This is a genomic window from Pseudomonas sp. NPDC087626 (genome assembly GCF_044743405.1).
In the GTDB taxonomy this organism is placed as follows: domain Bacteria; phylum Pseudomonadota; class Gammaproteobacteria; order Pseudomonadales; family Pseudomonadaceae; genus Aquipseudomonas.
This window is the reverse complement of record NZ_JBIUWJ010000028.1, coordinates 1-55,321: the sequence shown is the minus strand read 5'-3', so window position 1 is coordinate 55,321 and position 55,321 is coordinate 1. Positions and strand designations below refer to the sequence as shown.

General features: G+C 62.2%; 56 protein-coding genes and 1 riboswitch. Of the genes, 18 read left to right on the top strand and 38 right to left on the bottom strand.

Annotation, left to right across the window (positions count from 1 at the left end; genetic code table 11):
• Nucleotides 1-89: 89 nt before the first annotated feature.
• Nucleotides 90-1,361 (top strand): OmpP1/FadL family transporter, encoded by a 1,272-nt coding sequence (locus ACIOVD_RS21115; RefSeq protein ID WP_159997458.1) that lies wholly within the window; start codon nt 90-92, stop codon nt 1,359-1,361.
• Nucleotides 1,362-1,448: 87 nt separating this feature from the next.
• On the opposite strand, the gene ACIOVD_RS21110 is transcribed toward ACIOVD_RS21115, so the two are convergent.
• From ACIOVD_RS21110 to cobO, 14 genes are all read right to left on the bottom strand, one after another.
• Complete coding sequence (locus ACIOVD_RS21110) at nt 1,449-2,000, bottom strand: glutathione peroxidase (RefSeq protein WP_159997460.1); 552 nt, start codon at nt 1,998-2,000, stop codon at nt 1,449-1,451.
• A 70-nt stretch (nt 2,001-2,070) separates the two neighbouring features.
• On the bottom strand, nt 2,071-2,193 hold the full coding sequence (locus ACIOVD_RS21105) for a hypothetical protein (RefSeq protein ID WP_401130037.1): 123 nt from the start codon (nt 2,191-2,193) through the stop codon (nt 2,071-2,073).
• The gene (locus ACIOVD_RS21100) at nt 2,190-3,389 is read right to left on the bottom strand and encodes an MFS transporter (protein ID WP_401130064.1); all 1,200 of its coding nucleotides are present in this window, start codon (nt 3,387-3,389) and stop codon (nt 2,190-2,192) included. Before ACIOVD_RS21100 ends, ACIOVD_RS21105 begins: the two co-directional genes overlap by 4 nt.
• Nucleotides 3,390-3,450: 61 nt before the next feature.
• Nucleotides 3,451-3,855 carry a MarR family winged helix-turn-helix transcriptional regulator gene (locus ACIOVD_RS21095; RefSeq protein WP_095170327.1) on the bottom strand — a complete coding sequence of 135 codons (405 nt, stop codon included), beginning with the start codon at nt 3,853-3,855 and terminating at the stop codon, nt 3,451-3,453.
• 61 nt (nt 3,856-3,916) lie between these two features.
• Complete coding sequence (locus ACIOVD_RS21090; protein WP_401130035.1) at nt 3,917-4,648, bottom strand: adenosylcobinamide-GDP ribazoletransferase; 732 nt, start codon at nt 4,646-4,648, stop codon at nt 3,917-3,919.
• Between the two features lie 2 nt (nt 4,649-4,650).
• Nucleotides 4,651-5,226, bottom strand: a complete 576-nt coding sequence (cobC, locus tag ACIOVD_RS21085) for an alpha-ribazole phosphatase family protein (RefSeq protein ID WP_401130033.1) — start codon at nt 5,224-5,226, stop codon at nt 4,651-4,653.
• Complete coding sequence (cobT, locus tag ACIOVD_RS21080) at nt 5,223-6,278, bottom strand: nicotinate-nucleotide--dimethylbenzimidazole phosphoribosyltransferase (RefSeq protein WP_401130031.1); 1,056 nt, start codon at nt 6,276-6,278, stop codon at nt 5,223-5,225. Before cobT ends, cobC begins: the two co-directional genes overlap by 4 nt.
• The gene (gene cobU / locus ACIOVD_RS21075; RefSeq protein WP_401130029.1) at nt 6,275-6,796 is read right to left on the bottom strand and encodes a bifunctional adenosylcobinamide kinase/adenosylcobinamide-phosphate guanylyltransferase; all 522 of its coding nucleotides are present in this window, start codon (nt 6,794-6,796) and stop codon (nt 6,275-6,277) included. Before cobU ends, cobT begins: the two co-directional genes overlap by 4 nt.
• Before the next feature lie 84 nt (nt 6,797-6,880).
• Complete coding sequence (locus ACIOVD_RS21070; protein ID WP_401130027.1) at nt 6,881-8,332, bottom strand: cobyric acid synthase; 1,452 nt, start codon at nt 8,330-8,332, stop codon at nt 6,881-6,883.
• Nucleotides 8,320-9,321, bottom strand: coding sequence for a threonine-phosphate decarboxylase CobD (gene cobD / locus ACIOVD_RS21065; protein WP_095170333.1), 1,002 nt, complete (start codon nt 9,319-9,321; stop codon nt 8,320-8,322). The genes ACIOVD_RS21070 and cobD overlap by 13 nt, the downstream gene beginning before the upstream one ends.
• Nucleotides 9,314-10,222: an adenosylcobinamide-phosphate synthase CbiB gene (gene cbiB, locus ACIOVD_RS21060; protein WP_095170334.1), complete on the bottom strand. Its 909-nt coding sequence runs from the start codon at nt 10,220-10,222 to the stop codon at nt 9,314-9,316. Before cbiB ends, cobD begins: the two co-directional genes overlap by 8 nt.
• Nucleotides 10,219-10,869, bottom strand: a complete 651-nt coding sequence (bluB, locus tag ACIOVD_RS21055) for a 5,6-dimethylbenzimidazole synthase (RefSeq protein ID WP_095170335.1) — start codon at nt 10,867-10,869, stop codon at nt 10,219-10,221. Before bluB ends, cbiB begins: the two co-directional genes overlap by 4 nt.
• Nucleotides 10,866-12,197 (bottom strand): cobyrinate a,c-diamide synthase, encoded by a 1,332-nt coding sequence (locus tag ACIOVD_RS21050; protein ID WP_401130024.1) that lies wholly within the window; start codon nt 12,195-12,197, stop codon nt 10,866-10,868. Before ACIOVD_RS21050 ends, bluB begins: the two co-directional genes overlap by 4 nt.
• Before the next feature lie 10 nt (nt 12,198-12,207).
• Nucleotides 12,208-12,819 carry a cob(I)yrinic acid a,c-diamide adenosyltransferase gene (gene cobO, locus ACIOVD_RS21045; protein WP_095170337.1) on the bottom strand — a complete coding sequence of 204 codons (612 nt, stop codon included), beginning with the start codon at nt 12,817-12,819 and terminating at the stop codon, nt 12,208-12,210.
• Nucleotides 12,820-12,899: 80 nt separating this feature from the next.
• A riboswitch (cobalamin riboswitch) is annotated at nt 12,900-13,137 on the bottom strand.
• Nucleotides 13,138-13,274: 137 nt separating this feature from the next.
• Between cobO and ACIOVD_RS21040 the strand changes: the two genes are divergently transcribed.
• Nucleotides 13,275-14,588, top strand: a complete 1,314-nt coding sequence (locus ACIOVD_RS21040) for a PQQ-dependent sugar dehydrogenase (protein WP_401130021.1) — start codon at nt 13,275-13,277, stop codon at nt 14,586-14,588.
• A 9-nt stretch (nt 14,589-14,597) separates the two neighbouring features.
• Here ACIOVD_RS21040 and ACIOVD_RS21035 read toward each other — a convergent pair whose 3' ends face one another.
• From ACIOVD_RS21035 to ACIOVD_RS21010, 6 genes are all read right to left on the bottom strand, one after another.
• On the bottom strand, nt 14,598-15,260 hold the full coding sequence (locus ACIOVD_RS21035) for a class I SAM-dependent methyltransferase (protein WP_401130019.1): 663 nt from the start codon (nt 15,258-15,260) through the stop codon (nt 14,598-14,600).
• A 26-nt stretch (nt 15,261-15,286) separates the two neighbouring features.
• A complete protein-coding gene (locus tag ACIOVD_RS21030; RefSeq protein WP_095170340.1) occupies nt 15,287-15,820 on the bottom strand; it encodes a C40 family peptidase in 534 nt (177 codons plus the stop codon).
• A 232-nt stretch (nt 15,821-16,052) separates the two neighbouring features.
• Entirely contained in the window at nt 16,053-16,676 is a 624-nt protein-coding gene (locus ACIOVD_RS21025) for a C40 family peptidase (RefSeq protein WP_095170341.1), read from the bottom strand.
• Nucleotides 16,677-16,889: 213 nt separating this feature from the next.
• Entirely contained in the window at nt 16,890-17,594 is a 705-nt protein-coding gene (gene hda, locus ACIOVD_RS21020) for a DnaA regulatory inactivator Hda (RefSeq protein ID WP_008033543.1), read from the bottom strand.
• Nucleotides 17,595-17,740: 146 nt separating this feature from the next.
• Nucleotides 17,741-18,814, bottom strand: coding sequence for an AI-2E family transporter (locus tag ACIOVD_RS21015; RefSeq protein ID WP_095170342.1), 1,074 nt, complete (start codon nt 18,812-18,814; stop codon nt 17,741-17,743).
• A 34-nt stretch (nt 18,815-18,848) separates the two neighbouring features.
• Entirely contained in the window at nt 18,849-19,889 is a 1,041-nt protein-coding gene (locus ACIOVD_RS21010) for a DUF2066 domain-containing protein (protein ID WP_401130015.1), read from the bottom strand.
• Between the two features lie 386 nt (nt 19,890-20,275).
• On the opposite strand from ACIOVD_RS21010, the gene purM reads away from it, so the two are divergent.
• The 4 genes from purM (at nt 20,276) to ACIOVD_RS20990 (ending at nt 23,169) form a co-directional block, all read left to right on the top strand.
• Nucleotides 20,276-21,334, top strand: a complete 1,059-nt coding sequence (purM, locus tag ACIOVD_RS21005) for a phosphoribosylformylglycinamidine cyclo-ligase (protein WP_095170344.1) — start codon at nt 20,276-20,278, stop codon at nt 21,332-21,334.
• Nucleotides 21,334-21,984 carry a phosphoribosylglycinamide formyltransferase gene (gene purN, locus ACIOVD_RS21000; RefSeq protein ID WP_095170345.1) on the top strand — a complete coding sequence of 217 codons (651 nt, stop codon included), beginning with the start codon at nt 21,334-21,336 and terminating at the stop codon, nt 21,982-21,984. Before purM ends, purN begins: the two co-directional genes overlap by 1 nt.
• A gap of 8 nt (nt 21,985-21,992) precedes the next feature.
• Complete coding sequence (locus ACIOVD_RS20995) at nt 21,993-22,706, top strand: DUF3108 domain-containing protein (protein ID WP_095170346.1); 714 nt, start codon at nt 21,993-21,995, stop codon at nt 22,704-22,706.
• A gap of 274 nt (nt 22,707-22,980) precedes the next feature.
• Complete coding sequence (locus ACIOVD_RS20990) at nt 22,981-23,169, top strand: hypothetical protein (RefSeq protein ID WP_095170347.1); 189 nt, start codon at nt 22,981-22,983, stop codon at nt 23,167-23,169.
• Between the two features lie 56 nt (nt 23,170-23,225).
• Here ACIOVD_RS20990 and ACIOVD_RS20985 read toward each other — a convergent pair whose 3' ends face one another.
• The 8 genes from ACIOVD_RS20985 to ACIOVD_RS20950 all read right to left on the bottom strand — a co-directional run bounded on the left by ACIOVD_RS20985 (nt 23,226) and on the right by ACIOVD_RS20950 (nt 32,791).
• Nucleotides 23,226-24,170 carry a hypothetical protein gene (locus tag ACIOVD_RS20985; protein WP_401130012.1) on the bottom strand — a complete coding sequence of 315 codons (945 nt, stop codon included), beginning with the start codon at nt 24,168-24,170 and terminating at the stop codon, nt 23,226-23,228.
• Between the two features lie 237 nt (nt 24,171-24,407).
• On the bottom strand, nt 24,408-24,950 hold the full coding sequence (locus tag ACIOVD_RS20980; RefSeq protein ID WP_095170349.1) for a DUF2058 domain-containing protein: 543 nt from the start codon (nt 24,948-24,950) through the stop codon (nt 24,408-24,410).
• Nucleotides 24,951-24,974: 24 nt separating this feature from the next.
• Nucleotides 24,975-25,808, bottom strand: coding sequence for a nucleoside triphosphate pyrophosphohydrolase (gene mazG / locus ACIOVD_RS20975; protein ID WP_401130010.1), 834 nt, complete (start codon nt 25,806-25,808; stop codon nt 24,975-24,977).
• Nucleotides 25,809-25,973: 165 nt separating this feature from the next.
• Nucleotides 25,974-28,217 (bottom strand): GTP diphosphokinase, encoded by a 2,244-nt coding sequence (gene relA / locus ACIOVD_RS20970; RefSeq protein WP_095170350.1) that lies wholly within the window; start codon nt 28,215-28,217, stop codon nt 25,974-25,976.
• Between the two features lie 122 nt (nt 28,218-28,339).
• Complete coding sequence (gene rlmD, locus ACIOVD_RS20965; protein ID WP_095170351.1) at nt 28,340-29,692, bottom strand: 23S rRNA (uracil(1939)-C(5))-methyltransferase RlmD; 1,353 nt, start codon at nt 29,690-29,692, stop codon at nt 28,340-28,342.
• On the bottom strand, nt 29,692-30,594 hold the full coding sequence (gene cysM / locus ACIOVD_RS20960) for a cysteine synthase CysM (RefSeq protein ID WP_401130007.1): 903 nt from the start codon (nt 30,592-30,594) through the stop codon (nt 29,692-29,694). The genes rlmD and cysM overlap by 1 nt, the downstream gene beginning before the upstream one ends.
• 126 nt (nt 30,595-30,720) lie before the next feature.
• Nucleotides 30,721-32,082 carry a histidine kinase sensor domain-containing protein gene (locus ACIOVD_RS20955; protein ID WP_401130005.1) on the bottom strand — a complete coding sequence of 454 codons (1,362 nt, stop codon included), beginning with the start codon at nt 32,080-32,082 and terminating at the stop codon, nt 30,721-30,723.
• Nucleotides 32,069-32,791 carry a response regulator transcription factor gene (locus ACIOVD_RS20950; protein WP_095170354.1) on the bottom strand — a complete coding sequence of 241 codons (723 nt, stop codon included), beginning with the start codon at nt 32,789-32,791 and terminating at the stop codon, nt 32,069-32,071. Before ACIOVD_RS20950 ends, ACIOVD_RS20955 begins: the two co-directional genes overlap by 14 nt.
• A gap of 207 nt (nt 32,792-32,998) precedes the next feature.
• On the opposite strand from ACIOVD_RS20950, the gene ACIOVD_RS20945 reads away from it, so the two are divergent.
• The 4 genes from ACIOVD_RS20945 (at nt 32,999) to ACIOVD_RS20930 (ending at nt 37,730) form a co-directional block, all read left to right on the top strand.
• Nucleotides 32,999-35,749, top strand: a complete 2,751-nt coding sequence (locus ACIOVD_RS20945; protein WP_095170355.1) for a response regulator — start codon at nt 32,999-33,001, stop codon at nt 35,747-35,749.
• A gap of 71 nt (nt 35,750-35,820) precedes the next feature.
• The gene (locus ACIOVD_RS20940; RefSeq protein WP_159997490.1) at nt 35,821-36,810 is read left to right on the top strand and encodes a 2-hydroxyacid dehydrogenase; all 990 of its coding nucleotides are present in this window, start codon (nt 35,821-35,823) and stop codon (nt 36,808-36,810) included.
• Nucleotides 36,811-36,891: 81 nt separating this feature from the next.
• On the top strand, nt 36,892-37,326 hold the full coding sequence (locus ACIOVD_RS20935) for a hypothetical protein (protein ID WP_159997492.1): 435 nt from the start codon (nt 36,892-36,894) through the stop codon (nt 37,324-37,326).
• A complete protein-coding gene (locus ACIOVD_RS20930) occupies nt 37,326-37,730 on the top strand; it encodes an META domain-containing protein (RefSeq protein WP_095170358.1) in 405 nt (134 codons plus the stop codon). The genes ACIOVD_RS20935 and ACIOVD_RS20930 overlap by 1 nt, the downstream gene beginning before the upstream one ends.
• Nucleotides 37,731-37,788: 58 nt before the next feature.
• Here ACIOVD_RS20930 and ACIOVD_RS20925 read toward each other — a convergent pair whose 3' ends face one another.
• Nucleotides 37,789-38,256, bottom strand: coding sequence for a TlpA disulfide reductase family protein (locus ACIOVD_RS20925; RefSeq protein ID WP_159997494.1), 468 nt, complete (start codon nt 38,254-38,256; stop codon nt 37,789-37,791).
• A 116-nt stretch (nt 38,257-38,372) separates the two neighbouring features.
• Here ACIOVD_RS20925 and arsC point away from each other — a divergent pair, with 116 nt between their 5' ends.
• Genes arsC through ACIOVD_RS20910 form a run of 3 tightly spaced genes read left to right on the top strand, consistent with a single transcriptional unit; the run spans nt 38,373 to nt 39,764 of the window.
• On the top strand, nt 38,373-38,726 hold the full coding sequence (arsC, locus tag ACIOVD_RS20920; RefSeq protein ID WP_401130001.1) for an arsenate reductase (glutaredoxin): 354 nt from the start codon (nt 38,373-38,375) through the stop codon (nt 38,724-38,726).
• On the top strand, nt 38,723-39,346 hold the full coding sequence (gene wrbA / locus ACIOVD_RS20915) for an NAD(P)H:quinone oxidoreductase (RefSeq protein WP_320332854.1): 624 nt from the start codon (nt 38,723-38,725) through the stop codon (nt 39,344-39,346). The genes arsC and wrbA overlap by 4 nt, the downstream gene beginning before the upstream one ends.
• Nucleotides 39,339-39,764, top strand: coding sequence for a DUF2069 domain-containing protein (locus ACIOVD_RS20910; protein WP_095170362.1), 426 nt, complete (start codon nt 39,339-39,341; stop codon nt 39,762-39,764). Before wrbA ends, ACIOVD_RS20910 begins: the two co-directional genes overlap by 8 nt.
• Nucleotides 39,765-39,944: 180 nt before the next feature.
• On the opposite strand, the gene ACIOVD_RS20905 is transcribed toward ACIOVD_RS20910, so the two are convergent.
• Together ACIOVD_RS20905 and ttcA are read right to left on the bottom strand one after the other, a co-directional pair.
• Nucleotides 39,945-40,616, bottom strand: coding sequence for a DNA-3-methyladenine glycosylase I (locus ACIOVD_RS20905; RefSeq protein WP_159997498.1), 672 nt, complete (start codon nt 40,614-40,616; stop codon nt 39,945-39,947).
• 67 nt (nt 40,617-40,683) lie between these two features.
• Nucleotides 40,684-41,508 (bottom strand): tRNA 2-thiocytidine(32) synthetase TtcA, encoded by an 825-nt coding sequence (gene ttcA, locus ACIOVD_RS20900; protein WP_095169744.1) that lies wholly within the window; start codon nt 41,506-41,508, stop codon nt 40,684-40,686.
• 299 nt (nt 41,509-41,807) lie between these two features.
• On the opposite strand from ttcA, the gene ACIOVD_RS20895 reads away from it, so the two are divergent.
• Both ACIOVD_RS20895 and ACIOVD_RS20890 read left to right on the top strand, forming a co-directional pair.
• Nucleotides 41,808-42,410: a Yip1 family protein gene (locus tag ACIOVD_RS20895; protein ID WP_159997502.1), complete on the top strand. Its 603-nt coding sequence runs from the start codon at nt 41,808-41,810 to the stop codon at nt 42,408-42,410.
• Between the two features lie 182 nt (nt 42,411-42,592).
• On the top strand, nt 42,593-43,087 hold the full coding sequence (locus tag ACIOVD_RS20890; protein ID WP_095169746.1) for a SprT family zinc-dependent metalloprotease: 495 nt from the start codon (nt 42,593-42,595) through the stop codon (nt 43,085-43,087).
• A 63-nt stretch (nt 43,088-43,150) separates the two neighbouring features.
• Here the strand turns inward: ACIOVD_RS20890 and ACIOVD_RS20885 are convergent, their stop codons facing one another.
• Together ACIOVD_RS20885 and ACIOVD_RS20880 are read right to left on the bottom strand one after the other, a co-directional pair.
• Nucleotides 43,151-44,332: a CaiB/BaiF CoA-transferase family protein gene (locus tag ACIOVD_RS20885; RefSeq protein WP_095169747.1), complete on the bottom strand. Its 1,182-nt coding sequence runs from the start codon at nt 44,330-44,332 to the stop codon at nt 43,151-43,153.
• 176 nt (nt 44,333-44,508) lie between these two features.
• On the bottom strand, nt 44,509-45,843 hold the full coding sequence (locus tag ACIOVD_RS20880; RefSeq protein WP_095169846.1) for a dicarboxylate/amino acid:cation symporter: 1,335 nt from the start codon (nt 45,841-45,843) through the stop codon (nt 44,509-44,511).
• Between the two features lie 336 nt (nt 45,844-46,179).
• Between ACIOVD_RS20880 and ACIOVD_RS20875 the strand changes: the two genes are divergently transcribed.
• Nucleotides 46,180-47,178, top strand: coding sequence for an AraC family transcriptional regulator (locus ACIOVD_RS20875; protein ID WP_401129997.1), 999 nt, complete (start codon nt 46,180-46,182; stop codon nt 47,176-47,178).
• Between the two features lie 9 nt (nt 47,179-47,187).
• On the opposite strand, the gene ACIOVD_RS20870 is transcribed toward ACIOVD_RS20875, so the two are convergent.
• The 3 genes from ACIOVD_RS20870 to ACIOVD_RS20860 all read right to left on the bottom strand — a co-directional run bounded on the left by ACIOVD_RS20870 (nt 47,188) and on the right by ACIOVD_RS20860 (nt 49,923).
• Nucleotides 47,188-48,534 carry an ATP-binding protein gene (locus ACIOVD_RS20870; protein WP_401129995.1) on the bottom strand — a complete coding sequence of 449 codons (1,347 nt, stop codon included), beginning with the start codon at nt 48,532-48,534 and terminating at the stop codon, nt 47,188-47,190.
• Nucleotides 48,531-49,208 carry a response regulator gene (locus ACIOVD_RS20865; protein WP_095169750.1) on the bottom strand — a complete coding sequence of 226 codons (678 nt, stop codon included), beginning with the start codon at nt 49,206-49,208 and terminating at the stop codon, nt 48,531-48,533. Before ACIOVD_RS20865 ends, ACIOVD_RS20870 begins: the two co-directional genes overlap by 4 nt.
• Before the next feature lie 115 nt (nt 49,209-49,323).
• Complete coding sequence (locus tag ACIOVD_RS20860; protein ID WP_095169751.1) at nt 49,324-49,923, bottom strand: hypothetical protein; 600 nt, start codon at nt 49,921-49,923, stop codon at nt 49,324-49,326.
• A 155-nt stretch (nt 49,924-50,078) separates the two neighbouring features.
• Between ACIOVD_RS20860 and ACIOVD_RS20855 the strand changes: the two genes are divergently transcribed.
• Nucleotides 50,079-50,804: a 4'-phosphopantetheinyl transferase gene (locus ACIOVD_RS20855; RefSeq protein ID WP_095169752.1), complete on the top strand. Its 726-nt coding sequence runs from the start codon at nt 50,079-50,081 to the stop codon at nt 50,802-50,804.
• A gap of 9 nt (nt 50,805-50,813) precedes the next feature.
• Here the strand turns inward: ACIOVD_RS20855 and ACIOVD_RS20850 are convergent, their stop codons facing one another.
• Together ACIOVD_RS20850 and ACIOVD_RS20845 are read right to left on the bottom strand one after the other, a co-directional pair.
• Entirely contained in the window at nt 50,814-52,430 is a 1,617-nt protein-coding gene (locus ACIOVD_RS20850) for an ATP-binding protein (protein WP_095169753.1), read from the bottom strand.
• Nucleotides 52,427-53,152 carry a response regulator gene (locus ACIOVD_RS20845; RefSeq protein WP_095169754.1) on the bottom strand — a complete coding sequence of 242 codons (726 nt, stop codon included), beginning with the start codon at nt 53,150-53,152 and terminating at the stop codon, nt 52,427-52,429. The genes ACIOVD_RS20850 and ACIOVD_RS20845 overlap by 4 nt, the downstream gene beginning before the upstream one ends.
• A gap of 730 nt (nt 53,153-53,882) precedes the next feature.
• Here ACIOVD_RS20845 and ACIOVD_RS20840 point away from each other — a divergent pair.
• Nucleotides 53,883-55,321 (top strand): ATP cone domain-containing protein (locus ACIOVD_RS20840; protein WP_401129991.1); only part of this gene is annotated, 1,439 nt, incomplete at its 3' end.

Genomic DNA, 55,321 nt, shown 5'->3' with positions numbered 1-55,321 from the left:
AAACCGCTCTATCTCAAGCATTACCGGCTATAGCGCTGAGTCGAAAATGTTGGTAATTTTCGCCCCGGTGATCACCCGGAGTTCTAATAATGAAAAAAGTCATGCTCAAAACCACCCTTAGCCTCGCCGTTACCTTGGCATCCACCCAGATCTTCGCAGCTGGCTTTGCCATCAACGAACAAAGCATCAGTGGGATGGGTACTGGTTTCGCCGGGCGTTCTTCTGTCGCCGATGATGCAAGCACAGTTTTCGGTAACCCTGCCGGCATGGCGCGCCTCAAGCGCGAACAAGTCACTGGCGGGGTCGCCATGCTCGATGCCCACACTGACATCAGCAATGCCACCTCCAGCCCTAACAATGGCACCAACCAGGGCGACATGGTTCCGTTCATTGCCGTTCCCATGGGCTACTACGTCAAGCCGATCGATGACCAATGGGCCGTCGGCGTTGGCATGTACGCGCCATTTGGCCTGGTCACCGACTACGAGAACGGTTTTGCCGGCAAATACTTCGGCAGCAAGAGCGACGTTAAAGTCGTGACCCTGCAGCCAACTGTTTCCTACGCATTCAATGACAAGGTCTCCATCGGTTTTGGTCCGACCATCAACCGTATCCAAGGCAAGCTGGAATCCGACCTGTCGATTACCCAGGCTGCTCCCGATGGCCACGTGCGCATCAAGGGCGACGATACCGCCCTGGGCTACAACATCGGGATCCTGGCCCAGTTGACCGACAGCACCCGCGTCGGCCTGACCTACCACTCGAAAGTGAAGTACAAGCTCGAAGGCAACACCAAGGTCAACTACGGCCTGCTGCCACTGGCTGGCCAGAGCAAGGACCAGAAGTACGACGCGTCCCTGGACCTGACCACCCCTGAGTCCGTGGACTTCTCGGTGACCCACGCTCTGGACGACCAGTGGACCCTGTACGCAGGCAGCACCTGGACCCGCTGGAGCCGCCTGAAAGAAATCACCGTAGAGAACAAGGGTGTACCTGGCGTGCTGGGCTCGCAGTTCGGTGAAATCACCGAAGAGCAGAACTGGCATGACACCTGGGCGCACGCCGTCGGTGCTTCGTACAAGCTGAACAAACAGTGGGTACTGCGTACCGGCCTGTCGTTTGACCAGGCCCCGACCAACAACGTCGATCGCTCCCCGCGCATCCCGACTGGCGACCGTACCATCTTCAGCCTGGGCGCCGGCTGGAGCCCAACGGAAGACCTGACCATCGACATGGCCTACTCCTACCTCAAGGAAGAAGCGGTCAAGGTCAACAATCAGAACGATCGTGGCCAGAGCTACAACGCCAAGTATGAAAACTGGGCAAACGGCTTTGGTGTGGGCGCGACCTACCGCTTCTGATTCACGGCGCGCCTGAATGGCGCGCTTGCTGAACAGCAAAAAGCCCCGCTCTCTGGTTCAGAGGCGGGGCTTTTTAATGGCTGGCATTCAGGGTTTCGAGGCCAGGGCCTGCTCCACCGCCGCGATGAATTCCGGGCTTTCGGGTTTGGTCAGGCTGGAGAAGTTGGCAATCACCTTGCCCTGGCGGTCCACCACGTACTTGTAGAAATTCCACTTCGGCGAACTGCTTTGCTCGGCAAGCACCTTGAACAGATGGATGGCGCTGGCACCGCGAACTTTCTGCGGCTCGGTCATGGTGAAGGTCACGCCATAGTTGACGTAGCAGACCTTGGCCGTCTCCGCGCCATCCGCGGACTCCTGCTTGAAATCATTGGACGGCACGCCAAGCACTTCCAGCCCCTGCTCCTTGTAGCGCTGGTACAACGCCTCAAGGCCTTTGAACTGCGGAGCGAAACCACAGAAGCTGGCGGTATTGACCACCACCAGCGGTTTGCCGGCAAAACGCTGGCACAGTTCAATGGATTCCTTGGCATGCAGCTTGGGCAATGAGCCCGACAGCAGTGCCGGGCACTCAGCGGCCAACGCCGGGCCTGCGACCAGCAACAGCAGAGCGGGAACAGCTAGCCAGCGCATCAGCATATCGGGTGTCCTCGAGAAATCGTCAGAGGGCGACGTTACTCGCCCTGCACGAATGATGGCAAGTGGCTATTTAGCAAGCTCCCAGTCCCAACTGCATCATGGCCAGGCCACCCTGGTGCCAGCCCCACCAGGCCAGCGCCAACAGCAGCGCGACAACCGCTGCCGCCACCAGCCTCAAGGCGATCCGCCTCATGCCGCGCTCGCCTGGGCTTGCAGGCGCGCCACCGGACGCTCACGCACAGGCCAGTTCAAGGCAGCCGCCAACAGGCTGAGGAGAATCGCCACTTGCCAGATCAAGTCGTAGCTTCCTGTTCGGTCATACACCACCCCGCCCAACCAGCCACCGAGGAACGAGCCCAATTGGTGAAAGAGGAAGACGATACCTCCCAGCATAGAGAGATTTCGCACACCGAACAGGGTCGCCACCGTACCGTTGGTCAAAGGTACCGTCGACAGCCAGAGGAAGCCCATGGCCATGCCGAACAGGTAGGCGCTGGTCTGGGTGACCGGCATCCACAGAAACAGCCCGATCACCACCGCGCGCAGCAGGTACAGGCCGGTCAGCAGGCGCGGCTTGGACATCCGCCCGCCGAGCCAACCGGCGGTGTAGGTGCCGAAGATATTGAACAGGCCAATCAAGGCCAGCACCGTGGTGCCGACGGTGGCCGGAAGATGCTGATCCACCAGGTAGGCCGGCAAGTGCACACCGATGAACACCACCTGGAAACCACAGACAAAAAAGCCGAACGCCAGCAGCCAGAAGCCGGAGTGCGAACAGGCCTCGCGCAGGGCCTCCTTCAGCGTCTGCTCATGGCCCAGCACCGGCAGCGGCTTGTCCTTGAGCATGCTCACCAGCGGCACAATCAGCGCCACCAGCACGCCCAGCACCAGCAGCGCGCTGGACCAGCCGAGCCAGCCGATCAGGCCCAGGGTGCCGGGCAACATGGCGAACTGGCCGAAGGAGCCGGCAGCACTGGCGACCCCCATGCCCATGCTGCGTTTCTCCGCCGGCAAGGCCCGCCCAACCACGCCGAGAATCACCGAAAACGACGTCCCGGACAGGCCGATACCAATCAACAGGCCGGCGCTCAACGACAGTGACAGGGGCGAGTCGGACAGCCCCATGAACACCAGGCCCACCGCATACAAGACACCTCCCACCAGCACCACTTTCGCGGCGCCGAAGCGATCGGCCAGCGCGCCGGTAAAGGGCTGCGCCAGGCCCCAGATCAGATTCTGCAAGGCGATGGCGAAGGCGAACACTTCGCGCCCCCAGCCGAACTGCTCACTCATCGGCGGCAGGAACAGGCCGAAGCCATGCCGCACGCCGAGGGACAACGCCAGAATCAGCGCACTCCCAAGTAAAATCCAACCGCTGGTACGCCACATCGATGTCATTGTCATTCTCCAATCGCGGGTATATACCCGCTTAAACTCGAAAAAACCCGCTTCATGCGAGTTCGTCCAGCAAGGCCAGCAATGTTGCGCGCTTCTCGGCGCCCAACCGATCGATCAAACGTTGTTGCGCCGCCTCCCAGGCCGGCAAAGCCGCCGCCAGGCGCTCACGCCCGGCCTCGGTCAATTGCACGATGCGGTTGCGCTGGTCTTCACCCTCGACCATCCGCACCAGTCCCTCACCTTCCAGCACCCGCAGGTTACGCCCCAGAGTACTGCGATCCAGGCCCATGGCCTCGGCCAGGGTGGAAATACTCGGCTGATCCAGGCGCTGCAGATTGCACAGCAAAGAATACTGGGCAACGTTGATCCCGAAGCCGTCGAGGGCGCCGTCGTAATGCCTGCTGACGCCACGGGCGGCGCGACGCAGGTTGGTGCATAAACACTGAGAGGCTAGCATGGTGCGTGTATATACCCGCGTTTAACTTTATGCAAGCTTTGCTTACGATTTCCGCCTCCCCTCAAGCCAGCGCCAAAGCCATCAGCACCGCCACTTCCAGCAATTCCAGCAACGCCCCCGCCGTATCCCCGGTTGTCCCGCCAAGGCGGCGCATCATCAAATGACGCACGCCGGCGAACACCCCTACCGCCACCACCAGCGCAATCACTCCACCCCAGCCCGCGATCAGTACACAGGCCAGCGCACTGAGCAGCAGCACCCGCCGGCCGGTCTGGCGTGGCAAGTGGTCAGCCAATGCCTGCCCCAGCCCCCCCGCCCGCACATAAGGCGTCGTCAGGAACAAGCCGAGCAAGGCCGTGCGCCCGAGCAGTGGCGCGAGGATCAGCGCGACCGTGGCCTGCTGTTCGATCAGTGCCAGCAAGGCGGCGAACTTGAGTAGCAGCACCAGCACCAGGGTGACCACGGCAATCGGTCCGCTGCGCGGGTCTTTCATAATGGTCAGGGTGCGTTCGCGGTCACCAAAACCACCGAGCCAGGCATCAGCACTGTCGGCCAGGCCGTCCAGGTGCAAGCCGCCACTGAGCACCACCCAGACCGTCAGCAGGATGGCCGCGTGCAACAGCGCCGGCGCGCCCCCCAATAGTCCGTTCAGGCCCCACAACAGCCCACCAAACAACAGGCCCACCAGCGGATAAAACAGCAATGAGCGCCCCAGCTCCTGAGGTGACGGCATGCCCGGCAGGCGAATCGGCAGGCTGCTGAGAAATTGCAGGGCGATCCACATTGGCAACATGTCTACGCCTCATCCCGAAGCATGGCGTCAGCCTCGACCCGCAGGAAAAACAGCCCGCCGTGGCCGACTTCGACGTTCAGCAACTGCTCGCGAGGCAGCCCGCGCGCGCGCGCCAGTAGCAGGCGCATGACACCGCCATGACTGACCAGCAACACCCGCTCACCGGCATAGGCCTGGTGCAAGCGCTGCACCGCCGCCAACACCCGCGCCGAAAAGTCGCTGACTGGCTCGCCCTCGGGCGGGGTAAAACCATAAGGGTCCGACCAGAAACGGCCAAGGGCATCAGCGTCAGTCTCCATCAACGCCGCCGCGCTGCGCCCTTCCCAGGCGCCAAAATGCAGCTCTTGCAGGTCCTGCTCCAGGCTTACCGGCAGGCCCAGTTGCGCGCCCAGTTCCTCGGCAAACCGCGCGCAGCGTTGCAGGGGAGAACTCACCAGGCGGTCCCACGGGCCAGCGCCTACGACGGCGTCGCGCATCTGCTGCCAACCCAGTGGCGTCAGCGCGTCATCCAGACTGCCGCGCAGGCCGCCGCCCAGTTCGGTTTCACCGTGGCGTAGCAGGTCCAGATGCAAGGTCATGCCGGGCGATCGGCAACCGCCGCCTCGGCAAAGGTCGCCATCTGCCCGTGCAGGTCGCAGGCCAGGCGCAACAAGGGCACCGCCAGCGCCGCACCACTGCCCTCGCCCAGGCGCAAGCCGAGTTCGAGCAGCGGTTGCGCGTTCAACGCTTGCAGGACATGCCGATGACCCGGCTCTGCCCCGCGATGGCCGAACAGCAGCCACTCGCGACACGCAGGATTGAGGCGCACGGCAATCAGGGCCGCAACGCTGCAGATAAAGCCGTCCACCAGCACCGCCAGCCCCTCTTGGGCACAGGCCAGGTAAGCGCCGACCAGCGCGGCGATTTCAAAGCCGCCGAGGTTGAACAGGGCTTGCAACGGATCACCTCGCTGCGCCGCGTGCAAGGCCAGGGCGCGTTCGATGACCTGGGTCTTGTGGCTGACGCCCGCCGTGTCCAAGCCGGTGCCCGGGCCGGTGAGGTGGGCCACAGGGCAATCCAGCAAGGCACAGGCCAAGGCACTGGCCGCGGTGGTATTGCCAATGCCCATCTCGCCGCCGATGAACAGCTCCGCGCCTTCGGCCAGGGCTCGCAACACCGTGTCGCGCCCGGCTTGCAAGGCTTGTGCGCCTTGGGCCGGAGTCATCGCCGGGCCACGGGCGAAGTTGGCGGTGCCAGGGCCCAGGTGCAGGTGGCGCACCCCCGGCAGATTCAGCGACGGGGTCACGGTGCCGAGGTCGACCACCTCCAGCCGGGCTCGCAGTTGGCGCGCCAGCACGCTGATGGCCGCGCCGCCGTTGACGAAGTTGCGCAACATCTGCCCGGTGACTTCCTGGGGAAAGGCCGAGACACCTTCGGCCACCACCCCGTGGTCACCGGCAAAAATCCCGATCCACAACTGGTTCACGCTCGGCTTGAGCCGGCCTTGCAACCCCGCCAACTGCACCGCCAGCGTTTCCAGCTGCCCCAGCGAACCGGCCGGCTTGGTCAGTTGCTGCTGCAACTGCTCTGCATCTTGCAGGGCTTGGCGATCAACGGCCTTGCACGGGCTCAGCCACCAGGATTGAGTCATAACGCAGTACCTTTCAAAGTCAGGGGCAGGCCGGCGACGGTCAACACGACACGCTGACAGCGCTCAGCCAGGGCTTGATGCAACCAACCGGCTTCATCGACATAACGGCGAGTCAATTCGCCCAGTGGCACGACCCCCATTCCGGTTTCGTTGCTGACCAGAATCACCTCTCCCGGCAACGACGCCAGGCAGTCCAGCAGGGCGTCACGCTCCTGGGCCAGACGCTCGGGGTTGTCGAGCATCAGCAGGTTGGTCAGCCACAGGGTCAGGCAATCCACCAACAGGCAACGCTCGGCACTGGCGGTTTCGCGCAGTACCCGAGCCAGCGCCAGGGGTTCCTCGATCAAGCCCCACTCGGCCGGGCGGCGTGCCCGGTGATGGGCGACCCGGGCATTCATTTCGCCGTCCAGCGGCTGGCTGGTGGCAATGTAGGTCACCGCCAGGGAGCTGTCGGCGGCGAGCTTTTCAGCCAGGCGGCTTTTGCCGGAACGGGCACCGCCGAGGATCAATTGCAGCATGGTCTTAACCTTCTATGAGCGGTATCAGGGTCGACGGCCCTGTGTAGGAGCGGGCTTGCCCGCGAAGAGGCCAGGCCGGTCAACCTACAAACCACAGAGCTCACGCAACAACCCGGTATCCAGATGCTTCTCCACCAGGTCCGCCAGGCGCTCGATATCGCGCTCGCGCAAGCCGTGATAATCGACTGCCTGCACATCCGCAAGCCCGGCCCAGCGCAACAGTGCACTGCACGCCGCCGGGGACTCGAACAAGCCGTGCAGGTAAGTCCCGAGGACTTGTCCATCGGCACTCTGGGCGCCATCGCTGCGGCCATCGTCGAGCAATACAGCAGGCTGCTCCAGCGCCACGCCGCGGGTGACCCCGGCATGAATTTCATAACCACTGACCTCGGCGTTTTCCAAGACCAGGCGACCACGCACATTGCGCAGCTGCTTCTCGGCCTCAAGCACCGTGTCGAAGGCCAGCAAGCCAAGCCCGGCACTGGAGCCCGCGGCCCCTTCCAGGCCCAGCGGATCATGCAACTGCGCTCCGAGCATTTGCAGGCCACCGCAGATGCCCAGCAGCTTGCCGCCGTAGCGCAGGTGACGGGCGATGGCGGTGTCCCAGCCATTGGCGCGCAGGTACGTAAGGTCGCTGCGCACGCTCTTGGAGCCCGGCAGGATGATCAGGTCAGCAGGCGGTATCGCCTGGCCCGGCCCGACGAATTGCAGGTCGACCTGGGGGTGCAGGCGCAGCGGATCGAAGTCGGTGTGGTTGCTGATGCGCGGCAATACCGGCACCACCACCTTGAGCACCTGTTCGGCCTTGTCGGCCTGGCGCTGGTCGATGCCGTCCTCGGCCTCCAGGTGCAGGTCCATGACATACGGCAAGACTCCGATCACCGGCTTGCCGGTCCGCGCCTCCAGCCAGTCCAGGCCCGGTTGCAGCAAGGCGATGTCACCGCGAAAACGGTTGATGATGAAGCCCTTGACTCGCGCCTGCTCACTGGCCGAGAGCAACTCCAGGGTGCCCACCAGATGGGCGAAGACGCCACCACGATTGATGTCGGCAATCAATACCACCGGGCAATCGACAGCCTCGGCAAACCCCATGTTGGCGATGTCGCCGGCCCGCAGGTTGATCTCGGCCGGCGAGCCCGCCCCTTCCACCATCACCAGCGGATAGGCCGCGCTCAGGCGTTGGTGCGAGGCGAGCACCGCCTGCATGGCGATGGCCTTGTAGTCGTGGTAGGCGACGGCATTCATGCTGGTCACCGCGCGCCCGTGAATGATCACCTGGGCACCGGTATCGCTGTTGGGCTTGAGCAGCACCGGGTTCATGTCGGTGTGGGGTTCGAGGTTCGCGGCCTGGGCCTGTACCGCCTGGGCCCGACCGATTTCGCCACCGTCGGCGGTGACAGCGCTGTTAAGTGCCATGTTCTGCGGCTTGAACGGCACCACCGGCACTCCCTGGCGTGTCGCCCAACGACAGAGCGCCGTGACCAGAGTGCTTTTGCCGGCATCGGACGTGGTGCCTTGAACCATCAACGTTGGCATGGGGTTTCCTTGGCGTAGGCGACAAAGGCCCGCTCCAGGCGCAACCAGTCGGTTTCGTCGGCTGGCAGGCCGAAGCGCAGGCTGCTGTTGTGGCTGAACAGGCGCAGCAAAATGCCCTGGCGCGCCATGAATTCATACAAGTGCTCGGCCCGTTCGGTGCTCAACCACTGGAACAGCGCGCAGCCGCCCTGAGGCTTGAAACCATGGCGCTCCAGCAGTTCGACCAGGCGTTCGCTCGCCTCTTCGCTACGCTGGCGTTGCCGGCGATGACCTTCGCTGTCGAGCAGGCAGGCCTGCCCCAGCACCCGCGTCGGCCCGGCAACCGCCCAGGGGCCCACCTGCTCGGCGAGCAGATTGAGCAGCCGCCGTTCGGCCAGGACAAACCCCAGGCGCACCCCGGCCAGGCCGAAGAACTTGCCGAAGGAGCGCAACACGATCAGCCCGACCTGATGGGCGAAAGACGCCAGGCTCAGGTGCGGGGTGTTGTCCATGAACGCTTCGTCCACCACCAGCCAGCCGCCTCTCTGCGCCAAGCGGGCATGCCAGTCGAGCAGGCGCTCCGGGGTCAGGCTAAGGCCCGTGGGATTGTTGGGATTGACCACCACCAGCACGTCGAGGTTGTCGATGAAAAATTCCACCTCCTGCTCCAGCACCTCGCGCACGATGTAGCCGTTACGCCGCCAGGCTTCGGCGTGTTCGGCGTAACAAGGCGACAGTACGCCGACCTTGCCGGCCCGCCGCAAACGCGGCAGCAACTGGATGGCCATCTGCGAACCGGCGACCGGCAGCAACTGAGTCGCGCCATAGTATTGCCGGGCGGCCTGCTCCAGGCCGTCCTCGGTTTCCGGCAAGCGGGCCCAGGCCCTGGCGGGAATCGGCGGGATTTCCCACGGCCAGGGCGCCAGCCCGCTGGAGAGGTCGAGCCAGTCGGCTTCGGCAATCCCATAGTGCAACGCCGCCTTGCGCAGGCGGCCACCGTGTTCAAGCATAAAACTCAGCCCCCACACAGAGGATCAACAGCCATAACCATACCCCGCGCTGGACCAACTGCCAGCCACGGTCGATGGAGCTGGCGTCCGCCGGCACGCCTTCGCCCAAGGGTGGACGCTGGTGCAGCTCGCCATGATAGATCGCCGCCCCGCCCAGCTCGACGCCCAGCGCCCCAGCCCCGGCAGCCATCACCGGGCCGGCATTCGGGCTGTCCCAGGTCGGTCCCTGGGTGCGCCAGCACTTGAGGGCCAGCCGGGTCTTGCCGAGCACAGCGTAGGTCAGGGCCACCAGGCGTGCGGGAATGTAGTTGAGCACGTCGTCGATTTTCGCCGCCGCCCAGCCGAAGCGCTCGAAACGTTCGTTGCGATAGCCCCACATGGCGTCCAGGGTATTGCTCAGGCGATACAGCACCACCCCGGGCGCACCGGCCACGGCAAACCAGAACAGCGCGGCAAACACCGCATCGCTGCCATTTTCCAGGACCGACTCGGTAGCCGCGCGAGCCACTTCGGTGGCGTCCAGCTCACTGGTCTGGCGGCTGACCAGGTAACTGACACGGGTGCGCGCTTCGTCCAGGTCATCGCTGCGCAGCGCCTGGGCCACCGGCTCGACGTGTTCGCCCAGGCTGCGCAAGCCCAGGGCGCAATACAGGGCCAGGATCTCGACGATCCAGCCGAGGTAAGGTAGCCAGGACAACGCCGTGGCCAGCAGGGTCAGCGGCACCACGGCCAGCACCCACGCGGTGACTCCATGACTGCGCCAGCCACGGCCGGCAGAATTGAAACGCTGCTCGATGCGCCCGGCAAATCGACCGAACGCCACCAGCGGATGCCAGCGCTTGGGTTCGCCCAGCAGCGCATCCAGCGCAACGGCAGCGACACTCAACAACGCCACACTCATTGATTCACTCCCCAGACATTTTCGTACAGCAGTTCATGCAGCGGACGCACGTGCGCCCAGCCTTCAAGGGCCAGCATCGGCGCCGGGTAAAAGGCCTTGACCGGGCCCAGGCAGAGAATCGCCACGGGCTTGGCTCCGGCCGGCAGTTGCAACAGATCGGCCAGTGCCTGGGGCTCGAACAGCGAAACCCAGCCCATGCCCAGGCCTTCGGCACGGGAGGCCAGCCAGAGGTTCTGGATTGCACAGGACAACGACGCCATGTCCATTTCCGGCAAGGTACGGCGGCCGAAAATATGCCGTTCGCGATCGTCCATCAACGCGGCAACCAGCACTTCGGCGCAGTCATTGATGCCTTCGACCTTGAGTTTCATGAACTCATCGCTGCGCTCGCCGAGGGCTTCGGCGGTGCGGATGCGCTCCTCCTCCACCAGCGCCTGGAGCTGCCCGCGCAAGGTCCGGTCGCTGATGCGAATGAAGCGCCATGGCTGCATCAGGCCAACACTGGGCGCCTGATGCGCAGCTTCAAGCAAACGACGCAGCAGTTCAGGCTCCACCGTGCCACCGCTGAAGTGGCGCATGTCACGGCGCTCGGCGATGGCGCGGTAAACCGCTGCGCGTTCGGCTTCGCAGAATGCGTTATTGCTCATGGCCTCTTCGCGAGCAAGCTCGCTCCCACCGGGTCTGGCGCAAGCAACGCGGCTACAGCGCTGGGATTGGACGGAAAATAAAAGTGCACATAAGAAGCCGTCATCCGCCCCTCACGATAAACCGCCTCCGCTCCTCGCCCGCCGTTCGGGCTCAGTCCACGCGCAATCGGCTCAAGCTCGGTGCTGGTCAGGGAATGGTGATAGGTGTGCCCACGCAACGCGCCTTCCGGCAGCTCGACCGCCTGCAGCGCCAGCGCCGCCAGACGTTTTTGCATCGTCGCATCGCCTTTGAGCAAACCCACCAGTTCGGCCCGCGTGCCTTGCACGTCGGTCAGGGAATCCAGCAGATACAGCATGCCGCCGCATTCGGCGAGCAGCGGCTTGCCGGCGGCGTGATGGCCACGAATGGCATCGAGCATCGCGGTGTTGCCTGACAAGGCCATATGGTGCAATTCCGGGTAGCCACCAGGCAGGTACAGGCTATCTGCCTCTGGCAACTGGCTGTCGCGGATCGGCGAGAAGAACCGCAGCTCGGCGCCCATCGCACGCAATAAGTCCAGGCTCGCGCCATAGGTGAAAGCAAAGGCTTCATCCCGGGCCACGGCGATCCGCACACCGGCCAGCAAAGGCTCGACTGGGATCACGTCGGGCGCGGCAAATTCCACTGCGGGCGGCAAGGCCACCTGGCAACTGCTACCCAAGGCCTCGGCGGCTGCATCGAGGCGCAGGTCGAGGTCGTTCAGCTCACTGGCTTGTACCAGGCCCAGGTGCCGGCTCGGCAATTCAATCCCGGTCTCCCGGGACAATGCGCCATACCAACGCAAGCCTTCGGTAAGGCTGCCTTCGAGTAACTGAGCGTGGCGCAGGGTGCCCACCCGATTGGCCAGCACGCCGGCAAATGGCAGGTCCGGCTGATAACGCGCCAGGCCCAACGCCAGCGCACCAAAGGTCTGGGCCATGGCGGTGCCGTCGATCACCCCCAGCACCGGTACGCCGAAGTGGCGCGCCAGGTCGGCACTGGACGGGGTACCGTCGAACAAGCCCATGACCCCTTCGATCAGGATCAGGTCAGCCTCGGCGGCGGCTTCCCACAACAGGCGGCGACTTTCCTGCTCGCCGACCATCCACATGTCCAACTGATACACCGGCTGGCCACTGGCGCGCTCGAGGATCATCGGGTCGAGAAAATCCGGGCCGCACTTGAACACCCGGACCTTGCGCCCCTGATTGCGGTGCAAACGGGCCAGGGCCGCGGTGACGGTGGTCTTACCCTGCCCGGAGGCTGGCGCGGCGATCAGTACCGCCGGGCAAAAACGACTGCTGGTCATGAAAAGAGGCTCACAGCTCGACGCCTTTTTGCGCCTTGATCCCGGCCTGGAACGCATGCTTGATCACGCCCATTTCGGTGACGGTGTCAGCCAGTTCGATCATTTGCTCTTTGGCCGCGCGGCCGGTAACCACCACGTGTTGCATCGGCGGGCGGGCTTGCAGGTCGCTGAGCACCTGATCGAGATCGAGGTAGCCATGCTTGAGGGCGATGTTCAGCTCATCGAGCACCACCAGGCCGATGGCCGGGTCGCGCAGCAGTTCGCGGGACACCTGCCAGGCGGCCTCGGCAGCGGCGATATCGCGCTGGCGGTCCTGGGTTTCCCAGGTGAACCCTTCGCCCATCACATGAAACCGCACCTGCTCCGGGAAGCGCCGGAAGAACAGCTCCTCGCCCGTGCTGTTGCGGCCCTTGATGAACTGCACCACACCGCACTGCATGCCATGGCCCATGGCGCGGGCGAGCATGCCGAACGCCGAACTGCTCTTGCCTTTGCCGTTGCCGGTCAGCACCAGCAGCAGGCCACATTCGTTGGGTGAGTTGGCAATACGCTCATCGATCACGGCTTTTTTGCGCTGCATGCGCGCCAGATGGCGTTCGTCACGATCAGGGGAATCAGTCATGGGGGAGCTCTCCGTTGAGGCTGGATAACGGCGGGCAGGCATAGAAATAGACGGCAAGAAGCCTGGCATCGCCCACCGTGATGCCGCTGGATGGATCAGGCCGGTCTCCGGGCTCATGAGTGGCGCGCTGGCCGGACGACGCGCCTTCCCATATCGGACACCGATACAGTGGCTCAAAGCGTCGTTTTCACTCATTTACCGTTGCGGGGGCAGCGCCGGGATCGTCACCCGTTCTGTCATAGAACGCGCGCTCACCGGCTTCCCTGTTTCACTCGATCGACCCTGGGGTCACCGAGCACCTGAAACAAGTCGCGAAGGTTAGTGGGTTGGGGGTGGAGCGTCAATTAAAGCCGGGCTAATCGGCAGCAAGAATGCAAAGCGCCACCTGACGAATTGAACCTAAGGTCATGCTGACGCCTCTATGGCTTAAGCAGTGCATTCAAAGGGAGAGCCGCATGTCCACGTCCCGCCTCGTTGGTGTCATCGCCCTGGCCGCAGGCCTGGTCGCCTGTGGAGAATCCTCGAGCCTCAGGGTCGAGGATGGCACCGGGCCTTCGCCCAAGCTGCCTGAACCCAACAAAACCCTGATACCGACGGTCAACATCGCGCCCGCTGTCGGCTGGGCCAATGGCGCCAAGCCGACCGCAGCGCCCGGCACCCAGGTAGTCGCCTTTGCCGAAGGATTGGAGCATCCGCGCTGGCTCTACGTGCTGCCCAACGGCGATGTACTGGTCGCAGAAACCAATGCGCCAGCCAAGCCTGAAGATGGCAAGGGCATCCGTGGCTGGGTCATGGGCAAGGTGATGGACCGCGCTGGGGCCGCGGTGCCCAGCGCCAACCGCATCACCCTGCTGCGCGACAGCAACCACGATGGCGTGGCCGAAACCCGCAGCAGTTTTATCGAAAACCTCAATTCGCCGCTTGGCATGACCTTGGTCGGCAACGACCTATATGTCGCCGACACCGATCGTTTGCTGCGCTTCAACTATGTCGAGGGACAAACCTCGATCACCACCAAACCCATGAAAGTCATCGACCTGCCCGGTGGCACGCTGAATCACCACTGGACCAAAAACGTCATTGCCAGCCAGGACGGCAGCAAGTTGTATGTCACGGTGGGCTCCAACAGCAATGTCGGGGAAAACGGCCTGGAGCAGGAACAGGGCCGCGCCGCTATCTGGGAGGTGGATCGTGCCACCGGCAATCAGCGGATTTTCGCTTCCGGCCTGCGTAATCCCAATGGCATGGCCTGGGAGCCGAACTCGGGCAAACTGTGGACGGCGGTCAATGAGCGAGACGAGATCGGCAGCGACCTGGTGCCGGACTACATTACGTCGGTCAAGGATGGCGGCTTCTATGGCTGGCCGTTCAGCTACTACGGCCAGCACGTCGATGTCCGCGTCAGCCCGCAAGATCCGGATCAAGTGGCCAAGGCCATCGCCCCGGACTACGCAGTGGGCCCACACACCGCCTCCCTGGGCCTGGCCTTCGCCGAAGGCAGCACGTTGCCAGCCCCGTTCACCGAAGGCGCGTTTATCGGCCAGCACGGCTCGTGGAACCGCAAACCTCACAGCGGTTATAAAGTGATCTTCGTACCCTTCAGTGCCGGCAAGCCAAGCGGGCAACCGGTGGATGTGCTCAGCGGCTTCCTCAACCAGGACGAAGAGGCCATGGGGCGGCCGGTTGGCGTGGTGATCGATCGGCAGGGTAACTTGCTGGTGGCCGACGATGTGGGCAACAAGGTGTGGCGGGTATCCGCCCGCCAATGACCCCAGCGCCTAGCGTTTGCGGCACAGCGTCAGGCCATCCCCCAGGGGCAATAACGACAGGTCGACCCGCGGATCATCCTTCAAGGCCAGGTTGAGTGCCTGGATGGCGCGGGTATCGGCACTCTCGGGTTGGTGCTCCAGGACCCGGCCACTCCACAGGGTGTTGTCGAATACCGCCAGGCCGCCGCTGCGCAACAAACGCAGGGCGCTTTCCAGGTAGGCCGGATAGTTGGCCTTGTCGGCATCGATGAAAATCAAGTCGAAAGCGCCGCCCTGCCCTTGCTGCTCGATCTGCTCCAGGGTCTGCAACGCCGGCGCCAGGCGCAGTTCGATGCGCTCGCTGAGGCCGGCTTCCTGCCAGTAGCGCCGCGCTGTGGCGTTGTAGTCACCAATGATGTCGCAGCAGATCAGTTGCCCGTCGTCCGGCAGGGCCGCGGCCATGCACAGGGCGCTGTAACCGGTGAACGTCCCCACTTCAATCACCCGGCGCGCACCGCTGAGCTTGACCAGCAACGCGAGGAACTGGCCCTGCTCCGGCGCTACCTGCCAACGCGCCATGGGCAGCGCCTGGGTTTCGTCACGCAGACGACGTTGCAGCGGCGTTTCGCGCAGCGAGACGTCGAGCAGGTACTGATAGAGGGCATCGTCGAGATTGAGCGTACGCGCGGTCATTACCACCTCTGCCAACCCGTTGTGAACTAGGGATTGTGCGCCAGGTGCTCGGGTTGCAGTACGCGCTTGGCGCTCAGGTAGGCTTTTTGCCAATAGGCTTTGGACAAGCTGTCGAGCTTGACCGTACCACCGGTGGCCGGCGCGTGCACGAAGCGTCCTTCGCCGACGTAGATGCCGGCGTGACTGACCCGTGAGCCGCCGTTGGTGGCGAAGAAGATCACATCGCCAGTCTGCAGGGCCTCTTTGCCGACGCTCGGGGCCTGCATGCCGATCATTTCACCGGTGGTGCGCGGCAGGGAAATACCCGCTGCATCCCGGTAGACATAGCCAATCAAGCCACTGCAATCAAATCCCGAATCCGGAGTATTGCCGCCCCAGCGATAGGGAGTGCCTACCAGGCCCAGGGCGCGAAACAGCACGTCTTCGGCAGCCGGGGAGAAATTCTGGGTAGGGGCAAAAATCGGTGCGCGGACCACCTTGGCCGGTGGCGGCGTGCGACTGGCGCAGGCGCTGAGCAGCGCGACGCAGAACATGAGTGCAAGGCGGGCCGACATCGTCATTACCGAACATCCTGATCTGGCTGCGGCTGTCACTGCCGGGAGGCTGAAAACAAAACCGCGTAAGCAGGGCTTACGCGGTTAGTTGATCAACAATAGATCAGGATTCTAGCGGCTACGCGCCAAACTTCAAGTAAGACTTTAAGTTTGCACTACAAAAAGAAGGGGTATTGCCGGGGAGATGATTTTTGCGCTGGCCGGCGCTCGCCTGGAGCGCCGTTGCCAGCCTGCCCGCTTACTTGCGGGCAGTGACCGTGGTCGGAGCCATGGCGAGGGCGCGCTTGGCTTCGATGAAGGTCTTGCTCCAGTAGCTGTCGCCCAGGCTATCGACCCGGACACCGCCGCTGCGGCTGCTGCTGGAGTGGATGAACTGGTTGTCACCGAGGTAGATCCCGGCGTGGCTGACACGCCCGCGACGACCATTGGTGGCGAAGAACAGCAGGTCGCCCGGTTCCAGCTTGCTGCGCGAAACCAGTGGCGCATCAACGTTGATCATTTCGCGGGTGGAGCGTGGCAGGTTCATGCCCGCTTCTTCGCGAAACAGGTAGCCGATGAAGCCGCTGCAATCGAAACCGGCTTCAGAGGTACCACCGAAACGGTAACGGGTACCGATCAGGGACATGCCACGTTCGAGGATGCTGTCGGCCAGGACCGGCATCTGGTAAGGCTTGCGGCCCGCAAACGCGGCCAGCTCTTTTTCGGTTGCCAGTTCTTCCTGATAAACAGCGGAAGACTGCGCGGTAACAGAGTTCTTGACCTGTTGCTGGGGCTCTTGCTGGGACACTGGGGAGTGTGCAGCGCAACCAAACAACAGGGTGACGAGTGCGAGAGGCACGAGGGGTGCGAAGCGCTTTAGCATGGGCACGACCGTGGCTGAATTGTGTAAAGAAGCCGAGACTATGCCTTCTATCACCCTCATTTGCAAATTCAATCGATTTAAATGTGACTTTGCAGTTTCGCCCCGCCATCTAAGCGCTTAAGCCCATTTTAAATCTGCACGCATGACGAACGCCGTTCGCCTGCGGTTTTTCTGACGCCTGAAATTTGCCGAAACGCGCTACAGGCCGCGGTTTTACCAGCCCAGGGTTTCTTTGAGGAAGGGAATGGTCAGCTTGCGCTGAGCCTGCAGGGACGCCTGATCGAGGCGCTCAAGCAGCTCGAACAGGGCACTCATGCTGCGGGTACCGCGAGTCAGGATAAAATGCCCGACCTCGTCGGTCAGGTGCAGACCGCGGCGCGAGGCACGCAGTTGCAGGGCGCGCAGTTTGTCCTCATCGGACAGCGGACGCATCTGGAAAATCAACGCCAGGGTCAAACGGGACTTGAGGTCGGCCAGCTTGACCGGCAACTCCCGCGGCGAAGTCGACGCTGCGATCAGCAAGCGCCGACCACTGTCGCGCAGCCGATTGAACAGGTGGAACAGCGCCTCTTCCCAGTCTGCTCGCCCGGCAACCGCCTGCAGGTCATCCAGGCACACCAGCTCGTACTGCTCAAGGTTGTCGAGGATCTCGATACCCCGGTCCAGCAATTCGGCCAACGGCAGGTACACCGCCGGCTCGCCCAACTGCTCGAAGCGCAGGCACGCCGCCTGCAACAAGTGCGTACGCCCCACGCCGTCCTTGCCCCACAGATAGATCAGGCTTTCGGTCCAGCCGGCGTCGGCTTCGCACAGGCGTTCGACATAGCCGAGTGCAGCGGCGTTGGCGCCAGGGTAGTAATTGATAAAGGTGGCGTCATCACGCAGACGCACACCTAGGGGCAGCTGAATCGGTTTCATGCTGACTGAACAGTTCCAAAGGAACCGTTAGTGGCCTCTGTGTAAAGTTTGCAAAGTTTATACCCGTGAAGCCAGCCGCACAATGCAACAGACCATAAGCAAAATCAAAGGTTTGCGTTAACTTGCCAGTATCGGGCCAGACGCGCTCACGCCTCGGGCCCCTGGGCCCCACTATACATTCCCGAATCCTTGTACAAATCTTGCACGTGACGCACCAGCACCATGATCACCGCCGCCACCGGTAACGCCAGCAGGATCCCGGTAAAGCCGAACAACTCGCCGCCGGCCAGGATCGCGAAGATCACCGCCACCGGATGCAGGCCAATCCGGTCACCCACCAGCAATGGCGTCAGTACCATGCCTTCCAGGGCCTGGCCGACCATGAACACCGCGACAATCCCGATCATCGGGTATGGGTCGCCACCAAACTGGAACAGTCCGGCAATCAACGCCGCGCCAATCCCGATCACAAAGCCCATGTAGGGCACGATGGCCGCCAGACCGGCAATCAGGCCGATCAACAACCCCAGTTGCAGGCCGACCAGCATCAGGCCCGCCGCGTAGATCACACCCAACGCCAGCATCACCAGCAACTGCCCACGCACGAAGGCGCCCAGCACCTCATGGCATTCGCCGGCCAGCGACACCAGCCGCGCCTCACGATCACGCGGCAGCAGGCTGCGGATCTTGGCCATCATCACATCCCAATCGCGCAGCAGGTAAAAGCTCACCACCGGGATCAACACCAGGTTGGCCAGCAACCCGATCAGCGCCAGGCTGGACGCCGTGGCCTGGCTCAGCACCACCCCGACGATGTCGGTGGTCTGCCCCATGTGCTCACTGATGGCAGCCTTGACCTTGTCGAACTTCCAGAACCCGTCCGCCAGCCCCAACTTGGCCTGCACCCATGGCATCGCGGTGTGCTGCAGCCAGTCGAGCATCTGCGGAGCCAGTTCGTACAGGCTGAACAACTGCTTGGCCAGCATCGGCACCAGCACCAGCAACAAGGCCATGACGATCAAGGTGAACACGGCAAACACCGCCACCACGCCCCAGGTCCGCGACAGACCGTACTTTTCCAGACGGTCGACCATCGGATCGAACAGGTACGCCAGCCCCAGCGCCACCAGGAAAGGCGTGAGGATCGGGTGCAACAGATAAATGAACAGACACAGCAGGACGACCCCACCCAGCCAAACCCAACGCCGCGAATCGGCCATGTACCACTCCTGCTTCTATATAGGAAAAGAAAAACTACCAGCGAAAACTCAATTGCGCCTTGGGTGCTGCCGCCACTGCCGCAGGCGTACCCTCGGCGCCCGGGGCCAGTGGCGCAGGCGCCGCTACGGGCACCTCCTGCAACTTCGCCAGGCTCAACTGCGCACGCAGTTGCTCGCTGCTGCCATTGACCCGATACACGATCCGGTCACCCACCACCCGCTGCAAACGGGCACCAAAGGGCTCCAGCAAGCGCCCCAGCGCAGCATAACGTTCAAGGTTCATTCCCTGCACTTCAAGCACCTGCTCGCCGGACGCCCCCGGCTTGGAGGCAAAGCGCGGCGCCAGGCGCTCACTCACTGCCAGCAACACCGCGTCGGCAACCGCCGCGCTGTCCGCCCCCTGCACGCTGCCCTGCTCACGCTGGTCTCCCAGCCACAGATGCCATTTGGCCTGCCATGCACCGCCATCCTCACGCGCATGTACCGCCAGCAGGCCATCGGCACCATAACGCTCGGAGGCGCTGCGCAGCGCAGTGGCATCGTTACCTTGCAGATTGGGTGCGGTGGCGACCAGTTGCTCGCTCAGGTCGGCCAGCGGCAGGCGCAAGGGTAACCCACGATGCTGGGCCGCACGACGCAAGGGCTCGGCACTGGACTGGCCGTCGCCCACCAGGCTCGAGCCTTCACTGGAGTCGTTGAGCCACCAACCGAGGATCGATGGCCGATTGGCGCCCCACACCGCCAACCCGGCCTGGCGCAACGCGCGATCGGTGCTCGCCGGATCGAATTCGACCTGCAGGCTTTCCGGCGGCCCGGCATCGTAGCCGTACTGACTGATAATTTGTTGCGGGTCCTTGCGCAAGGCGGCCAGGCCGGGGCTCTGCAAGGCCTTGGCATCTCCGGTAAGGCGCAACACCAGGGTGTCGAGCGCACGCTGGGTGGCCTGGTCGCGCTCTTGCGGGGTCTGGTTGCTGACCGGTTCGCGTACCTGATAGAGACCTTTGACGGTTTGGGCCTGACTGGCCAGGCTGAGCACTGACAACACACCGGCAAACAACAATTTACACAGACGCATGGAAGATTCCCGACGACAGAAAGCGGCTGGAACGCACCGCATGAATCAATTTGAACAGGGCTGTGACCACGCGCCCCAGCAAAACATTCACGCGATCGCTGGAAGTTTTTACTCCGTCATAACCATAGACGGTAAACAGCTCTACCTTATACAGCGACACACGAGATCACCAACGCCGGCATTTTTTGCTTTTTTTTGCCGATATGCCCCTGCCCGTCGGCCCGAGGATGGCCGCTGCCCCTCAAGCCTGATAAAATCGCGCGCCTTCGCAGACCGGCAATGGCCGGGTGATCTGAAATGTTTTGCGCGGCACTCCCGCCAGGACGCTTTCAGCCTTCCCGCCAGACTCGGTCGTTACCCCTGAATCCCCCCTAAAGGCCTGGATCATGAGCAAGCAACCCTCCCTGAGCTACAAGGACGCCGGTGTAGACATCGACGCCGGTGAAGCATTGGTCGAACGCATCAAGAGCGTCGCCAAGCGCACTGCGCGCCCGGAAGTCATGGGCGGCCTGGGCGGTTTCGGCGCCCTCTGCGAAATCCCGGCCGGCTACAAGCAGCCTGTACTGGTTTCCGGCACCGACGGTGTTGGCACCAAGCTGCGCCTGGCACTGAACCTGAACAAGCACGACAGCATCGGCATCGACCTGGTGGCCATGTGCGTTAACGACCTGGTGGTGTGCGGCGCCGAACCGCTGTTCTTCCTGGACTACTACGCCACCGGCAAGCTCAACGTCGAAACCGCCACCCAGGTGGTCACTGGCATCGGCGCTGGCTGCGAACTGTCCGGCTGCTCCCTGGTTGGCGGCGAAACCGCTGAAATGCCTGGCATGTACGAAGGCGAAGACTACGACCTGGCCGGCTTCTGCGTCGGTGTGGTCGAGAAAGCCGAGATCATCGACGGCTCGAAAGTGGCCGCCGGCGACGCCCTGCTCGCCCTGCCTTCGTCCGGCCCGCACTCCAACGGCTACTCGCTGATCCGCAAGATCATCGAAGTATCCGGTGCCGACATCGAGAACATCGAACTCGATGGCAAGCCGCTGACCGACCTGCTGATGGCGCCGACACGTATCTACGTCAAGCCGTTGCTCAAGCTGATCAAGGACACCGGCGCCGTAAAAGCCATGGCCCACATCACCGGTGGTGGCCTGCTGGACAACATCCCGCGCGTCCTGCCAAAAGGCGCACAAGCCGTGGTTGACGTTGCTAGCTGGACCCGTCCTGCCGTGTTCGACTGGCTGCAAGAGCAAGGCAACGTCGACGAAAACGAAATGCACCGCGTGCTGAACTGCGGCGTGGGCATGGTCATCTGCGTCGCTCAAGAGCACGTTGAAACCGCGCTGAACGTACTGCGTGAAGCCGGCGAGCAGCCTTGGGTCATCGGTCAGATTTCCACCGCTGCCGAAGGCGCGGCTCAGGTTGAACTGAAGAACCTCAAGGCTCATTGATGTCCAAGACCTGTGATGTGGTGGTGCTGTTGTCCGGCACCGGCAGTAACTTGCAGGCCTTGATCGACGACGCACAGCATGCGGACAACCCTGTCCGCATCCGCGCCGTGATCTCGAACCGCGCCGATGCCTACGGCCTTCAGCGCGCCAGGGACGCGGGTATCGACACCCGCGCCCTGGATCACAAAGCTTTCGAAGGCCGCGAGGCCTTCGATGCCGCCTTGATCGAACTGATCGATGAATTCCAGCCCAAGCTGGTGGTACTGGCCGGTTTCATGCGCATTCTCAGCGCTGATTTCGTGCGCCACTATCAGGGCCGCCTGCTCAATATCCACCCTTCGCTGCTACCCAAATACAAAGGGTTACACACTCATCAGCGAGCGTTGGAGGCCGGCGACACCGAACACGGATGCAGCGTGCACTTCGTTACCGAGGAACTCGACGGCGGCCCACTGGTCGTACAGGCAGTAATACCGGTAGAGTTGCATGATTCGCCGCAAAGTCTGGCGCAACGCGTACACGTACGCGAACACCAGATTTATCCGTTGGCTGTTCGCTGGTTTGCCGAGGGCCGCCTGAGCCTTGGCGAAGAAGGTGCTTTACTGGATGGCCAGTTGCTCGAGGCCAGCGGTCACTTGATTCGTAACTAGGAGATTTTATGCGTCGCGCCCTGCTCTTCGCTTGCGCTCTGTTCGCCCTGCCACTCGCGCAGGCTGCAGACCTTCAACCGTTCTCCGCCAGCTACACCGCCGACTGGAAACAGCTGCCGATGAGCGGCACTGCCGAACGCAGCCTGGCCAAACAAGCCAATGGTGTCTGGAAGCTCAGCTTCAAGGCCTCCATGATGATTGCCAGCCTGACCGAAGAAAGCACCCTGACACTCGACAAGGACACCCTGCTGCCGCAGTCGTATCACTTCGAGCGTGGCGGCCTGGGCAAGGCCAAGAAGGCTGATCTGGATTTCGACTGGACCACCAAGATGGTCACCGGCACTGATCGCGGTGACGCGGTCAAGATCCCGCTGAACCGCGGCATGGTCGACAAATCTACCTACCAGCTGGCCCTGCAGCACGATGTCGCTGCTGGCAAGAAAAGCATGAGCTACCAGGTGGTCGATGACGGCGAAGTCGATACCTACGACTTCCGCGTCCTGGGCTCCGAGAAAGTCGACACCAAGGCCGGCCAGATCGACGCGATCAAGGTGGAGCGCGTACGCGACCCGACACAAAGCAAACGCATCACCGTGATGTGGTTCGCCAAGGACTGGGACTACCTGCTGGTTCGCCTGCAACAGGTCGAAACCGACGGCAAGGAGTACAACATCATGCTCCTGGACGGCACCGTCAACGGCAAGTCGGTCAAAGGCAGCTAAGCCTGGAAATACCCAAAGGCCTCGCGAAAGCGGGGCTTTTTTTCGCCTGTAGATTCGCCGTCACCGGCCCGCGAAGCCCTTCGGCTCATGAAACTTCTGTCATGAAACTTTCCAGCCTGCGACCGAATGTCACGCCCTGCGCGGGCTGCAGGATTTTCTCAATTCCTGCAACAGACCGTTACCGATTCTGCCGATTTACTTAGCAAGCTATCAAAATATATAACAAAGGCCTGCACACGCCTTGCTGCAGATCAATCAGGATTGGAGCTAGCAGATGACAGTTAAAGTGACAGAACGCGACGATTCACACATGTCCCACGAAGGGGTAGCCGCCGGCATCCGCATCTGGGATGTGCATCAACAAGACTTACTGGTGGGAATGTTTCATTCCGAAAGCGACGCCCACAGCTATCGCATCGAATTGGAAACCCTGGAGCAGCAACGCGAAACCGCTACGCGCTGACCTTTGAAAACTGCAGCCGCCAACCCAGCCAAGCGCCGAGGCTGGCGGCTGCAGACTCAGCTCAGTTCCAGTTGCACAAAGTGCAACGTCTCCTCGACTTTCATAGCCTGCAGTTCGTGGCTGATCCGGCCGGAACTGACTTTAGCGAACTGACAATGCCCCTCGCCCATGCCATCGTTCCTGACCGCAAACTGCACACTCGGCGGGTACGGCCGGTTTTGATCAAACGGCATGCCACAGGCGATCAGAAAATCAATTTTCGCCTCGATCTGCTCCGTCTCTTCATCTCGTTCACCCTCTTCGAGCCGCGCGTAGTCCAGGCACACATTGATACTAAAAGGGCACTGTTCGATCATCGAGTTAAACAACATCGGACCATAACCCTGCGCCGTATTGTGCTCGGACAGCGCCGAACTGAGCTTGCGCACTTTGACTTTCAAGTTATTGGAAAGCTGAAAGTACCAATAATACTCATCACTGCCGACATTACTGCCAAAGTCGATACCGGAAACATGGCGCTTTGGCCACATCGATAGCTCCGGGAAGCCGTCGCCCAGAAACTTGAAGTTGCTCGCCAGCAACACTGAGTTGACCACTTCAAAATACTCACCTTGAGGATCCTCGACCTTGATCAAGCTGGCACAGGTGCCGGCCATCAGGACGACCCTGCCATAGTCGTTGAGCGGCAGCCACTTGATGAGCTCCGCGATACTCCCCGGCAGCTGCTCCAGGTAACAACTGCTCAGTTGCAGCAGCTCCTCCTCGGTGCCTGCACTGGCCCAGGGTACGTTCCAGAAGAACTCGGGCAAGGTGAAGAACAGGCACTGACTGTCGACGTAATCATTGATGGTCAGTTCGGCACTCAGGTTCAGCCTGTCACTGACGAATTGAACTCGCCGATCGAGTTCCTGGGTGACATAACTGACGATGCTCTGGCCCGGTTTACGCGCCCAGGAGAATTCCGAATGAAAGGTGGGTTGTTGCAAAGACGCAATAGTCACAAACATTAAGCACCTCAGAATCATTAATAGATCAAATACTCTCCTTGCCGTTGGGCCATTAAAAGATCAACCGCAGGTTCGGTATTACACCGACCTGAAGCCAGACATAAATAAATATTAACCGCCGTATAACAGAAGAGCCCGAAAGAGCGTAGCGATACACTCTTTCGGGCTCAACATGTTTGACCGCCTGAAGTACTAACGCATGTGTAGTTGTCGCCAACTACCCATGTCGTATTACCACATCAGATCATCAGGAATCTGATAGGCCGCATACGGATCGTCCTCGGCATCGACCTCTTCGGTCTGCACGTTCATCTGCACGATGCGCTGTGGATCGCGCTCCTGGATCTTCAGCGCAGCCTCACGTGGGATCACTTCGTAGCCGCCGCCATGGTGGACGATGGCCAGGGAGCCGCTGCTGAGTTTGTTGCGCATCAGGGTGTTGACCGACAGGCGCTTGACCTTCTTGTCGTCAACGAAGTTGTAGTAGTCCTCGGTGGTGAGCTTGGGCAGGCGCGAGACTTCGATCAGTTGCTTGATCTGTGCGGCACGGGCCTTCTGCTCGGCTTTCTCCTGCTGCTGGCGGTTGAGCTCCTGGTCGCGCTTGACCTTCTCGGCCATGGCTTCCTGGGCCAGGCGTTGCTGGCTGTCGTCGAGCTCGATCTGGCCTTTGTGGGCCAGGCGTTGTTGCTTCTGCTTTTCTTTACCGACCTGCTTGGCCTGCTTTTGATTGACCAGCCCTGCTTTGAGCAACTGGTCGCGAAGGGAAATGCTCATGTGCTTACTCACTTAGGCAACTGCTCAACCGCAGCTGGGCAAATTCTTTTCCTGACGTTTGGCTTCGCCCCACAAGGCGTCCAACTCTTCGAGGGTGCAATTTTCTATGGGTTGGTGCGTGTCGCGCAATGCCTGTTCGATAAATCGGAAACGTCGCTCAAACTTGGCATTGGCCCCGCGTAGCGCGGTTTCCGGGTCGACCTTGAGGTGCCGCGCCAGATTGACCACGGAAAACAACAGGTCGCCGACCTCGTCACTGATCGCCGCCTTGTCGTTATCGGCCATGGCCTCAAGCACTTCATCGAGCTCTTCACGCACCTTGTCGAGCACCGGCAACACATGCGGCCAATCGAACCCTACCTGCCCGGCACGCTTTTGCAACTTGGCCGAACGCGACAGCGCCGGCAGCGCACTGGGCACATCGTCGAGCAAGGACAACTGCTCGGGTGCCTGGGACTTCTCGGCCCGCTCTTGCGCCTTGATCTGCTCCCAGCGCTGCTTGACCTGCTCCTCGTCGAGGCGCGGGACATCCAGCGGCGCGTACAGCTCGCCAGTGGGAAACACGTGGGGATGACGGCGGATCAGCTTGCGGGTGATGCTGTCGATGACGCCGGCAAACTCGAAACGCCCCTCCTCTCGGGCCAACTGGCTGTAGTACACCACCTGGAACAGCAAGTCGCCCAATTCACCCTGCAAGTGATCGAAGTCGCCGCGTTCGATGGCGTCAGCTACTTCGTAGGCTTCCTCCAGGGTGTGCGGGACGATGCTCTTGTACGTTTGCTTGATATCCCACGGGCAGCCGTACTGCGGGTCGCGCAGACGGGCCATGAGGTGCAGCAGGTCTTCAAGTGAATACATCAAAACGGCCTCTGCCCGCTTACTGTAGGAGCGAGCCTGCTCGCGATGGACGTTAACGATGACGCGCGTCATCTGAATAAATGCGTCGCCCTCAAATCCTTCGCGAGCAAGCCGCAAGCGGGCGCCGCAAGCGGGCGCCCGCTCCTACAATAAAGCTCTTGCGTCTTATGGCGTACGGTTACGCCGGGTCTCAATGATGTTCGGCAACTGGGAAATTCGCCCCAGCAGCCGCCCCAAAGCGTCCAGCCCCGGAATCTCGATGGTCAGGGACATCAACGCAGTGTTGTCCTCCTTGTTCGAGCGGGTGTTGACCGCCAGCACGTTGATCCGCTCGTTGAGCAGCACTTGCGAGACGTCACGCAGCAGACCGGAGCGGTCGTAGGCACGGATGATGATGTCCACCGGATAGGTGAGCACCGGCACCGGGCCCCAACTGACCTGGATGATCCGCTCGGGTTCGCGCCCGCCCAGTTGCAACACCGAGGCACAGTCCTGGCGGTGAATGCTGACACCGCGACCCTGTGTGATGTAGCCGACGATCGCGTCGCCTGGCAGCGGCTGGCAGCAGCCGGCCATCTGCGTCATCAGGTTGCCCACGCCCTGGATCTGGATGTCGCCGCGCTTGCCGGGCTTGTAGCCGGTGGCCTTGCGCGGGATCAGCTCCAACTGTTCGTTGCCGCGTTCCGGCTCCACCAGTTGCTGCGCCAGGTTGACCAGTTGGGCCAGGCGCAGATCGCCCGCGCCCAAGGCAGCGAACATGTCCTCGGCGGTTTTCATGTTGGCCTTGTCGGCCAGCTTCTCGAAATCCACCTGCGGCAGGCCGAGGCGATTGAGCTCGCGTTCGAGCAAGGTCTTGCCCGCCGCGACGTTCTGATCGCGCGCCTGCAACTTGAACCAGTGGACAATCTTGGCCCGGGCCCGCGAGGTGGTGATGTAGCCCAGGTTCGGGTTCAGCCAGTCACGGCTCGGGGTGCCGTGCTTGCTGGTGATGATCTCGACCTGTTCACCGGTTTGCAGGCTGTAGTTGAGCGGCACGATACGCCCGTTGATCTTTGCGCCACGGCAGTTGTGGCCGATCTCGGTGTGCACGCGATAGGCAAAATCCAGCGGCGTCGCGCCCTTGGGCAGGTCGATGGCATGGCCGTCGGGGGTGAAGATGTACACCCGGTCCGGCTCGATATCGACCCGCAACTGTTCGGCCAGGCCACCGATGTCCCCCAGCTCCTCGTGCCACTCGAGCACCTGGCGCAACCAGGAAATTTTCTCTTCGTAGTGGTTGGAGCCGGACTTGACGTCGGTGCCTTTGTACTTCCAGTGCGCACAGACCCCCAGCTCGGCTTCTTCGTGCATGGCGTGGGTGCGGATCTGCACTTCCAGCACCTTGCCCTCGGGACCGATCACCGCCGTGTGCAACGAGCGGTAGCCGTTCTCCTTGGGGTTGGCGATGTAGTCGTCGAATTCCTTGGGAATGTGCCGCCACAGCGTGTGGACGATGCCCAGCGCGGTATAGCAGTCGCGCATTTCCGGCACCAGCACGCGCACCGCGCGCACGTCGTAGATCTGGCTGAACTCCAGACCCTTGCGCTGCATTTTGCGCCAGATCGAATAGATGTGCTTGGCTCGGCCGCTGATGTCGGCATCGACACCGGTGGCCTGCAACTCGCTCTGCAACTGGTTCATCACGTCGCTGATGAAGCGCTCGCGGTCGAGGCGCCGTTCATGCAGCAACTTGGCAATCTGCTTGTACTGGTCCGGCTCCAGGTAACGGAAGGACAAGTCCTCCAGCTCCCACTTGATATGACCGATGCCCAGGCGATGGGCCAGCGGCGCGTAGATATCAAAAACTTCCCGGGCGACCCGGTTGCGCTTTTCGTCGTCGGCAGTTTTCACCGCGCGGATCGCGCAGGTGCGCTCGGCGAGTTTGATCAGGGCCACACGGACGTCGTCGACCATGGCCACCAGCATCTTGCGCAGGTTTTCCACCTGGCCCTGGGTGCCCAGCACCATCGACTGGCGCGGGCTCAGGCTGGCGCTGATGGCCGCCATGCGTAGCACGCCGTCGATCAGCTTGCCGACCACCGGGCCAAAGCGCTGGCTGACGTTGGGCAGCTGGATCTGGCCTTCGCGCACGCCACGGTAAAGAATCGCGGCGACCAGGGAGTCCTGGTCGAGCTTGAGGTCGGCGAGAATTTCCGCGATCTCAAGCCCGGTACGAAAACTCGACGTGCCTTCGGACCACAGGTTCTTCGCCGCATTGTCTTGCTGCTCGGCCTGGCGAGCGAACTCGCAGGCTTCCTTCAAGGCTTCGCGATCCAGTGCCGGATCGACACTGACCGCATGATCGAGCCAAGCCTCGAGATTGATACTGCCGTCGGTGTTGATCGGCTGGTGTGCTCTCACCTGTACCATCTTGCTTACCTTCCCTACGACGCAGATTCAATGCGTCAAATCGCTGACCTTCGTTGCCCATGCGCCCTCGCTGGGCTGCTGCGAGTGCGGCATGGGCGGCCCAGTCGGACCAGACGAGCATCCTAGCTCGCTTCAAATAACGCCATGGCCTCGACATGTGCCGTCTGAGGAAACATATCGAGGATCCCGGCACGTTTTAACCGGTAGCCCTGCTTGATCAATTCGACCGTGTCGCGCGCCAGCGTTGCCGGGTTGCACGACACGTATACCAGGCGCTTGGCGCCGAGCGAGGCGAGTGTGCGCACCACCTCGAAAGCACCATCACGCGGTGGGTCCAAGAGTACCGCACAAAAGCGTTCCTCGGCCCATTTGGCATCAGCCAAAGGCTGGGATAAATCGGCCTGAAAAAACCTGGCGTTATGCAGATTGTTGCTAGCGGCATTGGCAGCAGCGCGCTCGACCATGGTCTGCACGCCTTCCACGGCTACCACTTCGCGCACCTGCTGGGCCAGCGGCAAGGCAAAGTTGCCCAGGCCGCAGAACAGATCCAGCACGCGTTCCTCAGCCGTCGGTTGCAGCCAGTCCAGGGCCTGGGCCACCATCGCCTCGTTGACCGCGGCATTGACCTGGACAAAGTCCCCCGGCCGATACGCCAGCTCCAGGTTCCAGCGTTCCAGTCGATAGCCCAGCGCCTGGCCGGCATCCACCGGTTGAGGTTCACCTTCGCCATGCAGCCACAACTGGGCTTGATGGAAGGCGCAGAATTCCTTGAGGATGTTCAGGTCGGCGTCGGACAGCGGTGCCATGTGCCGCAACAACACGGCCAGCGAAGAACCGGCGAACAACTCGACATGCCCCAGGGACTGCGGTTTGCTCAAGCGCCGAAGCATCTCGGGCAAACGGCTCATGATCGGTTGCAAGGGCTGTACCAGCACCGGGCAATCATCGATGCCGACGATGTCCTGGCTACCCGCGGCACGGAATCCGACTTCCAGCTTCTTCGCCTTGATGTCCCAGCGCACTGCCACTCGGGCGCGACGTCGATAGGCAAATTCCGCCCCGCTCAGCGGCGCAGCCCACTCTTCGGGCTCGACCCCTGCCACCTTCGACAACTGCTCGGCGAGCATGCGCTGTTTCAGGGCCAGTTGTTCGTTATGGGGCAGATGCTGCACGCTGCAGCCACCGCAGCGCCCGGCATGGACACAGGGGGCAGGACGGCGCAGGTCATTGGCGACAAACACTCGTTCGGTACGGGCCTCGACGACTTTGCCGTGGGCGCCAAGGACCCGCGCCTCGACCTCCTCGCCCGCCAGGGCGCCGATGACGAACCAGGTGCGTCCTTCGAAAAACGCGATGCCACGACCGTCATTGGCCAGGCGCTCGATGCTCAAGCGCTGCTTTTTACCGGTCGGGATTTGCGGGGCCTTGCTGCCGCCCGTGGGCTGGAAACGCAGGCCTCTCGGTTGCTTGGCCATCAGTTGGGCGCATCGAAAATGCCGGTCGACAAGTAACGGTCGCCCCGGTCGCAGATGATCGCGACGATCACCGCGTTTTCAACTTCCCGGGACAGCCGCAGCATCGCCGCCACCGCGCCACCCGAGGAAACGCCACAGAAGATGCCTTCCTCGCGGGCCAGTCGACGGGTCACGTCTTCGGCTTCGCCCTGGGCCATGTCGACGATCCGGTCGACACGCTCGGCCTGGTAGATCTTCGGCAGGTATTCCTGGGGCCAGCGGCGGATGCCCGGGATCGCCGAGCCTTCCATCGGCTGCAGGCCGACAATCTGCACGCTGGCGCTCTGCTCTTTCAAGTATCGCGAAACGCCCATGATGGTCCCGGTAGTGCCCATGGAACTGACAAAGTGGGTAATGCTGCCCTGGGTCTGGCGCCAGATCTCCGGGCCGGTGGTGGTGTAGTGCGCCTCGGGGTTGTCACCGTTGGCGAACTGGTCCAGCACCTTGCCACGGCCTTCGGCCTCCATGCGCTGGGCCAGGTCGCGGGCGCCTTCCATGCCCTCCTCCTGGCTGACCAGGATCAGCTCGGCACCGTAGGCCGTCATGGCGGCCTTGCGCTCGGCGCTGGAGTTGTCGGGCATGATCAGAATCATCTTGTAGCCCTTGATCGCCGCCGCCATGGCCAGGGCGATCCCGGTGTTGCCGGAGGTCGCCTCGATCAGGGTGTCGCCGGCATGGATCTGCCCACGCAACTCGGCACGGGTGATCATCGACAGCGCCGGACGGTCCTTGACCGAACCCGCCGGGTTATTGCCCTCAAGCTTGAGCAGCAGGGTGTTGCTGGTCTCGCCAGGCAGGCGCTGCAAACGGACCAGCGGGGTGTTGCCGACGCAATCGGCGATAGTTGGGTACTGCAAGGTCATGGCGTATTCGCAATCCAGACTGCGGGGGCGCCCATCATACCGGCAAACGTGCGCGGGCCATATCACGCAAAGTACGGTGCTTATGGCTGATAGCTATAAGCAGCTACTGCGCTGCCGCGCGCCCGATCAGACGGCAGAGGGATGAGCCAGCAGGCGCAGGTGCAGGCACAATCCCCCTCCGGTGTTCTGCGCCCACAACTGCCCGCCCTGGCGTTGCACGGCATTCCTGGCAATGCTCAAGCCCAGCCCGAAACCGCCATTGCCCGGGCGCGAGCCGTCGAGGCGGGTGAAGGGCAGGAAGATCCGTTCCAGGTCGGCCGCCGCCACCCCACCGCCCTGATCCTCCAGCCAAAGGTGCCAGAACTCGCCGTCACGGCGACCGTCGAGGCGAACGCAGGCGCCCTCGGGGGAATGCCGGATGGCGTTGCGCAGAATGTTTTCCAGGGCCTGGGCCAAGGTGTTGAGGTTGCCGCGCACCCAACACTCGGCGTCGACCGCGCATTGCAGTTGGGTACTGGGCCAGGCACTTTCGTAGCAGGCGTTTTCCGTGAGCATTTCCCACAGCGCCTGCACCTGGATTGCCTCGTCCGGCAGGGGCGCACGCTCGGTATCGAGCCAGGCCAGTTGCAGAGTGTCTTCGACCAGGCGCTGCATGCCATCGACTTCACGGCCGATGCGGTCCCGCAGTTGCGCCAGGTCCTGTTCGCTTTCGCTGGCCACTCGCAGGCGACTCAGCGGGGTGCGCAGTTCATGGGACAGGTCACGCAGCAACTGCTGTTGCAGCGCCACCGTGCTTTGCAGCCGTTCGGACATGTGATCGAAGGCGCGCCCCAGTTCACCCAGCTCATCCTTGCGATTGGTGGTCTGGCTCGACAGGCGCACGCTCAACTGGTCCGCCCGCCAGGCGTTGGCCTGCTCGCGCAGATTGTTCAGCGGTACCACCAGCAAGCGGTACAGCCCCACGCACAGGAGCAGGGTGAACAGCCCGGGAATCACCCCGTTGGTGATCACCCGCCAGAACACCTGGTAGCGCCCAGGCATGAAGCGCTTGGGCAATTCGAGCACCAGGCTGCCGACGCTCGAGTCCTGGGGAAAGGGAATACGCAGCCCGGGCAGCCGCTTGGCGTGGATCGGCCATTCCATGTCACGCAAAAACGTCAAACGCTGGATTTCCGGAGCGGTGAGTTCATGGCTGCTCAAGGATTGCAGCTCATTACTGATGACCCCCACCCAGCCTTTCTCACGCTGAGCCATGCCCTGTAGCCAGGCATCAACGCCGGCGCGCTGACCCTGCTGCCAGGCCTGCTCGGCCTCGGCGGCGTAACCCATGAGGGTAGCCCGGGCCTCGTGGGACAGAAACTGGTTCTGCTTTTCCATGTAGCGGCCCCAGGACCAGCTCAGCCAGATCATCAGCAGGCAGAAGGCAACCAGCAGGCACGCCAGTTTCCAGAACAGCGAATGTTTGCCGGGGAGGTCAGACCACTTCATCGACGGCGCTCAAGACGTAACCTTTGCCCCACACGGTGCGCACTTCGCGCTCGCTGTAGCCGATGGCCTTGAGCTTGCGCCGGATCTGGCTGATGTGCATGTCCAGGCTGCGGTCGTGGGGTGCGTAGCCGCGTTGCAATACATGCTGGTAAAGGAAGGCCTTGCTCAGGACTTCGTCGCCATTGCGGTTGAGGGTTTCCAACAGCCGGTACTCACTGCGGGTCAGGCCAGCCCACTGCTGGCCAAAATGCACATCGCACAGTTCGTCGTCGAACCGCAGGCTGTGGGCTTCAGTGTTGAGAGTCGGTGGCACGTGGCGGCGGTCCAGGGCCACCCGCCGCAGGATGGCTTCAATGCGCACGCGCAATTCGGCCATGCTGAACGGCTTGGGCAGGTAGTCGTCGGCGCCCAGGCGAAAACCGCTGATGCGATCCGCTTCCGCGCCCAGCGCGGACATCAGCAGCACGGGCGTCGAGTCACTGGTACGCAGGTCGGTCAGTACCGCCAGGCCGTCCATGCCCGGCAACAGGATGTCCATCAACACCACGTCGAAGGCCTGGGCACGGGCCAGCGCCAGCCCTTCCTTGCCGTTCTGGCACCAGGTGACCTGGAAACCACAACGTCCCAGGTGCTCATGCACATAAGCGCCGAGCACAAGGTCGTCTTCAATCGCCAGGATCCGGGGAGAGCCAACAGGTACGGGAGTCATTAGCTTCTGCAAGTAATTCTCAATCAGTGATTATTCAAGATTGCCCGGCCATGAGCAACCCGCGCGGCTGCCCGACGTCACGCAGCTGTCGGCGGTGCCGGGCAATTTGCCGAGATTGCCTGCCTGCAAATCGCTACACTGCGCAGGTATTGCGTGCCAGATAGGCGCATCGATGATCGATGAACGACGTAAGAGCAGGAGAGTGGCGTGCTGAAGAAAATGGGGATCAAAGGTCGCGTGCTCCTGCTGACCTTGCTGCCGACCAGCCTGATGGCCCTGGTCCTGGGTGGTTATTTCACCTGGATGCAGCAGTCCGACCTGCAGACCCAACTGCTCAAGCGCGGAGAAATGATCGCCGAACAACTGGCACCGCTGGTGGCGCCAGCAATGGGCCATCAGAACGAAGAGTTGCTGGAACGCATCGCCACCCAGTCGCTGGAACAACAGGACGTGCGCGCTGTGTCGTTCCTCGCCCCTGACCGCAGCCCTGTGGCGCACGCCGGCCCCTTGATGCTCAACCCGGCACCGACCGGCGACAACTCGCACCTGCTGCGCCGCTCCGGCAGCGATGCCACCCGCTACCTGCTGCCGGTGTTCGGCAAGCACCGCAACCTGGCCGGCGAAGTGATCCCCGATGAAGCCGATCGCCTGCTGGGCTGGGTCGAACTGGAGCTGTCCCACAACGGTATGTTGCTGCGCGGTTATCGCAGCCTGTTCGCCAGCCTGCTGCTGATCGTCGGCGGGCTGATCTGCACCGCCCTGCTCGCCCTGCGCATGGGCCGCACCATCAACAACCCGCTCAACAGCATCAAGCAGGCCGTGGCCCAGCTCAAGGACGGCCACCTGGAAACCCGCCTGCCCCCGCTGGGCAGCCAGGAACTGGATGAACTGGCCTCGGGCATCAACCGCATGGCCAGCACCCTGCAAAATGCCCAGGAAGAATTGCAGCACAGTATCGACCAGGCCACCGAAGACGTGCGCCAGAACCTGGAGACCATCGAGATCCAGAACATCGAGCTGGACCTGGCGCGCAAGGAAGCCCTGGAAGCGAGCCGGATCAAATCCGAATTCCTCGCCAACATGAGCCACGAGATCCGCACCCCGCTCAACGGCATCCTCGGCTTTACCCACCTGCTGCAAAAGAGCGAACTTACGCCGCGCCAGCTGGATTACCTGGGGACCATCGAAAAGTCCGCCGACAGCCTGTTGGGGATCATCAACGAGATTCTCGACTTCTCGAAAATCGAGGCCGGCAAGCTGGTGCTCGACAGTATTCCGTTCAACCTGCGCGACCTGCTGCAGGACACCCTGACCATCCTCGCCCCCGCCGCTCACGCCAAGCAGTTGGAACTGGTGAGCCTGGTATACCGCGACACGCCGCTGTCGCTGGTGGGGGATCCGCTGCGCCTCAAGCAGATCCTGACCAACCTGGTGAGCAACGCCATCAAGTTCACCCGCGAAGGCACCATCGTTGCCCGCGCCATGCTGGAAGACGAGTTCGAAGACAGCGTGCAACTGCGCATCAGCATTCAGGACACCGGCATCGGCCTGTCCAACCAGGATGTCCGAGCCCTGTTCCAGGCCTTCAGCCAGGCCGACAACTCCTTGTCCCGACAGCCCGGCGGCACGGGGCTGGGGCTGGTGATCTCGAAGCGGCTGATCGAACAGATGGGTGGCGAGATCGGGGTCGACAGCACCCCGGGCGAAGGCTCGGAATTCTGGATCAGCCTGAGCCTGCCCAAGACTCGCGACGACATCGAGGACCTACCGGCCCCGCCACTGTTGGGACGTCGCGTCGCAGTCCTGGAAAACCACGAACTGGCGCGCCAGGCCTTGCAGCACCAATTGCAGGACTGCGGCTTGGAAGTCACCCCGTTCAACACCCTGGAAAGCCTGGCCAACGGCGTCACCATTGCTCATCAGACCGAGCAGGCGATCGACCTGGCGGTCCTGGGCATCACCTCCAACGACATGCCTCCGGAGCGGCTCAACCAGCACATCTGGGACCTCGAGCACCTGGGCTGCAAGGTGCTGGTGCTGTGCCCGACCACCGAACAGACGCTGTTCCACCTCTCGGTGCCCAACCCCCATAGCCAGTTGCAGGCCAAGCCGGCCTGCACCCGCAAGTTGCGCCGGGCTTTGTCCGACCTGGTCACCCCACGCCAGGTGCGCAGTGAACCTGGCGAGCCGCTGTCCAGCCGTCCACCCAAAGTGCTCTGTGTGGACGACAACCCGGCCAACCTGTTGCTGGTGCAAACCCTGCTCGAAGACATGGGGGCCAAGGTCCTGGCGGTGGAAAGTGGTTACGCGGCGATCAAGGCCGTGCAGACCGAAACCTTCGACCTGGTGCTGATGGATGTACAGATGCCCGGCATGGACGGGCGCCAGAGCACCGAAACCATTCGCCAGTGGGAAAGTGAACGGCACTGCACGCCGCTGCCGATCGTCGCCCTCACAGCGCACGCCATGGCCAACGAAAAACGCGCGCTGCTGCAAAGCGGCATGGACGATTACCTGACCAAGCCCATCAGTGAGCGCCAACTGGCGCAGGTGGTATTGAAGTGGACGGGACTGGCGCTGCGCAATCATGCGCCGGAGCGCGCCGACACTTATGGCAGCACCAGCGACCTGCTGGTACTCGACCCGGATGAAGGCCTGCGCCTGGCCGCCGGCAAGGCCGACCTGGCCGCCGACATGCTGGCAATGCTGCTGGCGTCTTTGGAGGCTGACCGCGAGGCGATTCGCGTGGCCCGCCAGAGCCATGACCACAATGCCTTGATCGAGCGGGTCCACCGCTTGCACGGCGCCACGCGTTATTGCGGGGTACCGCAGCTGCGCGCGGCCTGCCAACGCAGTGAAACCCTGCTCAAGCAGCAAGACCCCAAGGCCCATGCCGCGCTGGAAGAACTGGAACGCGCGATCAACCGCCTGGCCCTGCAAGCCCGGATCAGCGCCTGATCCAGGGCAATGGCGCCGGGCGTTCGAGGGATTAAACTCAACCTTTTGCCCGTCGATTCCAGGAGGACCGCATGCGCACCATTCTCTTCAGCAGCCAGACCTACGACCGCGACAGCTTTCTCGCCGCACCGGCCAACGCCAGTATCGAGCTGCACTTCCAGGCGGCACGCCTGAGCCTGGACACCGTGGCCCTGGCCGAGCGTTTCGAGGTGGTCTGCGCCTTTATCAATGACGACCTCAGCGCGCCGGTGCTGGAGCACCTGGCGGCTGGCGGCACCCGCTTGATCGCCCTGCGCTCGGCCGGCTACAACCACGTCGACCTGGCGGCCGCCAAGCGCCTGGGCCTGAGCGTGGTCCGCGTGCCAGCCTACTCGCCCCATGCGGTGGCCGAACATGCGGTGGCGCTGATCCTGGCGCTCAACCGGCGCCTGCACCGCGCCTACAACCGCACTCGCGAAGGCGACTTCACCCTGCACGGGTTGACCGGCTTTGACCTGTACGGCAAGACAGTGGGAGTCGTCGGCACCGGGCAGATTGGCGCTACGTTCGCCAAAATCATGGCTGGCTTCGGCTGCCAGTTGCTGGCCTACGACCCCTACCCCAACCCTGAAGTGCAAGCTCTCGGCGCACGCTACCTGCCCCTGGCTGAATTGCTCGCCGAGGCGCAAATCATCAGCCTGCACTGCCCGCTGACCGCCGACAGCAAGCACCTGATCAACAGCCAGTCACTGGCGCACCTGCAACCCGGGGCCATGTTGATCAACACCGGGCGCGGCGCCCTGGTGGACACCCCGGCACTGATCGAAGCCCTGAAAAGCGGACAATTGGGCTACCTGGGGCTGGACGTGTATGAAGAAGAAGCCCAACTGTTCTTCGAGGACCGCTCCGACTTGCCCTTGCAGGACGATGTCCTGGCGCGATTGCTGACCTTTCCCAATGTGATCATCACCGCCCACCAGGCGTTTCTCACCCGCGAGGCCCTGGCGGCCATTGCCGCGACTACGTTGCAGAACATTACCGAGTGGGCCGCAGGTACCCCGCAAAACCGCGTCGAAGGCTGAGATTGGCTGATCGAAGGTCACATCCACGGGCCATGGGCGAGGGTTTCGCGTGCTAGCATATCGGCCATATTTGGAGGACCCATGGTCGAACACGATTTCCGCTATAGCCTGATGAACCCGCAACACACCCTGATCGAATGCCGCACCCTCGCGCCGGGGCGTTATCAAGTCACCGGCAACGGTGGCTCGATTCGCGCCGACGACGTGTTGCTGGTCACCCTCAAGGGCAGCAAGGACTTGTCCATGCGCCTGACCGTCGAGAATGTGCGTCACCTGCTCAAGCCGATGGGCCAGTGGGTTGCCATGGCCAGCGGTCCGGTGTTCGGGGAGTTGGCGATCCACAGCTGGCAGGTCAACTGCGACAGCTGCGCCAAGGAGCTCAAGTTCGAGTTCGCGGTCGACACCTCACACGGTATCAAGGCCGAAAAACCGGCCGCCACCGCGCGGATCGCCGAACTGGGCTGGACCACCGCTGGCGAGAAGCACCTGTGCCCGAAATGCCAGGAGCCCGCGTGATGAAACACCTAGTGCTGGCCGGGATGGCGGCTGTGGGCTTGTTGGGGTGCGCGGCCGAGCCGATGAAACTGCAACAGGAGCGCAGCTACATCCTGGAATGGATTGGTGAGCGTCCGCTGATCGACAGCAGCCACCTGACCATCACCCTGGGTGAAGACGGCCGGGCCTACGGCAACGGTGGCTGCAACCATTGGTTCGCTCCCTACACCCTGGACGGCAACCAACTGAGCTTCGGCAAAGTAGGCAGCACCCGCAAGCTGTGTGCACCGGCCTTGATGGAGCAGGAAAGACGCTTCCTGCAGGCGCTGGAAACCGTGCAACGCTGGGACATCTCGCCCATCGAGCAAGTACGCTTCTGGCCCGCCACCGGCAAACCCCTGCGCTGGTGGCCGGAAGAAGGCTGACCGGCCGATGATCGTTCCCACGCCCCGTGGGAACGATCAAGTGACACCAAGCGCCGCTTCAGTTCTTCGCTTGCAACGCTTGCAACTTGGCGATCACCCCCGCCGCCGTCTGCTCGCCCATCAACTGCTCACGCACCTTGCCCTTGTCGTCGATGATGTAGGTCACCGGCAGCGCTTCGCTGCGCGGTAATTCAAAACGTTCGGCCGGATCCTGGGCCAGGACGGTAAAGTCGATGCCCAGTTTGTTGCTGGCGCTCTTGAGTTCCTCGCCCTGCACGTTGTCGAAGTTGACCCCGAAGACATTGATCTTCTGACTCTTGAGCTGTTCGGCCAGGGCGTTGAGCTCAGGGATCTCGGTCCGGCAGGGGCCACACCACTCAGCCCAGTAGTTGAGCACCAACCATTTACCGTCCAGGCGCTCCGAGGCCACCTTCTGGCCCAACTGATCGGTGCCGTAGTCGTAACCACAGCCTGCCAGCAGCAGGGTGGTGAAAAGTGCCAATGCCGCGCTCAATCGCCTTGTCATGGGGCTGATCCTTACTCGATAAATAAATTGCGCTGCGACCCATTGCCCCTGAAGGTTCTGGACTGCTCGCCGCACAGGTAGAATAGCCGCCACCTTACGCAAGATGCGACCCGCTCATGACCGATCTGACGCTTTATCACAACCCGCGCTGCTCGAAATCCCGCGGTGCGCTGGAACTGCTGGAGGCCCGCGGCCTGACGCCGACCGTGGTGCGCTACCTGGAAACCCCGCTCAACGCCGAGCAGTTGCACGGCCTGCTGGGCAAACTGGGCATCAGCGCCCGGCAATTGCTGCGCACCGGTGAAGACGAATACAAGAGCCTGAACCTGGCCGATGGGAACCTCAGCGAAGCACAGCTGATCGCCGCCATCGCCGCCCACCCCAAGCTGATGGAACGCCCGATCCTCGAAGTCGGCAACCAGGCCGTGATCGGCCGGCCGCCAGAAAAAGTACTGGAGATCCTGCCGTGAGCGCGCCGTACATCCTGGTCCTGTATTACAGCCGCAATGGCTCGACCAATGAAATGGCCCGGCAGATTGCCCGCGGCGTTGAGCAGTCCGGCATGGAAGCGCGCCTGCGCACCGTGCCAGCGATTTCCAGCGAATGCGAAGCCGTGTCGCCGGATATCCCCGACGAAGGCCCGCTGTATGCCAGCCTCGACGACCTGAAACACTGCTCGGGCCTGGCCCTCGGCAGCCCGACCCGCTTCGGCAACATGGCGGCACCGCTCAAGTACTTTCTTGACGGTACCAGTAACCTGTGGCTGACCGGCGCCCTGGTGGGCAAGCCAGCCGGGGTGTTCACCTCGACTGCCAGCCTGCATGGCGGCCAGGAAACCACCCTGTTGTCGATGATGTTGCCCTTGCTGCATCACGGCATGCTGATCACCGGCCTGCCCTACAGCGAGTCGGCCCTGCTGGAAACCCGTGGCGGCGGCACGCCCTATGGCGCCAGCCATCACGCCGGGGCCGACGGCAAGAGCGGCTTGAACGAACATGAAGTGGCGCTGTGCCGGGCCCTGGGCCTGCGCCTGGCGAAAACTGCACAGCAACTTGCCAGCGCCCAGCCAATGGAGAACCACCGTGGCTAAAAAGCCCAAGATCCTGCCGGCCATCGAGTGGCTGGAGCCACGCGTGCGGATCAGCCGCACCGCCAGCCTGCTGTGCTTCTTCGCCCTGGTCGGCCTGCTCTGCGCCTACTACCTGGTGTTTGCCGACCTGCACGGCGCACGACCCTGGGTGATCCTGCTGATCGAGCTGGTGCCCTTGCTGTTGCTGGCGCCGGGGATGATCAGCGGCAGCGCGCGCGGACATTCATGGATGTGCTTTGTGGTGAACCTGTACTTCATCAAGGGCGCGATTGCCGCCTTCGACCCCAATCGCCAGGTGTTCGGCCTGCTGGAAATGGGCGCCAGCCTGGCGCTGTTCTGCTCGGCGTTGCTGTATGTGCGCTGGCGCTTCCAGCTCAACCGCAAGCTGGCGGGAGAAGGCGAAACCTGCGCCGCCTGACAGGACCCTATCGCGGCATAGGTATCTACACAACTGTGGTGCGACGTTGCACCTGTGGGCCTCTGGGGTGTTGGATTAGACCGAGTGCATATCCAACATCCTGGCCGGCCCACAGGTGAGCGAACTTCATGTGGGAGCCGCCGGGTAGCGCTCCGCTTGCCCGCGATTGGAGCGACTGGCTCAATGATTGACGGTAAAGGCCAGCATCATCGATATCTGGCACATCGGCCGGCCACTTTCAGCGTGCCACTGGTTGAAGGCGTCCTGCACCGTCGCCAGATCCCGCAGACTGGTGGGGACCTTGTCGATGATCTGCTGGGCATTCAACGCCGCAACCACGTCATAGCTGGGCACAAAGGTGTCCTTGCCAACCATGCGCAAAAACCGCGGCGCCGACAAGCCGCCCATCTGATGTCCGTGCTTGGCCAGGTATTTCCACAGGCCGACGATGTCGGTCACCGGCCATTGGGCGATCAACTCGCCGAAGCTGCCTTTGTCCTTGGCTACATCGAGGATGAACTGGGCGTTGCGCGGCACACTCTTGAGCTTGCCCAGGTGGCGGATGATCCGCGCGTCCTGCATCAGGCGCTCCAGGTGTTCGGCGCCCATCAACACCACCTTGTGCGGGTCGAACTTAAAGAATACCTCCTCGAATGCCGGCCACTTGGCGTCCACCAGGCTGTGCTTGAGGCCTGCACGGAAGACCCGCAGGGCCATGGTCGACAGGTAGCGATCATCACTGATCTTGCGCAATTGTGCCGGGGTCTTGGGGACTGGCAGATGGGCTTCCAGTTCGGCTGCCGAACCAAAGCGGTTCAGACAGTATTCGTGCAGCCACTTGTAATCGCGCATGCCCTCTCCTTTGCAAACAAATAAAAACGGCGCCCGCGAGCGCCGTCATGCCCAACCAGTGATCCGGTCAGAGATTGACCACATTGACGAAACGCGAGGCCGCGCTTTCGTCGATCTTCAGGCTGGTGAAGTCAAACAGGTTACGGTCCGCCAGTTGCGACGGGATCACATTCTGCAGGCTGCGGAAGATGCTATCGCTGCGGCCCGGGGTCTTGCGCTCCCAGTCCTGAAGCATGTCCTTGACCACCTGGCGCTGCAGGTTTTCCTGGGAGCCACAGAGGTTGCATGGAATGATCGGGAACTGCTTGAAGTCGGAGTAGGCCTGGATGTCCTTCTCGTTGCAGTAGGCCAGCGGGCGAATCACCACATTACGCCCGTCATCGGCGCGCAGTTTCGGCGGCATGGCCTTGAGCGAACCGTTGAAGAACATATTAAGGAAAAAAGTCTCGACGATGTCATCGCGATGGTGACCCAGGGCCATCTTGGTCGCGCCGATTTCGTCGGCAAAGGTATAGAGCGTACCGCGACGCAGGCGCGAGCACAGCGAGCACGTGGTCTTGCCCTCCGGGATCAGCTCCTTGACCACCGAATAGGTGTCCTTTTCGACGATGTGGTACTCCACCCCCAGTTCCTTGAGGTAGGCGGGCAACACATGCTCGGGGAAACCCGGCTGCTTCTGGTCCATGTTCACCGCGACGATCTCGAACTTGATCGGCGCCACCTTCTGCAGGTGCAGCAGCACGTCGAGCATGGTGTAGCTGTCCTTGCCTCCGGACAGGCAGACCATGACCTTGTCGCCATCCTCGATCATGTTGAAGTCGGCAACGGCCTCCCCGGCCTGGCGGCGTAGACGTTTCTGCAGTTTGTTCTGGTTGACCGTAAGAGTGCCCATGGCGCTTGAAATCCGCGAGGTGTGACGAAAGGCCGGCATTTTACGCAAAAACCCGGGGCGGGCGAAGTGCCCTGCGTCTTCTGCGGTTATCGACCAACCAGCAGGGCCGCTGTCATGCAGCACAGCGATTAAGCCCGGGGTTTACAGCGCGATTTGCTCTAAAGCCCCTGCTCCTGCGTGTTCCAGTCCTTTCTATACTGCGACATAAGGTCGCACACCTGAAGACCTTTACCGACTTGGCCACTGGCCCGTAGGCGCTCCGTTGGGGGGCGACAGCAATCACGTAGGAGTGACTGACTATGATCCATCACGTCGTGGGGCTTTTCACCCACCCAGATCAAGAATGGAAAGAAATCCGTGGCGACCAAGAGGAAAGTATCAGCCACATGTACCTCACCCACACGCTGATCCTGGCGGCGATTCCGGCAATTTCCGCGTTTATCGGCACGACCCAGGTGGGCTGGGTCATCGGCAGTCGGGCGCCCGTCATGCTGACCATGGAAAGCGCGCTCTGGATGACCATCATGTCGTACCTGGCGATGCTGGGCGGGGTCGCGGTCATGGGCGCGTTCATTCACTGGATGGCCCGCACCTATGACGCTACACCGAGCCTGGCGCGCTGTGTCGCCTTTGCCACGTACACCGCCACGCCGTTGTTCATCGGCGGCCTGGCCGCGCTGTATCCACATATGTGGCTGGGCATGATCGTCGGCACCGCGGCTATCTGCTACACGGTCTACCTGTTGTATGTCGGCTTGCCGACCTTCATGAACATTCCAACGGACGAGGGGTTTCTCTTCTCAAGTTCAGTGCTTGCCGTAGGGCTGGTGGTGTTGGTGGCGATCATGGCCTTCACCGTCATTGTCTGGGGCCTGGGCGTCGGCCCGGTCTATACCAACTAAACCAACATTCAACGCAAGCCGCTGGAGCGAGCAAGGGACGCCGCCCATGAAACAAACGAGGATCTGCCAATACCGGCCGCCGCAAGGCGGCCTTTTGTTGGGACCACGACCATTCGGCAGCCAGGCGATTCGCAATGGCCTGGGTTTGCAGCATACTTGTGGCCTCTGGAGATCCGTTAAGCATGCCCGAGCAACTCAATACCCGCGTCGAAGACTGTTTCCAACAAGCCGAATCCTTTTTCAAACGCCCTTTCAAGCGCCCGGTGGTCAGCCTCAAGTTGCGCGGGCAGAAGGCCGGCGTGGCACACCTGCACGAAAACCTGCTGCGCTTCAATCCGCAGTTGTACCGCGAGAACAGTGAAGATTTCCTCAAGCAGACCGTGGCCCACGAAGTCGCGCACCTGATCGCACACCAGTTGTTTGGCGAGCGCATTGCACCCCACGGTGAGGAATGGCAACTGATCATGCGCGGCGTCTATGAACTGCCGCCCGACCGTTGCCATACCTACGCTATTAAACGCCGCAGCGTGACCCGCTACATCTACCGCTGCCCGTGCGCCAACAGCGACTTCCCGTTTTCGGCCCAGCGCCATAGCCTGGTACGCCAGGGCCGGCGCTACCTGTGTCGGCGTTGTCGGCAGACATTGGTGTTTACCGGGGAGTCGCGGGTCGAATAGTGGGATAGGCAGAGCTTTACCTGGCCCTATCGCGAGCAGGCTCGCTGCGAACCTGCGTCACCTCTAGAGAATGACCTTGGTCCGCCGCAAATCGTCGATCCGTTGCTCGCTGTAACCCAACTCGTGCAACACCTGGTTGGTGTGCGCCCCCAGCGTCGCACCGATATTGCGTGGTTGCGGCAAACCTTCGGAGAACTTCAACGGGCAAGCCATTTGTGCCTGGCTGCTGCCATCGCCGCGCGGTACCTGGGTCACCAGCTCCCGTGCCTTGAGCTGGGGATGGGCCACCGCTTCGGCCACGCTGAGTACCGGCTCGACACAGGCATCGACGTCGGCAAACAGCGCACACAGGTCGCTGAAGTCGCGCTTTTCGAATTCGATCTGCAAGGCCAGCTTCAGGGCCTGTTGCTGTTCGGGTTTAGGCGACAGCCCCTGGGCCGCCAACTCGGGACGACCGAGCGCGGTGCACAATTGCTGCATGAAGTTGGGCTCCAGACTACCCACCGACATCCAGCGTCCATCCCGGCTGCGGTAGTAGTCGTAGAAGCTGCCACCGTTGAGCATCTGCTCCTCGCACCCCGGCTCCACGCCACACGCCAGGTACCCCGCCCCGGCCATCGCGTTCAGGCTGAATGCACAGTCGGTCATGCTCACATCCAGGTGCTGGCCCTGCCCGCTCTGCTGACGGGCAATCACCGCGGCCAACAGGCCGATCACCCCGTGCAGCGAACCACCGGCGATGTCCGCCGCCTGGAACCCCAGCGGTAACGGCCCGCTGTCGGCACGCCCGGTGTAGCTGGCCAGGCCAGCCAGCGCCAGGTAGTTGAGGTCGTGTCCGGCGCGGTCTTTGTAGGGGCCGGTCTGGCCGTAGCCGGTGATCGACACGTAGATCAGTCGCGGGTTGATCGCCCTAAGCGCCTCATACCCCAGCCCCAGCCGTTCCATTACCCCGGGGCGAAATTGCTCCAGCAAGATGTCGTGGTCCTGCAGCAGTTGCTTGACCACCTCCAGCGCCGCGGGCTGCTTGAGGTCCAACGCCAGGCTGCGCTTGTTGCGGTTGAGGTAGGCGTGGCTGGCCGAGATGCCCTGGTCATGGGGCGGTAGCACCCGCAGCAGGTCCATGCGGGTTGGCGATTCGATGCGCAGCACCTCGGCCCCCATGTCCGCCAGCAACAGCGAGGCGAAGGGCCCCGGCAACAGTGTCGAGAAATCCAGAACCTTGAGTGATGCCAGTGGACCCTGCATAAGCCATCTCCTTGAGCGATACCTGCAGACTAGGCAGCCGTCCGCCTGACGGCAATCACCTTAACCGTCAGGACGGGTGACCTTTGCGCTCAGGGCGCTGCCGCGAGCAGGTTTGGCTCCCGCCCCGCAGACAATAAAAAACCCGCCGTAGCGGGTTTTTCATTGACGTGCGTGAGTTACTTCAAGGAAGTCGGGGCCGGGCCTTCGGCCACACCCAGGTCATCCATTTCACGATCATCGGAGATACCACGACCACCGGACGCCAGCTCGACTTGCAGCTTGTCTTCGTCCAGCTCCTTGACCCACTTGGCCACCACCAGGGTCGCAACAGCGTTACCCACCAGGTTGGTCAGCGCCCGCGCTTCGGACATGAAGCGGTCGATACCGAGGATCAGCGCCAAGCCGGCCACCGGCAGGTGGCCAACAGCCGAGAGGGTTGCAGCCAACACGATGAAGCCGCTACCGGTCACGCCTGCAGCACCTTTGGAGGACAACAACAGCACCAGCAGCAAGGTGATCTGGTGAGTGATGTCCATGTGGGTGTCAGTCGCCTGGGCGATGAACACGGCCGCCATGGTCAGGTAGATCGAAGTACCGTCCAGGTTGAACGAGTAGCCCGTTGGAATCACCAGGCCTACCACCGATTTCTGTGCGCCCAGGCGTTCCATTTTGATCAGCATGCGTGGCAGCGCCGATTCGGACGAGGAAGTACCCAGTACGATCAACAGCTCTTCACGGATGTAGCGGATCAGTTTCAGTACGCTGAAGCCGTGAGCACGGCAGATCGCACCCAGTACCAGCACCACGAACAGCACGCAGGTGATGTAGAAGCAGATCATCAACTGGCCCAGTTGCACCAGCGAACCGACGCCGTAGGCACCGATGGTGAAGGCCATGGCACCCAGCGCACCGATTGGCGCCAGTTTCATGATCATGTTGATGATGTTGAACATCACGTGGGCGAAACGATCGATGAAGTCCAGCACCGGCTTGCCGTAGGCACCCAGGCGGTGCAGGGCGAAACCGAAGATCACCGAGAACATCAGGACCTGCAGGATGTCACCGTTGGCGAAGGCGCCGACAATGGTGTTCGGGATCACGTTGAGAATGAAGCCGACGATGCTCTGGTCTTTGCCGGCCGTGACATAGGCCGCGACTTTGGAGGCGTCGAGGGTGGTCACATCGATGTGCATGCCGGCGCCCGGTTGCACCACGTTGACCACGACCAGGCCGATCAGCAGGGCGATGGTGGAAACGATTTCGAAGTAGAGCAGCGCGTAGCCGCCGGTTTTGCCCACCGACTTCATGTTCTGCATGCCCGCGATACCGCTGACTACGGTGCAGAAGATGATGGGTGCAATGACCATCTTGATCAGTTTGATGAACCCGTCACCCAGTGGCTTGAGCGCCACCCCGGTCTGCGGATAGAAGTGACCGAGCAAGATGCCGATAACGATGGCAACGATTACCTGGAAATACAGGGATTTGTACAGTGGCTGACGAGTCGTCATTGCAAAGTTCCTCAAGAGCACCGCGTTGTCATCATCCATCTGATGCAAACGACGCCTAAAGTGCGAACCCTCCTGCACTGGAGGGATTTGTTGTGGCGAGCTGCGCGCTGGCAGACCTCTTGGCCTTATTGCAGAGCTCGTGCCACCTTTGCCAAATCCCTCACAAGCCGCTTGCCACAAGGGCTGCAGCACTTTCCATGGTGCGGCGCGCAGGAGCCACTTGGCGGATTCCCGCCCAATACCCGAATCGAGTCCTGCAATTTGGCGGAAATCCGCCTTGTCCCATCGAGGAGGGCTGGCTAAGATCCGCCACTCAATGGCCGGACCCCACTCCCCATGCGCGAACGCACCATCGCCAGTCATTTCGCCCGCGCCGCCACCGGTGGCGCCCGGCGGATGGGCTATGACTATGCAGAGCTGTTGCACCAGCTCGGGATCAGCGCCGAATTGCTCGACGAGCCCCGCGCCAGGATCGCGCCGGAGCAATTCAGCGCCCTGTTGCAAGGCCTGTGGCTGGCGCTGGATGACGAGTACCTGGGCTTGGCCCGCAGTCCCAGCAAGCGCGGGACTTTCGCCATGATGTGCCACGCCCTGATTCACTGCAGCACGCTGGAGAAAGCCTTGGGGCGCGGCCTGTTGTTTTACAGCCTGTTTGCCGACTCGCCAGGCCTGACCCTGACCCGGGAAGAGCAATGGGTGCGCATGAGCCTGGATGATTCGCAGCTGCGCGACCCCGATCACTTTCTCAGCGAAAGCCTGCTGGTGATCTGGCATCGCCTTGGCAGTTGGTTGATCGGCCAGCGCATCGCCCTCGAGCAGGCCAGTTTCAGTTACCCGAAACCCGGACATGGCGCCGAATACGACCTGCTGTTCCCTTGCCCACTCGAGTTCGCCGCCCAGCGCACCAGCCTGCTGTTTCACAGTCGCTACCTGGGCATGCCGCTGTTGCAGGACGAACGAACCCTCAAGCACTTTCTGGAACGCTCACCGGCCGACCTGCTGTCACGCCCGGATGACGGCGACAGCCTGAGCAGTCAGTTGCGCCGCCTGCTCAGCCGTGACAGCAGCCGCTGGCCCGATCTGGAAGCCGTGGCGGCGCACCTGCACATCAGCCCGCAAACCCTGCGTCGGCACTTGCGCGAAGAGGGTTCGAGTTTTCAGGAATTGAAGGATCAGTTGCGCCGCGATATCGCGATCTATCATCTGCGTCGCGCCGACCTGTCGTTGCAACAGATCGCCTGGCAATTGGGCTTTTCCGAACCCTCGGCGTTTCACCGGGCGTTCAAGAAATGGACCGGCCTGACCCCGGGCGCCTATCGCGCCCAGGACAGTTGAAGCGCGGCTTCACGCCAGCGGGAAATGAACCCGGAAGGCCGCCCCGCCCAGGGCCGAATCGCCAAGGGTCAGCTGGGCGCCGTAGCTTTCGATGATGTCCTTGACCACAGCCAGGCCAATGCCCTGCCCCGGATGCTGGCGGTCCAGGCGTTCGCCACGCTGGAGGATCCGCGCCCGTTGATCCTCTGGTACACCCGGCCCGTCGTCTTCAACGCAGACTTCGATGCTGGCACGAGTCTGACGCAGGCTGATCCGCACTTCGCCGAGGCATAGGCGGTAGGCGTTTTCCAACAGGTTGCCGAGCATTTCCAGCAAGGCACCCTGCTCGATCGGCACATAGCAGGACTGCGGCAAGTCCAAGCTGGTACGCACCCGTTTGTCGCGATAGACCTTGTCCAGGGTGTCGCACAGGCTCTTGAGTACCGGCTGTAACTGCACCTGGTGCCGCACCAGCCCGCTTTTACGCAGGCTGGCACGCTGCAACTGGTAGCTGATCTGCTGGCTCATGCGCTCGATCTGCGTTTGCAGGACCCACGCCTGCTCGCGCTCTTCGGGACGCTGGGCCATGTCCTCGCTGACGCCTTGGAGGACCGCCAGGGGGGTTTTCAGACTGTGGGCCAGATCGTCCAGCGAGTCGCGGTAGCGGCTGCGTTGTTCGCGCTCACTGCTCAGCAAGCGGTTCAGCGAGCCGGTCAGGCGCAACAGTTCGCGTGGGTGTTCTTCACTGAGGCTTTCCAGGTCACCGCTTTCAATCTGGTCGAGCTCCTGGCTCAAGCGCCGCAAGGCGCGCAGGCCCCAGGTCAGGCCGATCCACAGCAGCGCCAGCAACACCAGCAAGGCTGCGCCAAATCCCAGGTAGAGATTTTCCCGCAGGCCTTCGAGTGTCTGCTGGTACTCGCGCACCGGCTGCAACGCAACGATACTGAATGCCGCACTTTTGCCGCCCAGCAGTTTGACTTCGACGTCATAGACGAAGAACTCCTGGCCGTCGGCCTCACGAATACGCGCAAACTCATTGCCGCGCCCGTCATAACGCGGCTTGTAATTGATGTGTTCGTCCTGGGTCGCCCGCGAGCGCCAGACCAGTTGCCCTTCGCGGTCGTAGATGTAGCCCAGCAGGCGACTGTCGGCGAGATTGAAGCGCTCGTCCGGCAACTGCGAAGGCATCATCAACTGTTTGTTCTCGATCCGTGCCGCAGAAATCAGCGTGGTGACGTCCGAGGCCAGGCGCTGTTCGATCGAATCTTCCAGCGCCAGGCTGAAGGCGCCCTGCATGGCTGGCAACAGCGCCAGCATGAACAGCACCGCCAAGGTGGTAGCTGCCAGCATCAGGCGCAGGCGAAGGGAGCGAATCACTGGCAGCGCTCGTTGAACAGGTAGCCCAGGCCTCGCACGGTCTCGATCGGCTTGAACCCGGCCGGCGCTTCAAGCTTGCGCCGCAAACGCCCGACCAGCACTTCAATCACGTTCGGATCGCGCTCGTCGTCATCCGGGTAGAGCTGCTCCATCAGGCGGTCCTTGGCGACCACTTGCTGATGATGGCGCATCAGGTACTCGAGGATCCGGTATTCATAGGCGGTCAGGGCCAACGGCTGCTCGTCGAGACTGGCCTGCTTGCGGTTGAGGTCCAGCAACAGCGGGCCGGCGATTATCGTCGACTGGGTAAAACCGCTGGAGCGGCGCAGCAAGGCATTCAGGCGCGCATCCAGCTCTTCGAACTGGAATGGCTTGACCACGTAATCATCGGCACCAGCGGCCAGGCCTTCGACCTTGTCCTGCCAGTTGCCGCGTGCGGTGAGGATCAGGATCGGGAAGGTCTTGCCTTGCGATCGCAACTGGCGAATCAGGTCCAGCCCCCCCATGCCCGGCAGGCCGAGGTCGATCACTGCCAGGTCATGGTTGTATTGACCGGACTGGTACAACGCCTCTTCGGCGTTGGCCACGGACTCGACCACATGGCCATTTTCAGTCAGGCGGGTATGCAGATGATGGCGCAATAGCGCCTCGTCTTCGACGACCAGTAATTTCATAACGCTCTCCCAGGCAAATCAACCACTCCACGGGTGCCATGCACCCAGCTTACCGACATGCCTGCGCCGGATCACCTCTAGGGCCGATCCGGCGCAGGTCCTGCTTGCCCGATGATTAGAAAGCGTAGTTGGCGGACAGGTAGGTCTGGGCGCTGCTGTCCAGGCTCAAGGAGCCCCGCTTGCTGCCTTGGGCACTCATTTCAGTGCTGGCATTGCTGCGCAGGTAACGGTACCCCAATTCCACCGAGGCGTTCTTGGAAACCTGTTGCAGGACACCGCCTTGCACGCCCAGGGCATAACCGATATCGCTGTCGCGGCTGTAGCCCGGCGAATCCTGGGTGAGTTTGGTCAGGCCGGCGCTAGCGCCAGCGAACAGCTTGGTGCTGCTGGTCACGGGCAGGAACAGGTCGTAACTGCCGAGGAGGTTTTCCTGGCGCAGCTTGATGCCGTTGTGGCTGCCGGAAACGTTGTCGTAGGTGGCGTAGTAACGACGGTCATTGTTCTGCTGACCGAGACGCACCCCCCAGGTGGTGTCCTTGCCAATCACACCGTTGGCATTCGGGTGATCGAGGTTGCTGTTAAGCAGGCTGGATTTTTTCACCTTGTCGCTGGTCTGCCCCAGGGTCAGGCTGGCGAAGTTGTCGTCAGCGGCGTGAACCACGGCGCTGGCGCCCAGGACAGTCATGGCCAGAATGAGCTTTTTGAAGTGGGTCATGTTGAGTTTCCTCGTTCGCAATGTGTTTTTGGTTGATGCGCTCAGGTTAACCACCCCCCACTGAACTCCCCCTGAACACACGCTGAACCCTGGCTGAACAAGCTCGACACTCCTCAGCACTACCCAGCCACGCGACTAATCGGCAAAATGCCGCAATGAATCCGCCCCCCTCCCTGCCCGCCTGCTGCACGCCGCTCGACGACCAATGGCCGTTGCCTGATTCGCTGCCTGGCACAGTCCTGCTCAGCACACGCTTCGATCCCTCATTACTGGCGCTCGACGATTTCCGTCGCAGCCAGATCGAGCCGCCACCGAGCATCCAGCGCTCGGTGGCCAAGCGTCAGGCCGAGTTTCTTGCGGGGCGACTGTGTGCACGTGCTGCACTGCAAAAATTGCAGGGGCTGGACTGCAGTCCGGCAATTGGCGAAGACCGGGCGCCGGTCTGGCCGCCCGGCATCTGCGGCTCGATTACCCACAGCACTGGGCACGCCGCCGCCATCGTTGCGCAAAACACCGACTGGCGCGGCCTGGGCATGGACCTGGAAAACCTGCTCACCACCGAGCGCGCCGAACGTCTGGCCGGTGAGATTCTCACCCCGGCGGAGCTCAAGCGGATGACGGCCGGCCGGCGCGAACAACTGGCCTTGTGGGTGACCCTGACGTTCTCGGTCAAGGAAAGCCTGTTCAAGGCCCTGTACCCCATCGTCCAGAAACGCTTCTACTTCGAGCATGCCGAAGTGCTGGAATGGACCGACCGCGGGCAGGTGCGCCTGCGCCTGCTGACGGACTTGTCCGGTGAATGGCGCAATGGCACCGAGCTGGATGCGCAGTTCGCGGTAAAAGCGGGGCAATTGTTGAGCCTGGTGAGTATCCGGGCCTGATTAGACAGGTCAGCGCTCGGGCTTTTCCTGGTTGCGCGGCCAGCTCAGGCTGAAACACGCCCCGCCCAGGTTCTTGCTCTGGCTGATCAACGCGCGCCCGCCATGCCAGTGCACGATCCGGCGCACGATGGACAACCCCAGACCGTGGCCCCCCGAGGCTCGGGTGCGGCTGTCGTCCAGGCGCAGAAAGGGTGTGAAGATTTTTTCCCAGGCACTTTCCGGCACTCCCGGGCCGTCGTCCTCGACATCCACCCGGCAGCGCTGCTGCCCGACCTGATAGCTGATCGAGACCTGCCCCTGGGCATGGCGCATGGCATTGCCCACCAAGTTCTGCAACGCCCGGTGCAGGTAACGCGGCTCGGCCTCGACCCAGGCGCCGTCGCAGTCGGCTGCCGACAGGCACAACCCGCGCTGCACCCGGACCTCGGCGCGTAGCGGTGCCAGTTCGCTGATCACCTGATTGACCAGGGCATCGAGGTCGACCCGCTGAAAAACCAGCGCCGGCGAACCTTGCTCCAGCCGCGCATAGGTGAGCATCTCGTCCACCAGGCCATCGAGGTCCTGGATGTCGTGGTCCATGCCTTCGAGGTACTTGTCCCGCGCTTGCGCGGTGGACGCCGTGCTGATCATCTCCAGGCCAAACCGCAAGCGCGCCACCGGCGTACGCAACTCATGGGACACCGCACGCACCAGTTCGCGCTGGATCGCCAGCAATTGCTGCAAGTGCTCGGCCATGCCGTTGAACGCTGCCGCCAGCCGCCCTACCGAGTCCGCCCCCCGGGTCGGCACGCGGGTTTCCAGGCTGCCCTTGGCGATGCGCGTGGCGGCCGACTCCAGGCCACTGAGGCGCCGCTCCAGTTGGCGTACCAGCAGGTAGACGATCAGGCCGATCAAGCTCAGCCCCAGGGCCGCAATCAACACCAGCCACTGCGGCGGATACGGATTCATCTGGTACAGGGGGCCGATTTCCAGCACCCATGGCGTGCCCACCATCCCGGCAAACACCCGGATCGAATCGCCCTCCTTGCCCAGCGCCATCACGGTGTCGCCCTCGGACACCCGGCGGCTCTGGTCTTCGTCCATGTCCGCCTGGTCCACCGTGACCAGTTGCAGTTCGAAGCCAAACCCCTTGTCTTTTTTCAAGGCCTCCAGGCGCTTCGGTTGTTCGGCCACCGGGTAGCGCACCAGTTCATCAGCCAACAGATAAATAGTCGCCCGTGCCAGTTGCTCGCTGATCTGCTGCACTTCCCCCGTCAGCACCAACTGCTCCTGCTCGCTGACCAGCCGGTAGACCTTTGCCGCATGAGGCCCGGTCTGTTCCACCAGCGCCTGGCCACGCAATACCCGGGTGCGTTCGCCCAGATCGAGGCCGGTTTGGCTGAAGGTCTGCAAGTTGAGGGGAATACCCAGCAAGCGCTCCCACACCAACAGCGCACGCCGGCGCTCGGTGAGGTTCATCGGCTGCAGGTTGTCGGCCATCAGGGAAAACGTACCGTGGGCCAGGCGCTCGCGGTATTGCTCGCTGCGCACTTCGTTGAGCAGGTGCAAGGCCAGGACCCCGAGGGCGGCCACCAGAATCAGCGCCGCACACATGCCGCCGTAGATGCGCAGGAAGATCGAGTTCACAGTGGCTGGTCTACGCAGGCTTCGGGAACGAACAGGTAGCCCTTGCTGCGGATGGTCTTGATCAGGCGCGGGTGGTCCGGGTCATCGCCGATTTTCGGGCGGATGCGTGAAATGCGCACATCGATGGAGCGATCCTGGCCGTCATAGCCGATGCCGCGCAACGCGGTGAAAATTTCCTCGCGGGACAAAATTCGCCCGGCATTGGCCACCAGCAGCCAGAGCAGGTCGAATTCGGCACTGGTCAATTCGATGCCCTGGTCATGCAGCCAGGCTTCGCGCAGGGCGTTGTCGACCACCAGCGGGCCGAACTGCAGGCGCCGCAGCTTTTGCGGCGCGGCCGGTTCGGGCGCCTCGCTGCGCCGCAGCAAGGCCTGGATGCGCGCCAGCAACAGCCGCGGACGCACCGGCTTGCACACGTAGTCATCGGCGCCCATGTCCAGACCCTGGATCTGATCCATGTCATCGGTGCGCGCCGTGAGCATCAGGATCGGCCCATCGTAGTGGTCGCGAACCTTGCGGCAGATGGTCAACCCGTCTTCGCCGGGCAGCATCAGGTCAAGGATCACCAGGTCCGGCTGCTCGGCAATGATCCGCGCCGCCGCCAATGCGCCGTTGCCTTCGATGGTTACCTGCAATCCATTGCTTTCCAGGTACTCACGAGTCAACTCAGCCAGGCGCTGGTCGTCCTCGACAATCAATACCTGCCAGGCTTCTTGCTCCACGGGTGACCTCTGCTTGCCAGAACACTATTAAGGAAGGCTCCACTCATCTTTTTGTCATCTTTGAAGTGGATAAGACTGCTTACACAGCGCCCGATTGTAGCAACGCCCACCCTTGAGAACACAAGCTGGCAAATGCGCTCGGTAACCGGGATTTTTTGTGATAGGGTTCGCGCCCGCAAAATCCCCCCAGGCTATTTTTCTGGGTAATAAACAGTGACAAACGGTCGACCCCAGCAGGGTCGCGGCCTACACGACGATTGGCTGTTTCATACACATTTTACGCACAGCTTTATCCACAGGTAGTACGTTGCAATCCCCCCCCAAAACGCATTATCTTGTAGCTCGCGCTCAGAAAAACCCTACATATAGGGTTTTGAGGCAAAAACCAAACACAAATCAGACAAGAAACTCAAGTGCTTTTCTTGCATGTTTTTGGTTGAACCAAACTCTTTTTCAGAAGCCCAAACCGCTCCCGCGGATGGCAACTGTTTTTCCGCCCAAAACGGCAAAAACGGTACGGGTGTTGCAGTCGTTTACTGTCACCCCAACGGAATTCGGTTTCCAGCCCCTGGCTTGAAACCAAAGACTTCGGCATGGAAGCGGCGCCCGACGGCCCCTTCCTACTGTCCCGAAGTTGTTATGCCCGGCGCTTGCCGGTTGTAGTGCTTCAGGACGGAACGGTGGGCACCTTCATGGTGCCCAAACAAACATAGAGAATGTGGAGACACCCATGCAAACCGACACAACTCGCGAGAACCCGCAGGGCACCTTGCCGCAGGGCGCAGATTCGAATTCCGATCTGTCCGCCACTGCGCCAGGCCAACTGCGCGTGATCAAGCGTAACGGCACTGTCGTTCCTTACACCGATGACAAGATCACCGTCGCCATCACCAAAGCGTTTCTCGCAGTTGAAGGCGGCACCGCTGCCGCCTCGTCGCGAATCCACGACACCGTTGCGCGCCTGACCGAGCAGGTCACCGCGACCTTCAAGCGTCGCATGCCATCGGGCGGCACCATCCATATCGAAGAAATCCAGGACCAGGTCGAACTGGCCCTGATGCGTGCTGGCGAGCAGAAAGTAGCTCGCGACTACGTGATCTACCGTGACGCCCGCTCCAAGGAGCGCGCAGTCCGCGCCCCGGCCGAAGACGCGGTGCAGGCGCACCCTTCGATCCGCATCACCCGCGCCGATGGCACTTTCGCGCCACTGGACATGGGCCGCCTGAACACCATCGTGACCGAGGCCTGCGAAGGCCTGGAAGAGGTCGACGGCGACCTGATCCAGCGCGAAACCCTGAAAAACCTGTACGACGGCGTAGCCCTGACCGACGTCAACACCGCCCTGGTGATGACCGCGCGGACCCTGGTCGAGCGTGAGCCGAACTACTCGTTCGTCACCGCCCGCCTGCTGATGGACACCCTGCGTGCCGAAGGCCTGGGCTTCCTCGGCGTCGCCGAAAGCGCGACCCACCACGAAATGGTCGACCTGTACGCCAAGGCACTGCCGGCCTACATCGCCAAGGGTATCGAATTCGAATTGCTGAACCCGATCCTGGCTACCTTTGACCTGGAAAAACTGGGCAAGGCGATCAACCACGAGCGCGACCAGCAGTTCACCTACCTGGGCCTGCAAACCCTGTACGACCGTTACTTCATCCACAAGGATGGCGTACGCTTCGAACTGCCGCAGATCTTCTTCATGCGTGTGGCCATGGGCCTGGCGATCGAAGAGAAGCACAAAGAAGACCGTGCGATCGAGTTCTACAACCTGCTGTCGTCCTTCGACTACATGTCGTCGACCCCGACCCTGTTCAACGCCGGCACCCTGCGTCCACAGCTCTCGAGCTGCTACCTGACCACCGTGCCGGATGACCTGTCGGGCATCTACCACGCGATCCACGACAACGCCATGCTGTCGAAATTCGCCGGCGGCCTGGGCAACGACTGGACTCCGGTACGTGCGCTGGGTTCGTACATCAAGGGCACCAACGGCAAGTCCCAAGGCGTGGTTCCGTTCCTCAAGGTAGTCAACGACACCGCCGTAGCCGTCAACCAGGGTGGCAAGCGCAAAGGCGCTGTGTGTGCCTACCTGGAAACCTGGCACATGGACATCGAAGAGTTCATCGAGCTGCGTAAGAACACCGGTGATGACCGTCGTCGTACCCACGA

What these genes read in the sequence shown, in the direction of transcription:
- purM (WP_095170344.1), top strand. Translation starts at nt 20,276, where the DNA reads ATGAGCAAGCAACCCTCCCTGAGCTACAAGGACGCCGGTGTAGACATC.
- ACIOVD_RS20890 (WP_095169746.1), top strand. Translation starts at nt 42,593, where the DNA reads ATGCCCGAGCAACTCAATACCCGCGTCGAAGACTGTTTCCAACAAGCC.
- ACIOVD_RS20930 (WP_095170358.1), top strand. Translation starts at nt 37,326, where the DNA reads ATGAAACACCTAGTGCTGGCCGGGATGGCGGCTGTGGGCTTGTTGGGG.
- ACIOVD_RS21025 (WP_095170341.1), bottom strand. Translation starts at nt 16,676, where the DNA reads ATGCTAAAGCGCTTCGCACCCCTCGTGCCTCTCGCACTCGTCACCCTG.
- ACIOVD_RS20855 (WP_095169752.1), top strand. Translation starts at nt 50,079, where the DNA reads ATGAATCCGCCCCCCTCCCTGCCCGCCTGCTGCACGCCGCTCGACGAC.
- ACIOVD_RS20990 (WP_095170347.1), top strand. Translation starts at nt 22,981, where the DNA reads ATGACAGTTAAAGTGACAGAACGCGACGATTCACACATGTCCCACGAA.
- ACIOVD_RS20905 (WP_159997498.1), bottom strand. Translation starts at nt 40,616, where the DNA reads ATGCGCGATTACAAGTGGCTGCACGAATACTGTCTGAACCGCTTTGGT.
- cobO (WP_095170337.1), bottom strand. Translation starts at nt 12,819, where the DNA reads ATGACTGATTCCCCTGATCGTGACGAACGCCATCTGGCGCGCATGCAG.
- ACIOVD_RS21115 (WP_159997458.1), top strand. Translation starts at nt 90, where the DNA reads ATGAAAAAAGTCATGCTCAAAACCACCCTTAGCCTCGCCGTTACCTTG.
- ACIOVD_RS21100 (WP_401130064.1), bottom strand. Translation starts at nt 3,389, where the DNA reads ATGTGGCGTACCAGCGGTTGGATTTTACTTGGGAGTGCGCTGATTCTG.
- ACIOVD_RS20880 (WP_095169846.1), bottom strand. Translation starts at nt 45,843, where the DNA reads ATGACGACTCGTCAGCCACTGTACAAATCCCTGTATTTCCAGGTAATC.
- purN (WP_095170345.1), top strand. Translation starts at nt 21,334, where the DNA reads ATGTCCAAGACCTGTGATGTGGTGGTGCTGTTGTCCGGCACCGGCAGT.
- ttcA (WP_095169744.1), bottom strand. Translation starts at nt 41,508, where the DNA reads ATGGGCACTCTTACGGTCAACCAGAACAAACTGCAGAAACGTCTACGC.
- ACIOVD_RS20980 (WP_095170349.1), bottom strand. Translation starts at nt 24,950, where the DNA reads ATGAGCATTTCCCTTCGCGACCAGTTGCTCAAAGCAGGGCTGGTCAAT.
- ACIOVD_RS20875 (WP_401129997.1), top strand. Translation starts at nt 46,180, where the DNA reads ATGCGCGAACGCACCATCGCCAGTCATTTCGCCCGCGCCGCCACCGGT.
- arsC (WP_401130001.1), top strand. Translation starts at nt 38,373, where the DNA reads ATGACCGATCTGACGCTTTATCACAACCCGCGCTGCTCGAAATCCCGC.
- ACIOVD_RS21105 (WP_401130037.1), bottom strand. Translation starts at nt 2,193, where the DNA reads ATGAGGCGGATCGCCTTGAGGCTGGTGGCGGCAGCGGTTGTCGCGCTG.
- cobD (WP_095170333.1), bottom strand. Translation starts at nt 9,321, where the DNA reads ATGCTTGAACACGGTGGCCGCCTGCGCAAGGCGGCGTTGCACTATGGG.
- ACIOVD_RS21030 (WP_095170340.1), bottom strand. Translation starts at nt 15,820, where the DNA reads ATGACGATGTCGGCCCGCCTTGCACTCATGTTCTGCGTCGCGCTGCTC.
- ACIOVD_RS21040 (WP_401130021.1), top strand. Translation starts at nt 13,275, where the DNA reads ATGTCCACGTCCCGCCTCGTTGGTGTCATCGCCCTGGCCGCAGGCCTG.
- ACIOVD_RS21090 (WP_401130035.1), bottom strand. Translation starts at nt 4,648, where the DNA reads ATGTTGCCAATGTGGATCGCCCTGCAATTTCTCAGCAGCCTGCCGATT.
- bluB (WP_095170335.1), bottom strand. Translation starts at nt 10,869, where the DNA reads ATGAGCAATAACGCATTCTGCGAAGCCGAACGCGCAGCGGTTTACCGC.
- ACIOVD_RS21010 (WP_401130015.1), bottom strand. Translation starts at nt 19,889, where the DNA reads ATGCGTCTGTGTAAATTGTTGTTTGCCGGTGTGTTGTCAGTGCTCAGC.
- ACIOVD_RS20925 (WP_159997494.1), bottom strand. Translation starts at nt 38,256, where the DNA reads ATGACAAGGCGATTGAGCGCGGCATTGGCACTTTTCACCACCCTGCTG.
- ACIOVD_RS20935 (WP_159997492.1), top strand. Translation starts at nt 36,892, where the DNA reads ATGGTCGAACACGATTTCCGCTATAGCCTGATGAACCCGCAACACACC.
- rlmD (WP_095170351.1), bottom strand. Translation starts at nt 29,692, where the DNA reads ATGGCCAAGCAACCGAGAGGCCTGCGTTTCCAGCCCACGGGCGGCAGC.
- ACIOVD_RS21050 (WP_401130024.1), bottom strand. Translation starts at nt 12,197, where the DNA reads ATGACCAGCAGTCGTTTTTGCCCGGCGGTACTGATCGCCGCGCCAGCC.
- ACIOVD_RS21110 (WP_159997460.1), bottom strand. Translation starts at nt 2,000, where the DNA reads ATGCTGATGCGCTGGCTAGCTGTTCCCGCTCTGCTGTTGCTGGTCGCA.
- ACIOVD_RS21015 (WP_095170342.1), bottom strand. Translation starts at nt 18,814, where the DNA reads ATGGCCGATTCGCGGCGTTGGGTTTGGCTGGGTGGGGTCGTCCTGCTG.
- cbiB (WP_095170334.1), bottom strand. Translation starts at nt 10,222, where the DNA reads ATGAGTGTGGCGTTGTTGAGTGTCGCTGCCGTTGCGCTGGATGCGCTG.
- ACIOVD_RS20885 (WP_095169747.1), bottom strand. Translation starts at nt 44,332, where the DNA reads ATGCAGGGTCCACTGGCATCACTCAAGGTTCTGGATTTCTCGACACTG.
- ACIOVD_RS20955 (WP_401130005.1), bottom strand. Translation starts at nt 32,082, where the DNA reads ATGAAGTGGTCTGACCTCCCCGGCAAACATTCGCTGTTCTGGAAACTG.
- ACIOVD_RS20950 (WP_095170354.1), bottom strand. Translation starts at nt 32,791, where the DNA reads ATGACTCCCGTACCTGTTGGCTCTCCCCGGATCCTGGCGATTGAAGAC.
- ACIOVD_RS20860 (WP_095169751.1), bottom strand. Translation starts at nt 49,923, where the DNA reads ATGACCCACTTCAAAAAGCTCATTCTGGCCATGACTGTCCTGGGCGCC.
- cobC (WP_401130033.1), bottom strand. Translation starts at nt 5,226, where the DNA reads ATGACCTTGCATCTGGACCTGCTACGCCACGGTGAAACCGAACTGGGC.
- cysM (WP_401130007.1), bottom strand. Translation starts at nt 30,594, where the DNA reads ATGACCTTGCAGTACCCAACTATCGCCGATTGCGTCGGCAACACCCCG.
- relA (WP_095170350.1), bottom strand. Translation starts at nt 28,217, where the DNA reads ATGGTACAGGTGAGAGCACACCAGCCGATCAACACCGACGGCAGTATC.
- hda (WP_008033543.1), bottom strand. Translation starts at nt 17,594, where the DNA reads ATGAAACCGATTCAGCTGCCCCTAGGTGTGCGTCTGCGTGATGACGCC.
- ACIOVD_RS21035 (WP_401130019.1), bottom strand. Translation starts at nt 15,260, where the DNA reads ATGACCGCGCGTACGCTCAATCTCGACGATGCCCTCTATCAGTACCTG.
- ACIOVD_RS21095 (WP_095170327.1), bottom strand. Translation starts at nt 3,855, where the DNA reads ATGCTAGCCTCTCAGTGTTTATGCACCAACCTGCGTCGCGCCGCCCGT.
- ACIOVD_RS20895 (WP_159997502.1), top strand. Translation starts at nt 41,808, where the DNA reads ATGATCCATCACGTCGTGGGGCTTTTCACCCACCCAGATCAAGAATGG.
- cobT (WP_401130031.1), bottom strand. Translation starts at nt 6,278, where the DNA reads ATGACTCAATCCTGGTGGCTGAGCCCGTGCAAGGCCGTTGATCGCCAA.
- ACIOVD_RS21070 (WP_401130027.1), bottom strand. Translation starts at nt 8,332, where the DNA reads ATGCCAACGTTGATGGTTCAAGGCACCACGTCCGATGCCGGCAAAAGC.
- cobU (WP_401130029.1), bottom strand. Translation starts at nt 6,796, where the DNA reads ATGCTGCAATTGATCCTCGGCGGTGCCCGTTCCGGCAAAAGCCGCCTG.
- ACIOVD_RS20995 (WP_095170346.1), top strand. Translation starts at nt 21,993, where the DNA reads ATGCGTCGCGCCCTGCTCTTCGCTTGCGCTCTGTTCGCCCTGCCACTC.
- mazG (WP_401130010.1), bottom strand. Translation starts at nt 25,808, where the DNA reads ATGTATTCACTTGAAGACCTGCTGCACCTCATGGCCCGTCTGCGCGAC.
- ACIOVD_RS20865 (WP_095169750.1), bottom strand. Translation starts at nt 49,208, where the DNA reads ATGAAATTACTGGTCGTCGAAGACGAGGCGCTATTGCGCCATCATCTG.
- ACIOVD_RS20940 (WP_159997490.1), top strand. Translation starts at nt 35,821, where the DNA reads ATGCGCACCATTCTCTTCAGCAGCCAGACCTACGACCGCGACAGCTTT.